Annotated in this window: 53 protein-coding genes, 2 tRNA genes and 2 rRNA genes (2 of these 57 cut by a window edge); 18 read left to right on the forward strand and 39 right to left on the reverse strand. The window is 33.4% G+C overall.

The genetic code is table 11. The annotated features are described in order from the left end of the window. The 17 genes from N7277_RS01900 to N7277_RS01980 form a co-directional block, all read right to left on the reverse strand. Positions 1-166 (reverse strand): 23S ribosomal RNA (locus N7277_RS01900); it reaches 2613 nt to the left of the window's first position. A 171-nt stretch (positions 167-337) separates the two neighbouring features. Further along, positions 338-411 (reverse strand) — tRNA-Ala (locus N7277_RS01905). 13 nt (positions 412-424) lie between these two features. Beyond that, positions 425-498 (reverse strand) — tRNA-Ile (locus tag N7277_RS01910). Positions 499-618: 120 nt separating this feature from the next. Continuing rightward, positions 619-2135, reverse strand: a 16S ribosomal RNA gene (locus N7277_RS01915). The 16S and 23S rRNA genes sit together here with 2 tRNA genes alongside, the layout of an rRNA operon. A gap of 645 nt (positions 2136-2780) precedes the next feature. Continuing rightward, positions 2781-3452 carry a hypothetical protein gene (locus N7277_RS01920; protein ID WP_274780085.1) on the reverse strand — a complete coding sequence of 224 codons (672 nt, stop codon included), beginning with the start codon at positions 3450-3452 and terminating at the stop codon, positions 2781-2783. A 1-nt stretch (position 3453) separates the two neighbouring features. Then, positions 3454-4314, reverse strand: a complete 861-nt coding sequence (rfbD, locus tag N7277_RS01925; RefSeq protein ID WP_274780086.1) for a dTDP-4-dehydrorhamnose reductase — start codon at positions 4312-4314, stop codon at positions 3454-3456. After that, entirely contained in the window at positions 4314-4868 is a 555-nt protein-coding gene (gene rfbC, locus N7277_RS01930) for a dTDP-4-dehydrorhamnose 3,5-epimerase (protein ID WP_274780087.1), read from the reverse strand. Before rfbC ends, rfbD begins: the two co-directional genes overlap by 1 nt. Before the next feature lies 1 nt (position 4869). Beyond that, positions 4870-5349, reverse strand: coding sequence for an acyl-CoA thioesterase (locus N7277_RS01935; RefSeq protein WP_274780786.1), 480 nt, complete (start codon positions 5347-5349; stop codon positions 4870-4872). Positions 5350-5457: 108 nt separating this feature from the next. Next, positions 5458-5958, reverse strand: a complete 501-nt coding sequence (locus tag N7277_RS01940) for an OmpH family outer membrane protein (protein WP_274780088.1) — start codon at positions 5956-5958, stop codon at positions 5458-5460. A 34-nt stretch (positions 5959-5992) separates the two neighbouring features. Beyond that, on the reverse strand, positions 5993-6562 hold the full coding sequence (locus tag N7277_RS01945) for an OmpH family outer membrane protein (protein WP_274780089.1): 570 nt from the start codon (positions 6560-6562) through the stop codon (positions 5993-5995). An 18-nt stretch (positions 6563-6580) separates the two neighbouring features. Beyond that, entirely contained in the window at positions 6581-9100 is a 2520-nt protein-coding gene (locus N7277_RS01950; RefSeq protein ID WP_274780090.1) for a BamA/OMP85 family outer membrane protein, read from the reverse strand. A gap of 22 nt (positions 9101-9122) precedes the next feature. Next, positions 9123-9869: an isoprenyl transferase gene (locus N7277_RS01955; RefSeq protein ID WP_274780787.1), complete on the reverse strand. Its 747-nt coding sequence runs from the start codon at positions 9867-9869 to the stop codon at positions 9123-9125. Between the two features lie 10 nt (positions 9870-9879). Then, entirely contained in the window at positions 9880-10551 is a 672-nt protein-coding gene (gene porG / locus N7277_RS01960) for a type IX secretion system protein PorG (protein WP_274780091.1), read from the reverse strand. A gap of 202 nt (positions 10552-10753) precedes the next feature. Further along, a complete protein-coding gene (locus tag N7277_RS01965; protein ID WP_274780092.1) occupies positions 10754-13231 on the reverse strand; it encodes an exopolysaccharide transport family protein in 2478 nt (825 codons plus the stop codon). Positions 13232-13234: 3 nt separating this feature from the next. Beyond that, positions 13235-14053: a polysaccharide biosynthesis/export family protein gene (locus N7277_RS01970; protein WP_446715117.1), complete on the reverse strand. Its 819-nt coding sequence runs from the start codon at positions 14051-14053 to the stop codon at positions 13235-13237. Positions 14054-14084: 31 nt separating this feature from the next. Continuing rightward, positions 14085-15197, reverse strand: coding sequence for a glycosyltransferase family 4 protein (locus N7277_RS01975; RefSeq protein ID WP_274780093.1), 1113 nt, complete (start codon positions 15195-15197; stop codon positions 14085-14087). Positions 15198-15218: 21 nt separating this feature from the next. Next, positions 15219-16352: an EpsG family protein gene (locus N7277_RS01980; protein WP_274780094.1), complete on the reverse strand. Its 1134-nt coding sequence runs from the start codon at positions 16350-16352 to the stop codon at positions 15219-15221. A 121-nt stretch (positions 16353-16473) separates the two neighbouring features. On the opposite strand from N7277_RS01980, the gene N7277_RS01985 reads away from it, so the two are divergent. Beyond that, the gene (locus tag N7277_RS01985) at positions 16474-17472 is read left to right on the forward strand and encodes a hypothetical protein (protein ID WP_274780095.1); all 999 of its coding nucleotides are present in this window, start codon (positions 16474-16476) and stop codon (positions 17470-17472) included. A gap of 81 nt (positions 17473-17553) precedes the next feature. Here N7277_RS01985 and N7277_RS01990 read toward each other — a convergent pair whose 3' ends face one another. The 3 genes from N7277_RS01990 to topA form a co-directional block, all read right to left on the reverse strand. Further along, complete coding sequence (locus N7277_RS01990; protein WP_274780096.1) at positions 17554-18540, reverse strand: glycosyltransferase family 2 protein; 987 nt, start codon at positions 18538-18540, stop codon at positions 17554-17556. Between the two features lie 74 nt (positions 18541-18614). Then, on the reverse strand, positions 18615-19691 hold the full coding sequence (locus N7277_RS01995) for a formimidoylglutamase (protein WP_274780097.1): 1077 nt from the start codon (positions 19689-19691) through the stop codon (positions 18615-18617). A gap of 167 nt (positions 19692-19858) precedes the next feature. After that, positions 19859-22369 carry a type I DNA topoisomerase gene (gene topA, locus N7277_RS02000; protein ID WP_274780098.1) on the reverse strand — a complete coding sequence of 837 codons (2511 nt, stop codon included), beginning with the start codon at positions 22367-22369 and terminating at the stop codon, positions 19859-19861. Between the two features lie 367 nt (positions 22370-22736). Between topA and N7277_RS02005 the strand changes: the two genes are divergently transcribed. From N7277_RS02005 to trpS, 8 genes are all read left to right on the forward strand, one after another. After that, positions 22737-23135 carry a DUF4395 domain-containing protein gene (locus tag N7277_RS02005; protein ID WP_274780099.1) on the forward strand — a complete coding sequence of 133 codons (399 nt, stop codon included), beginning with the start codon at positions 22737-22739 and terminating at the stop codon, positions 23133-23135. A gap of 74 nt (positions 23136-23209) precedes the next feature. Continuing rightward, complete coding sequence (locus N7277_RS02010; protein WP_274780100.1) at positions 23210-23695, forward strand: DUF2062 domain-containing protein; 486 nt, start codon at positions 23210-23212, stop codon at positions 23693-23695. Between the two features lie 100 nt (positions 23696-23795). Continuing rightward, on the forward strand, positions 23796-27194 hold the full coding sequence (ileS, locus tag N7277_RS02015; RefSeq protein WP_274780101.1) for an isoleucine--tRNA ligase: 3399 nt from the start codon (positions 23796-23798) through the stop codon (positions 27192-27194). A gap of 5 nt (positions 27195-27199) precedes the next feature. Then, on the forward strand, positions 27200-27580 hold the full coding sequence (locus N7277_RS02020; RefSeq protein WP_069800237.1) for a TraR/DksA family transcriptional regulator: 381 nt from the start codon (positions 27200-27202) through the stop codon (positions 27578-27580). 96 nt (positions 27581-27676) lie between these two features. After that, entirely contained in the window at positions 27677-27919 is a 243-nt protein-coding gene (locus N7277_RS02025) for a DUF6576 domain-containing protein (protein ID WP_274780102.1), read from the forward strand. Between the two features lie 53 nt (positions 27920-27972). Further along, entirely contained in the window at positions 27973-28173 is a 201-nt protein-coding gene (locus N7277_RS02030) for a DUF2683 family protein (RefSeq protein WP_213190439.1), read from the forward strand. Further along, complete coding sequence (locus tag N7277_RS02035; RefSeq protein WP_069800243.1) at positions 28173-28796, forward strand: lipoprotein signal peptidase; 624 nt, start codon at positions 28173-28175, stop codon at positions 28794-28796. Before N7277_RS02030 ends, N7277_RS02035 begins: the two co-directional genes overlap by 1 nt. A gap of 122 nt (positions 28797-28918) precedes the next feature. After that, a complete protein-coding gene (gene trpS / locus N7277_RS02040; protein WP_274780103.1) occupies positions 28919-29887 on the forward strand; it encodes a tryptophan--tRNA ligase in 969 nt (322 codons plus the stop codon). 56 nt (positions 29888-29943) lie between these two features. Here the strand turns inward: trpS and N7277_RS02045 are convergent, their stop codons facing one another. The 6 genes from N7277_RS02045 to N7277_RS02065 all read right to left on the reverse strand — a co-directional run bounded on the left by N7277_RS02045 (position 29944) and on the right by N7277_RS02065 (position 34629). After that, positions 29944-30642: a YjjG family noncanonical pyrimidine nucleotidase gene (locus N7277_RS02045; protein ID WP_274780104.1), complete on the reverse strand. Its 699-nt coding sequence runs from the start codon at positions 30640-30642 to the stop codon at positions 29944-29946. A gap of 221 nt (positions 30643-30863) precedes the next feature. After that, positions 30864-31454 carry an RNA polymerase sigma factor gene (locus N7277_RS02050; RefSeq protein ID WP_213197331.1) on the reverse strand — a complete coding sequence of 197 codons (591 nt, stop codon included), beginning with the start codon at positions 31452-31454 and terminating at the stop codon, positions 30864-30866. A gap of 175 nt (positions 31455-31629) precedes the next feature. After that, a complete protein-coding gene (locus tag N7277_RS11925; RefSeq protein ID WP_342455291.1) occupies positions 31630-31932 on the reverse strand; it encodes a hypothetical protein in 303 nt (100 codons plus the stop codon). A gap of 54 nt (positions 31933-31986) precedes the next feature. Next, on the reverse strand, positions 31987-32124 hold the full coding sequence (locus N7277_RS11930; RefSeq protein ID WP_342455292.1) for a hypothetical protein: 138 nt from the start codon (positions 32122-32124) through the stop codon (positions 31987-31989). 54 nt (positions 32125-32178) lie between these two features. Further along, positions 32179-33456 carry a methionine adenosyltransferase gene (gene metK / locus N7277_RS02060; protein ID WP_274780105.1) on the reverse strand — a complete coding sequence of 426 codons (1278 nt, stop codon included), beginning with the start codon at positions 33454-33456 and terminating at the stop codon, positions 32179-32181. 219 nt (positions 33457-33675) lie between these two features. Further along, positions 33676-34629: a hydrogen peroxide-inducible genes activator gene (locus tag N7277_RS02065; protein ID WP_274780106.1), complete on the reverse strand. Its 954-nt coding sequence runs from the start codon at positions 34627-34629 to the stop codon at positions 33676-33678. A 191-nt stretch (positions 34630-34820) separates the two neighbouring features. Between N7277_RS02065 and N7277_RS02070 the strand changes: the two genes are divergently transcribed. The 5 genes from N7277_RS02070 to N7277_RS02090 all read left to right on the forward strand — a co-directional run bounded on the left by N7277_RS02070 (position 34821) and on the right by N7277_RS02090 (position 39150). After that, the gene (locus N7277_RS02070; RefSeq protein WP_274780789.1) at positions 34821-36308 is read left to right on the forward strand and encodes a catalase; all 1488 of its coding nucleotides are present in this window, start codon (positions 34821-34823) and stop codon (positions 36306-36308) included. A 123-nt stretch (positions 36309-36431) separates the two neighbouring features. Continuing rightward, the gene (locus tag N7277_RS02075; protein WP_274780107.1) at positions 36432-37199 is read left to right on the forward strand and encodes an enoyl-CoA hydratase-related protein; all 768 of its coding nucleotides are present in this window, start codon (positions 36432-36434) and stop codon (positions 37197-37199) included. Positions 37200-37282: 83 nt separating this feature from the next. After that, positions 37283-37672 carry a deoxycytidylate deaminase gene (locus N7277_RS02080; RefSeq protein ID WP_446715118.1) on the forward strand — a complete coding sequence of 130 codons (390 nt, stop codon included), beginning with the start codon at positions 37283-37285 and terminating at the stop codon, positions 37670-37672. A 69-nt stretch (positions 37673-37741) separates the two neighbouring features. Continuing rightward, on the forward strand, positions 37742-38644 hold the full coding sequence (gene xerD, locus N7277_RS02085) for a site-specific tyrosine recombinase XerD (protein ID WP_274780109.1): 903 nt from the start codon (positions 37742-37744) through the stop codon (positions 38642-38644). Then, on the forward strand, positions 38641-39150 hold the full coding sequence (locus N7277_RS02090; RefSeq protein WP_274780110.1) for an NUDIX hydrolase: 510 nt from the start codon (positions 38641-38643) through the stop codon (positions 39148-39150). The genes xerD and N7277_RS02090 overlap by 4 nt, the downstream gene beginning before the upstream one ends. A gap of 31 nt (positions 39151-39181) precedes the next feature. Here the strand turns inward: N7277_RS02090 and N7277_RS02095 are convergent, their stop codons facing one another. The 10 genes from N7277_RS02095 to N7277_RS02140 form a co-directional block, all read right to left on the reverse strand. Further along, complete coding sequence (locus N7277_RS02095; RefSeq protein WP_274780111.1) at positions 39182-39631, reverse strand: heme-binding domain-containing protein; 450 nt, start codon at positions 39629-39631, stop codon at positions 39182-39184. A 45-nt stretch (positions 39632-39676) separates the two neighbouring features. Beyond that, positions 39677-41296, reverse strand: coding sequence for an Ig-like domain-containing protein (locus tag N7277_RS02100; RefSeq protein WP_274780112.1), 1620 nt, complete (start codon positions 41294-41296; stop codon positions 39677-39679). Between the two features lie 37 nt (positions 41297-41333). Further along, on the reverse strand, positions 41334-42587 hold the full coding sequence (locus N7277_RS02105) for a serine hydrolase domain-containing protein (RefSeq protein WP_274780113.1): 1254 nt from the start codon (positions 42585-42587) through the stop codon (positions 41334-41336). A gap of 80 nt (positions 42588-42667) precedes the next feature. Beyond that, on the reverse strand, positions 42668-43618 hold the full coding sequence (locus N7277_RS02110) for a 2-hydroxyacid dehydrogenase (protein ID WP_274780114.1): 951 nt from the start codon (positions 43616-43618) through the stop codon (positions 42668-42670). Positions 43619-43746: 128 nt separating this feature from the next. Next, entirely contained in the window at positions 43747-44262 is a 516-nt protein-coding gene (locus tag N7277_RS02115) for an acyl-CoA thioesterase (protein ID WP_274780115.1), read from the reverse strand. 5 nt (positions 44263-44267) lie between these two features. Then, the gene (locus N7277_RS02120) at positions 44268-44954 is read right to left on the reverse strand and encodes a hypothetical protein (protein WP_274780116.1); all 687 of its coding nucleotides are present in this window, start codon (positions 44952-44954) and stop codon (positions 44268-44270) included. A 92-nt stretch (positions 44955-45046) separates the two neighbouring features. After that, on the reverse strand, positions 45047-45217 hold the full coding sequence (locus N7277_RS02125; protein ID WP_274780117.1) for a T9SS type A sorting domain-containing protein: 171 nt from the start codon (positions 45215-45217) through the stop codon (positions 45047-45049). A 53-nt stretch (positions 45218-45270) separates the two neighbouring features. After that, complete coding sequence (locus tag N7277_RS02130; RefSeq protein WP_274780118.1) at positions 45271-45729, reverse strand: hypothetical protein; 459 nt, start codon at positions 45727-45729, stop codon at positions 45271-45273. Positions 45730-45805: 76 nt separating this feature from the next. Continuing rightward, positions 45806-47908 (reverse strand): TonB-dependent receptor, encoded by a 2103-nt coding sequence (locus tag N7277_RS02135; RefSeq protein ID WP_274780119.1) that lies wholly within the window; start codon positions 47906-47908, stop codon positions 45806-45808. Between the two features lie 162 nt (positions 47909-48070). Beyond that, positions 48071-48439, reverse strand: coding sequence for a DUF2752 domain-containing protein (locus N7277_RS02140; protein WP_274780120.1), 369 nt, complete (start codon positions 48437-48439; stop codon positions 48071-48073). 153 nt (positions 48440-48592) lie between these two features. On the opposite strand from N7277_RS02140, the gene N7277_RS02145 reads away from it, so the two are divergent. Further along, positions 48593-50866, forward strand: coding sequence for an aconitate hydratase (locus tag N7277_RS02145; protein ID WP_274780121.1), 2274 nt, complete (start codon positions 48593-48595; stop codon positions 50864-50866). Positions 50867-50943: 77 nt separating this feature from the next. Here the strand turns inward: N7277_RS02145 and N7277_RS02150 are convergent, their stop codons facing one another. The 3 genes from N7277_RS02150 to N7277_RS02160 all read right to left on the reverse strand — a co-directional run bounded on the left by N7277_RS02150 (position 50944) and on the right by N7277_RS02160 (position 53308). Continuing rightward, entirely contained in the window at positions 50944-51648 is a 705-nt protein-coding gene (locus N7277_RS02150; RefSeq protein WP_274780122.1) for an RluA family pseudouridine synthase, read from the reverse strand. A 66-nt stretch (positions 51649-51714) separates the two neighbouring features. Next, complete coding sequence (panB, locus tag N7277_RS02155; protein WP_274780123.1) at positions 51715-52530, reverse strand: 3-methyl-2-oxobutanoate hydroxymethyltransferase; 816 nt, start codon at positions 52528-52530, stop codon at positions 51715-51717. Between the two features lie 64 nt (positions 52531-52594). After that, positions 52595-53308, reverse strand: a complete 714-nt coding sequence (locus N7277_RS02160; RefSeq protein WP_074650861.1) for a Crp/Fnr family transcriptional regulator — start codon at positions 53306-53308, stop codon at positions 52595-52597. A gap of 97 nt (positions 53309-53405) precedes the next feature. On the opposite strand from N7277_RS02160, the gene N7277_RS02165 reads away from it, so the two are divergent. The 3 genes from N7277_RS02165 to ccoN form a co-directional block, all read left to right on the forward strand. Further along, positions 53406-55784 carry a heavy metal translocating P-type ATPase gene (locus N7277_RS02165; protein WP_274780124.1) on the forward strand — a complete coding sequence of 793 codons (2379 nt, stop codon included), beginning with the start codon at positions 53406-53408 and terminating at the stop codon, positions 55782-55784. Positions 55785-55925: 141 nt separating this feature from the next. Then, the gene (gene ccoS, locus N7277_RS02170; protein ID WP_213190401.1) at positions 55926-56087 is read left to right on the forward strand and encodes a cbb3-type cytochrome oxidase assembly protein CcoS; all 162 of its coding nucleotides are present in this window, start codon (positions 55926-55928) and stop codon (positions 56085-56087) included. A 20-nt stretch (positions 56088-56107) separates the two neighbouring features. Continuing rightward, a protein-coding gene (ccoN, locus tag N7277_RS02175; RefSeq protein WP_274780125.1) for a cytochrome-c oxidase, cbb3-type subunit I crosses the window boundary here: on the forward strand, positions 56108-57671 show its 5' portion. The gene runs 716 nt beyond the window's last position; 1564 of the gene's 2280 nt are visible here — the first part of the coding sequence; it begins with the start codon at positions 56108-56110; the stop codon falls past the right edge of the window.

Here is a 57671-nt window from a genome sequence, read left to right on the forward strand (position 1 = left end):
TTGCTCCCATTGCTGGGTGACATATCTTCAATATGCCGGGTTGCCCCATTCGGACATCTGCGGATCAATTCGTGTGTGCCAATCCCCGCAGCTTTTCGCAGCTTACCACGTCCTTCGTCGCCTCTGAAAGCCTAGGCATCCGCCATACGCCCTTAACGATTTCTTTCCTAATAATTATATTAGTATATTTTTATACTCGGCACTCGAAAGTGCTCGGTTATCTCTTTGTGATGTCTTTATCGTTAATGTCAATGATCTATTTTTCTTCTTAGATGTCTAATGAACAAATATTGTTTTTGGCTCTATTCGTCACTTTTAAATTAGACCTCTAAAACTGTGGAGAATAAGGGAGTCGAACCCTTGACCTCCTGCGTGCAAGGCAGGCGCTCTAGCCAGCTGAGCTAATTCCCCTCTAATTCTTTAGTAGTCTCGGGCAGGCTCGAACTGCCGACCTCTACATTATCAGTGTAGCGCTCTAACCAGCTGAGCTACGAGACTTTAAATCTCTTCCCTCTTACTAATGATTAGGGGTATATTTTTATATATCAACCAGTAAAAAACCAAAGCGAACTGAGTAAGTTCTTATTTTAATTTTGTTTTACGTCTAAAGACGCTCTAAAATGAGATGTTCCAGCCGCACCTTCCGGTACGGCTACCTTGTTACGACTTAGCCCTAGTTACTAGTTTTACCCTAGGCAGCTCCTATTACGGTCACCGACTTCAGGTACCCCCAGCTTCCATGGCTTGACGGGCGGTGTGTACAAGGCCCGGGAACGTATTCACCGCGCCATGGCTGATGCGCGATTACTAGCGATTCCAGCTTCATAGAGTCGAGTTGCAGACTCCAATCCGAACTGAGACCGGCTTTCGAGATTTGCATCACATCGCTGTGTAGCTGCCCTCTGTACCGGCCATTGTATTACGTGTGTGGCCCAAGACGTAAGGGCCGTGATGATTTGACGTCATCCCCACCTTCCTCTCTACTTGCGTAGGCAGTCTCACTAGAGTCCCCAACTGAATGATGGCAACTAGTGACAGGGGTTGCGCTCGTTGCAGGACTTAACCTAACACCTCACGGCACGAGCTGACGACAACCATGCAGCACCTTGAAAATTGTCCGAAGAAAGCTCTATTTCTAAAGCTGTCAATTCCCATTTAAGTCTTGGTAAGGTTCCTCGCGTATCATCGAATTAAACCACATAATCCACCGCTTGTGCGGGCCCCCGTCAATTCCTTTGAGTTTCACTCTTGCGAGCGTACTCCCCAGGTGGCTAACTTATCACTTTCGCTTGGTCTCTGAAGCTTGCGCCCCAAAAACGAGTTAGCATCGTTTACGGCGTGGACTACCAGGGTATCTAATCCTGTTCGCTCCCCACGCTTTCGTCCCTCAGCGTCAGTTATATCTTGGTAACCTGCCTTCGCAATTGGTGTTCTAAGTAATATCTATGCATTTCACCGCTACACTACTTATTCCAGCTACCTCAAATATACTCAAGACTTACAGTATCAATGGCAGTTCTATCGTTAAGCGACAGGCTTTCACCACTGACTTATAAGTCCGCCTACGGACCCTTTAAACCCAATAAATCCGGATAACGCTTGCACCCTCCGTATTACCGCGGCTGCTGGCACGGAGTTAGCCGGTGCTTATTCGTATAGTACCTTCAGCTACCCTCACGAAGGTAGGTTTATCCCTATACAAAAGAAGTTTACAACCCATAGGGCAGTCGTCCTTCACGCGGGATGGCTGGTTCAGGCTTTCACCCATTGACCAATATTCCTCACTGCTGCCTCCCGTAGGAGTCTGGTCCGTGTCTCAGTACCAGTGTGGGGGATCACCCTCTCAGGCCCCCTAAAGATCATCGCCTTGGTGAGCCGTTACCTCACCAACTAGCTAATCTTGCGCGTGCCCATCTCTATCCGCCGGAGCTTTCAATATTAATTGATGCCAATCAATATATTATGGAGTATTAATCTTCCTTTCGAAAGGCTATCCTCCAGATAAAGGTAGGTTGCACACGTGTTCCGCACCCGTACGCCGCTCTCAAGTTTCCGAAGAAACTCTACCGCTCGGCTTGCATGTGTTAGGCCTCCCGCTAGCGTTCATCCTGAGCCAGGATCAAACTCTCCATTGTATGTTTGTCTGACTCACTCAAAGTTGACTTCGCTTTGGTTTATTTTTTTTACTTGGTTGTTATATTGTATTTCAAAGATCTCTTTTTCTTTCGCGCCTCAGAAAGCTTTTCTGTCATCTTTCGTTTCTGATTTGCGAGTGCAAAAGTATAAATTATTTTTTAATTGACAAAACTTTTTTTGAAAAAATTTTTATTTTTTTTCGAGACCGTCAGTCGCACTATTTTATTAGTTAGTTTAACTTAATCTATCTCTTTCAAAAAAAACCTCTACTCTTCTGCGCTCCCTCATTTAAGGGACTGCAAAGGTAAGACTTTTTTCTTAACTTCCAAATATTTTTTGAAATATTTTTAAGTTTTTATTTCGTCTCTTTTTCTTAATTAGCTTCTGCTCTTTCCCGTAACGTTTGTTATCGTTTGGGAGTGCAAAGGTACAAAGTTTTATATAATTTCCAAATTTACCAATGAGTTTTTTGCGAGATAAATCACAACTTACTGAAAATTAGTGGAAAAAATTCACTTATACTTTATGTTAAATTGTAAGGTTTGTTTGTAAAACTGTTTTTAGCCCCGATTAAAACGGAAATCCTTTTTGGCGAGAGGCTATGCTAAGCCAAAAAGATTGCAGTGGAAAGCGGGAAATAGCTTCTAAAATTTCTGATAAATGGTTAAAAGAAACTGTGCAAATGATTTTTCTATGGCTATAATGTCTCCTGTTTTATAATTTATGCCTGGAGAAGCAGGTGAATTTGCAGAAATTTTTTTTCCTGAAATCTGAAAATATTGTTCGGGCTGGTTATTTTTAGTCTGGAGTTTTATTCTTGCCCCTAAAAATTTACCTACTGAAATATCTGTAATCTCTTGTTGAGATAAATCTAACTGAAGAAAACTTCTCTGTGGCAACTTTATTTTTTTATTATTAATCCTTACCTCAATTTCTTTTTCTGGATTTATGAGATAGGCTGTATTTTCTTTATGAGGAATAGTCTGCTTTTCTTTATAATATATATATAGTATATAGTGATGTGGATTAAAGGTAGAATTACCTTCTATATTTTCGGCGGGTTTCATATAATAGGTATTGCCACCGATAGATTTTGCTTTTTTATAAATTTCCGAAAAAACAGCTGCGTCTTCTGTAGAAAATCCTGAAATTTCTATTTTCCCTAAATACTGAGCGTCTGTTTTGGGTTCTTCAGACAGTGCATAAAGAAATTTATCATTATTGGCATGAAATTCTTTGGCTTCTGTGAGGAATATATTCTGTGAGAAACAAAAACTACTATATAATAATATATATATGTATAAGATTTTTTTCATTTTAATTATTTTGTAATACTTGAATGCAGTCTTCTAGACTTTCTTCCCAAGGTTTTAATTGGATGGCATAGGTTTTAGAAATCTTGTCTAAATCTAGAACACTATTTTTTGGTCTTTTTGCTGGTGTAGGATATTGTGAAGTTTCAATGGCGTTTAATTTAATCTTAGCCTCTGAAAGTTCTGCAATCTTTTCGGCAAAATCAAACCACGAAATTTTGTCCAAATTAGAAAAATTAAAAATCCCTGGTGTGATTTTTTCTGATTTTATGATTTTCATAATCGCCTCGGCTAAATCATTGGCATTGGTAGGCTGCCCAAATTGGTCTGCTACGATATTCAATTCTTCTTTAGTAGCGAAAAGATTGAGCATCGTTTTTACAAAATTTTTGCCAAATTCTGAATATACCCATGATGTTCTGAGAATAACCGAACATGGATTCACTTCCAAAGCCAATTCGTCTCCCGCTAATTTAGATGCACCATAAACGCCCAAAGGATTGGTAAAGTCTTCTTCTGTATACGCTAAATTATTTTCGCCATCAAAAACATAGTCTGTTGAAACATGAATAAATTGTGCATTATTATCTGCACATGCTTCTGCCAAATTTTCTGTGCCGTCAGCATTGACCAAAAAAGCTTTTTCTACATCTGTCTCTGCTAAATCTACAGCAGTGTAAGCCGCTGCATTGATACAAAAATCAGGAGCATTTTGCCAAAAGAAATCATTTACTTTTTCTTTATTGGTAATATCTAGTGTTTCTGAATCTGTAAAAATAAATTCGAACTCTTCAAATTGAGAAGAAATTTTCTGAAGGCATTGTCCTAATTGTCCGTTTGCCCCAGTTACTAAAATTTTTTTCATTATAAAATAATTTCAGGAAGTTCTAAAAAAGAAATAGCGTTTAAATCTTTTTCTGAGATTAATTGTTGATCTGCTGGAATTCTCCAGTCAATATTTACAGTATTATCTAATGGATGAATCCCGCATTCTGACTCTTTATTATAAAAATCATCACACTTATACCCAACTAAAGCTGTTTCTGAAAGTACAGAATACCCATGTAAAAAACCTTTTGGCACAAATAACTGCCATCTGTTGTCTTCTGTAAGTTCTACAGCAAAAGATTGACCAAAGGTGGGTGAATCTTTTCTTACATCTACAGCAACATCTAATATTCTGCCTTGTACACAGTATACCAATTTAGCTTGTGCATAAGGTGGAAGCTGCATATGCAAACCTCTGATTGCACCGTAATGTGAAAACGCAAGGTTGTCTTGAACGAAATCTCCTTCTTTGCCAGAAAGCTTTTGAAAAATATTTTTATTATAATTTTCGAAAAAGTACCCGCGATTATCGTTCCAGATTTTCGGTTTTAAAATAAAACAATCTAAAAGGGCTGTATTTTCTATGTCCATCTTATCCTTTATTTAAAATTCTGAAATATTGAACTCTGTCTTTGAACTCTTGATGAGGAATTTCTACCAAATATTGAGAAAAAAGCTCTTTAGTTTCTGCTGGTAGTACCTCTGATCTTCTGGTTTTCATATTAAAATAAATAACCGTAATCCAAAGTACTGCAAAAACTTCTTTTTCGTTTTCGTCTTTCATGAGAATTTCTACTTTAGAAACTCTGTCTGTCATCTCGATGGTTTTACTACTGATGACAACCTTGGTATTGGCTTTTACTTCTTTTAGGTAGGCAATTTCATTTTGAACGGCTACCCAAGTGCAGCCTGTTCTTCTAAAATAATCTTCATAAGTGAAGCCATAAAACTCTTCTACATGATCTTCTCTAGCATTGAGCATGTACTCTAAATACTTTACATTATTAAGATGCCCAATAGGGTCACAATCGCTGAATCTAATTTTTACTAGGCTCGAAACTTCTTTTTCCATTTTCATAATTTAAGATTTTTATTCTTTATACAAATAAAGAATGATGGTACAAAAATAAATAAAAAAACCACCTTATTGTAAGGTGGTTCTATATATTTAGGCGATAAATTACATTCCTAATTCTTTTTTTACAGCAGCTGTAGCATCTGGACCAGCTTTGTAAATTAATCCTTGAGTTGCAGAATCGAAAACAAAATCCCAACCGTTTGCTTTAGCAGCTCTGGTGATGGCATCATTTAATCTTTTTTCGATTGGTGCATAAGCAGCATCTTGCTTATCTAATAAATCTTTTTGAGCAGTCTGAGACATTTGCTGAAGATTTTGTTGAGTTTTACCCAATTCAGTTTCTTTAGCTTCTCTTTGTTGAGCAGTTAATTTAGCACCTTCTTGTTGATATTTCTGAACATCTGCTTGGAAAGCATTTGCTAATTTTTCTAGTTCTGCTTGTTTAGCAGTCGAGAAAGCTTTTAATTGTTCATCAGCTTTTATTTTTTCTGGCATCATGTTAAGAATAGCTGCCACATCTACTGTAGCTATCTTCTGAGCCTTTGCAACTCCGAACGACATAAACATCATCACTGCTGCAAATAATACGCTTAATTTTTTCATGTTTTTCTAAAAATTTAAATTGTTTATTATTTTACTATTTTTTATTTTTTGCTTTAGCGTCTTTACTTTTAGTGTCTTCTTTAGAAGAACCTTTGAGTAATTGGTCTAAAACTTTATCGGTGTAATCGTATCTTTTGTCAAGAAAAATAACACTCATATTATTACTTTTATCAAGAACTATGCCCAAACTATTTTTTTCTGTAACTGTTTTGATGGCATTCCAAATTTGGTCTTGAAAAGGTTTTGCTAAATTAGCTCTAAATTTATTAATTTCTCCTTCTCCGCTAAATTTTTCAGCAATAAATTTTTTAATTTTTTTATCGAGATTTTTTACTTCTGTATCTCTTTGTTTTAATTGCTCTCCTACTAAAAGAACTTTTTCATTTTCAAAAGCGGCTTTTTTAGCATCATATTCTGCTTGTAGAGACTGTAATTCTGTTTCCCAAGCTTTAATCTGCTCTTCTAATCGCGCTTGTGCTTCTGTATATTGTGGCATTTTACTCAATATATAATTGGTATCTACCACTCCTATCTTTTGTGCAAATGTAACAGAATTAGCGGTTAAAAAAATTAAAAATATTAAAAAAACTTTTAAATTTTTCATATTAATAATGATTGTGTGTTATAATGACTGATTCATTAAGAAGTGAGTCTGCCATCCTGAAGGTTCTGAACCGCCAATAGTTTTATCAAAACCATAAGCGAAATCAAATCCTATTAAACCAAATGCACCCATGTAAACTCTAATCCCTAATCCTACGGATCTTTTTAACTGAAACGGATTAAATGAAGAATAATTGTTCCAAGTGTTTCCTGCTTCAGCAAAAGTTAAGGCAAAAATCTTAGCCGTTTGGTTCATAGAAATCGGATATCTTAATTCTGCTGCATATCTGCTGTAGATTGTTCCTCCTCCAATTGGGGTGATATCAGTTGCTGAACCACCTTCTGTAGAAGCATTTTCATAACCTCTTAAAGGAATTAATTCTCTACCATCAAATCTTCCGCCGAATAAACCTGTTCCCCCTACATAGAATCTTTCAAATGGTGGAGCTCCCAATTCACTATTATATCCATTTAAGAATCCCATTTCGGCAGTACTTCTTAGTACTAACTTTCCTACCACCTCATTATAAGCATCTGCTTTTAATTTAACCTTATAAAATTCCATCCATCTATATTTTTCTTGTGGTGTCATTTTAGAATAATCTTTATTTTGGAATAAAGAATAAGGTGGGGTGAATTTAATAGTAGCTTCTACGTTAGAACCTGTGGTTGGGAAAATAGGGTCATAACCTGCGGAATTTCTACTTAAGCCTACATTGAAACTAAAGTTATTCGCATTACCGTTACTCACCGTTGTAGAGCCAAACTGGAATGGATAATTTTTAAAATTATAACTTTGGTATGATATACCTGTATATAAAGAAAAATAGTTATCTGGCCAATTTAAAAGCCTATTCAAACCTACATTTGCAGAGAAAATATTTAATTTTTGACTAGCTCCTGTGTAATCTTTATAATCTACCATAGATTGGTTTAGTCCAACTGATAATGCTGTAGGTCTGGTTCCAAATAACCAAGGTTCTGTGAATGACAAACTATAGTTTTTAAAATATTGTCCAGCCTGTGCTTGTACAGAAAGCATCTGCCCATCTCCTTGTGGAATTGGTTTAAAATCTTTGAACTTCAAGAAATTTCTTAATGAGAAGTTATTGAATGTTAATCCTAGGGTTCCGATAAATGATCTACCTCCATAACCCGCTTGTAATTGTACCTGAGAAGAACCTTTTTCTACCAAAGTCCAGTGAACGTCTACGGTATTGTCTTGTGGATTTGGTTGGATATCTTGACCTATTTGTTGTGGGTCAAAGAATTGCATTCCTGCTAAGTCAAAATAAGTTCTTTTAATATCTAATTTAGAGAATAAATTTCCTGGTTTTGTTCTTAGTGAACGAAGAATTACGTGGTCATGAGTAGTCGTGTTACCAGACCAAGTTACTCTGTTCCAACTTGCTTTTTCTCCTTCTTTTATTCTTATTTCTATATCAATAGAATCTCCTCTTACAGCTTTTTCTACTGGTACAACGGTTGAGAATAAATAACCATTGTTTAAGTAAAGTGATTTGATATCTGTATCATCTTCTTTACCACCATCTTCACCTACTTTTTTATTAAATCCTACCGCGTCATAGATTTCTCCTTTTCTGTAACCTAATAATTTTTGTAAAACTTCTGTAGAATAAGACGTATTCCCGATGAAATTAATCTCACCAATGTAATATTTTTTCCCTTCGTTTAGTTTTACATTGATATTAAACCCTTTATCGTTTCTCCAAACTGAGTCTGAAAGAATTCTAGCATCTCTAAATCCTAACGAGTTATAATAACTGATAAGATTTCTTTTGTCTTCATCATATTTATCCTTAATGAATTTAGAAGGTTTTAAAATTCCTTTAATACCAAATCTTTTTTGTTTTGTTTCTTTGAAGCCTTTTTTACGAAGTTTGGCATCAGAAACTTGGTCATTCCCTTCGAATTCTATTTTTGCAATTTTTACCTTTTTACCTTTAGCAACTTCTATCGTCCAATCTACTAGATTAGGGTCATTGGCATTAATTTTATCTTGAATGGTAATTTTCGCATCAGCGAAACCTTTTTTCACATATTCTTGTGGAATTTTATTTTTAAGTGAAGATACTAGGTCATTGGTAATTTTAGTACCAGGCTTCAGGTTATTATCTTTAATGAGTTTTTCATTTTTAGATTTCCCTACACCTTTTCCTACGAATTTTACTTCGCCGAGTTCTTTAAGGTCTTGTAAGTAGAATTTAAGAACTACACTTTGTCCTTCTACATCTTCTACGTATACTTCTACTTCTGAGAATGATTCTGTTTCCCAAAGTTTTTTAACTGCACTACTGATTTTTTGCCCAGGAATATCTACTACTTCTCCTTTACTAAGCCCTGTGAATCTTAAAATCTGAGCTGGGGAATATTTTTTTACACCATCTACTACAATGTCTTTTAAGATATAAGATGAAGTCTGATTTTGTGCAGCAGCAGTTTCTTGGTTAGGAGTTACCTGCGCCGAAATGTTTACAGACGCAAAAAATAAAAAAATTGGGATTAAAATATATCTCATTGTTTATAATATTCTATAAAGATTAATTAGTGATTTGTTCACTGGTTTTACCAAATCTTCTTTCTTTGTTTTGGTAGTTTAAAATACATTGATAAAGATGTTCTTCTTGAAAATCTGGCCAAAATATATCTAAAAATTGTAATTCTGCATATGCAATTTGCCAAAGTAAGAAATTACTTACTCTCACTTCTCCACTGGTTCTAATTAATAAGTCTACTGGTGGTAAATTTTTGGTATAGAGATGGTTTTCGAATAGTTTTTCATCTATATCTTCTACAGAAATTTTATCATCTTTTACTTCTTGTGCTATCTCTTTTACTGCATTTAGAATTTCTCTTTGTGAGCCATAGCTCAATGCAAGAACTAGATTACTCTTCGTATTTTTTTTTGTAAGATCTACTACATTAAGTAATTGCTCACTTACCAAGCTAGGTAATTTTTCTATTTCCCCTATTACGTGCAGTCTTATACCTTTAGAAAAAAGTTCTTCTGCTTCTTCTAATAAGGTTTCGGAGAGTAAACTCATTAATGTACTTACCTCATCCAAAGGACGATTCCAGTTTTCGGTAGAAAAAGTATATAACGTTAGAAATTCTATACCTGCTTTTTCGCAAGCAGAGAGTGCATTTCTTACCGCAGAGATACCACTTTTATGTCCAAAGGTTCTTTCTTCTCCTCTAGATTTTGCCCATCTCCCGTTTCCATCCATGATGATGGCCACATGTTTGGGAAGATTATTTTTATCAATTTTTTCTAAAATTTCCTGCATCATTATTTACTTATTGACAATAGCATGGCGGTCTTCCGAATGAATAAGAAAGACCAAGAGACATAGAGTTCATCCAATCTTTAGAGTTTAAATTCCCTAAATTGTACTGATCGCTATAATCTAATGTGTCACTATTGGTTGCTCGGAACATAAACTCTCCGAACAATGCCCAGTTATAATTAAATTTATATTTAAGGCCCGCTCCAAAAGGAATGGCAAAACCAAATTGATTTCCTTCTAAAGTCGTATTAAACATTAATCCAGAAATTCCTCCAAAAATATATGGACTTAGCATACTTTTTTGTTCTTCGTTTACTGGTAAAAAATTGTAATCAAAAATCACTGAAGCCTCATAAACAGAGTTTGTTCCATATAAACCTCTACTTGCTCTATATAATTCCTGTGCGTAATTATCATCAAACTGAATATGATTGTAAGCTAGTCTAAATCTCAATGATTGATATGGATTAAAATTCATTCTATACATTATAGCAGCATAAAACGGTATTCCTTCATCAGAAAAATTACTCATACTATTAGGAAACGGATTGATGTATTTGGTCTTACCAATATCTCCGGTAAGATTACTTGTTCCTAATTGTATGCCTATCTCATGTCTTTGTGCCTGTGCAAAAAGATTCATGAAAAATAAGGCTATGATTACTAATGTTTTTCTCTTCATGTGTGCTGTGTGTTACTTACAACTTCAGCGGTTTAATAATCTGCAAATATAAAACATTTTTACATTAAGACTTATCTTAATGTTTAGTTAAATATTACCACTTAAAGTATAAATTTTATTTAAATATTTTTATTTAAAACCCAAATGTGTTTTAAATATTGTTTTATGTCAAAAAAACTCCCTCAAATAAGAGGGAGAACTATTATTTAATCTTCAAGATTTTCTTGAGTTTATTTCTTAATTTAATTAATGTAGGCTCTTCATAATTGGCATCTTCATCAAAGTAGCCGTAGCCATATCCGTAGCCATAACCATAGCCATAACCCTTATCCATCTCAAAGTCATTATAGATAAGCCCTAGGTGTTTAATCTCACTGTTATGATATTTTTCGGTAATCATTTTCAACATGTACTTTTCGGTATACTCGTGTCTCACTACATAAACGTTTGCATCAGTATATTTCATCAATTCAAAAGAATCTACTACCAAGCCCACTGGTGGCGAATCAATAATTACAAAATCATAAATCTTTTTTAAGTCTTCAATAAATTGTTGATTTTTTTCGCTCATCAGTAATTCTGATGGATTAGGAGGGATAGGGCCAGAGGTAATAACATCTAAATCTGGGATTCTAGTTTTGTTAATGATTTCTTCTATTTTTACCTCTCCAGTAAGATAATTAGAAATTCCTACTTTATTATTTACTTTGAAATCTCCAAAAATTTTCGGTTTTCTAAGGTCCATTCCTAGTAGAATAGTTTTTTTACCACTTAACCCTAAGACTGAAGCTATATTAATAGAAACGTAGGTCTTACCCTCACCACCAATAGAAGATGTAACCATTAAAACTTTACTCTTGCCATCTTCTTTGTACAAAAATCTGAGATTAGCTCTTACTCCTCTAAAGGCTTCAGAAACAGAAGATTTCGGCTTTTCTAAAACACTTAAATTATTTTCGTGAATATTTTTGCCAATTACTCCCAAAAGTGGAATTTTAGTAGCATTCACCACTTCTTTAATCACTCTAACCTTATTGTCTAATAATTCAGAAATCAATAAAATAAGAATTGGGACTAATAAAAAGCCAAACAATAGAATATTTCTAATAAATCCAGTATCAGGAGAAATAGGAGCTTGTCCTAAGTTTTTTGCCTTATCAATTACTGTAATATCTGATGTATTGGTTCTGAGTCTAAGTTCTGACTCCGAAAGTTTAGCCAAAAGAGTGCTATAGGTAGATTCATTTACGGTAAATCCTCTCTGCGCATCTATAAATCTCTGTTGTTTATACGGAAGAGTGCCTAAATCTTCCTCATATTTTGCAATCTGGCTATTAATGGTTGCTAGTTCCGCATCATAAACGCTATAATATCTGTTCAAATGTTTATATGAACTCCCTCTAGCATCATTAATCAATCGATTAATTTCTTTAATAGGCTCAGACTGTGGAGTGTAAATAGTAGATAATTCTGCTTTTTTTGCATAAAGAGCTTTAAGCTCAGAAATAGTGGCATTAAAACTTCCATCTTCTACCCCAGCTGCATTTAAATTAATTAAATTGTCTAGATTTTTACCTACAGAACTTTTAACTGCATTTAGCGCATTGACTTTTGTAATAATATCCGCCCTTTTTTGTTCTAGTGATGTTATACTTTGCAAAATACCAGAAACATCTCCTTTTTCATCAGTTAATTTTTCTTCTACTTTAATTGAATTAAGTTTTGCAGAGCTAGAGTCTAATTTTATTTTAGCCTTATCTAGATTTTCTTTTATAAATTCTACTGTGTTTTTTTCTACAATGCTTTTGTCTCGTTTTCTTTTTTCAATAAGTTCTTCTACACTTTTATTGAGAAAATTTACTGTACTGTTTAAATTATAACCACTCTTGGTAATGATCATCATCGTACTTAATTCTTGATCAAATTCTATGGAAATTGTGTTTTTAATTTCATTCACAGTTTGATCTATCGTCTTTAGACTGATAACAATATTATGCAAATCTATTTCGATTGGCTGAGTGTTTTTTACTAATTTGAATTTAAGAAATGGGGTTTCATACCATTCATTTATTCCTATAATCTTATTTGGTAATCTAGAAAAATTATGTGTTTTTTTAAATCCTTCAGAATTATAATCATATAGACTATTGGTTGAAAATTTTTCTGGTAAAACTACTTCATACTTCCCTGAAGACTTAGGAATAAGTGTAATTTCAATATTTACAGCCTGTGGATGAGTCTTATCAATCACTAAAAACACGGGAGAGTCGTCTTTGTCTATATATGTAGTTTTAAGTCTTCCTTTTGTACTATAGTCAATAAATAAATCAAGTTTTTGTACTAAATATTCATTATGAGACCTAGAAGTGAGTAGCTTCTTCAAAAATAGACCTTCTTGATTTGAGCCGTTTCCCCAAATGAAATTTATGGACTGATTGGGGGTAAAATAACTTGAAGAATTATTAGAAATACTCACTGTAGTATTAGAAGCATAGACTCTCTGTGCATAATATTTATTGTAAATAAATGCAGTGGTGTAGCCTAAAAATCCTAAAATAAAAAACCAATACCAGTTTTTAATTATTCTTACTAGAAAATGCTCTAAATTGAAAAAATCAAATGTTCCTATTTTTTCTTTTTCTAGATTTTTATTTTCATTTATGTTTTTTTCAGGAATCATCAATTATATTTTTGTTATCAATAAGTAAATAGAAATTGCGGTGGTAAGAATAGAAACTCCCGTAGTAAGGGTTTGCAATGGTTCTTTGCCAAAGCCATAGAAACTCTTTGCTTTAGTATTAAAAATTACTAAATCACCATTTTGTAACCAAAAATATGGTGAATTTTGTAAATCCTCTCTAGTTAAATCGATTTGAGCTTTTTTAATTCCTTCTGGAAATCTCCTATAAATAATGACGTTTTTCCTATCAACAGTTCTGTCTAAACCTCCGTTTTGTGCTATAGCTTCTAGAATGCTTATAGAAACTTCTGATGCTGTCTTTTGAATAGATTTTCCCTCCACATCATACAAAAAGGTATATTTTATTCCCTCTAAAAAAAGTCTAACTTCAGATTTTTCGGGTAAAAAATTCTCATTTACTCTATTTTGAATATCAGTTTGAATTTCTTCAATAGTTCTCCCCTCTGCCTTTATTTTCCCTATTCCTAGTATGTACACCTCTCCGTTATCGTCTATTTTTAGTCCACTGAAATAAAAACCCGAGCCTGCACCTGCCACAGAAGAACCTCCGCCACCAACTCCTTGAGTATGAAGAATAGAATAAAACTGTGCAGCATCTCCTTTTGGAGTAGTAATGATGTTTAGTTTAAGTATATCATGCCTTGTAACTCTGTATTTAGGCATATTATCATATGAAATAAGTCCCTCTGAATTAAGCACCAAATTTTCATTGGGCTGCAAATACCTTACCTCTTGCATACCCACACACGAAGTAATTATAAGGAACATAAATAAGATTAGCACGTTTAATTTTTTCATCATCAATTTTTAATTTTTTAACAAAAGTAATATTTTAATTATTAATTTTCTTCTTCATCAATATATCTGGTAAGTAAGCACCTAAAAACCCTAGACTGATAATAAGCACTAAGAGAGAATTATTCTCTATGTGTCTAAAAATATAGGCTACTGAAACTATAAGTAGATAATAAGAAATAATATATAGAGTGGCTCTTTTATGAGAGAAACCCATCTTAAGCAATTTGTGATGAATATGGTTTTTATCTGCCTCGAAAGGTGATCGTTTTTCTGCCAATCTGACGATTATGACATTTAAAGTGTCTATAATGGGTAAAATTAAAATAGCTACAGCTATAACAGGAGCAGAATTTAGGTGATAATATATCACTCCCGGTCCTCGTTTTGCAATAAAAATATCTATAAAACAAATAGCTGTAAAAGTAAGTAGAAAGCCTAGAACCATAGAACCTGTGTCTCCCATAAAAATTTTCTTACTTCGTTCTGCAAAATTATAATATAAGAAGCCTATTACGCTTCCCATAATGGTAGTAGATAAAATCACCAATGGATAGTTGTACTCTCCCAATCGATAATAGCTAATACCAAAAAGCCCAAAACATATTAATCCATAAGTGCCAGCTAAACCATCAATTCCATCAATTAAATTAAAAGCATTAACTAAAATTATAAAAGTCACAATACTGAAAATTACACTGAAAAAATAATTGAGCTCGTATACTCCAAATACCCCAAAAAGATTTCTGATTCTAACATCTGACCCTATTACCAACATGGCAGATACTACTAATTGAACTATCAATTTCTTATAAGCTCTCATCACCACTATATCATCCATTACTCCGATGTAAAGCAATATTACCAATGATGCAAAAAGAAATTTATACAAATCAAATAATTGGTAGGCATAAATAGAGGCAGTTACTGATATGGCAAAAAATATAGCTACTCCACCCAAATTAGGAATTTTTCTTTCGTGAGAACTCCTTTGGCCGGGTTCATCTATTAAGTTTTTTCTCCTAGAAATTTTTATAATGGTAGGAATTGAATAATAGGTAATCAATAATGAAGTAATAAAAGAAAATATCACCTTCAAATAAAAAACAGGGAAGTTTAGCGTTGCCAAAAAAGAATCTATCTTATCCATAATTTTTTCTTGATTGAAATGTTATTTCCAAAGTACATTCTGATATTTACTAGGAGTAAACCTTCCTGCATTACCATTAGATTTAGCAAAATTAAAATACATTAAAGTGAGATAAAGCATGTATCCAGATATCAAAGCCTTTTTTGCCTTTTCTTCAACTGCATATATTAAACTAGGTATTACAAACATGGTTAAGAAAAACATGTAAACTCCTGGTAATCTTATGGCAAAAATCCTAGTCCCTCTAAAAAGATAAAACATACATAACCCAAATACAGCCAAGTTTCGCATGTATTCAAAATAAGCAATCTTTTCTGAACCCTTTTTTTCATAAATTAACAAAGTAATAATGAAGAAAATTTTTACAATATCAGTAAGGCCATACTCTAAATCACCACCAAACTGACTATCATTCACATACGCATCATATCCTCCAGAAATAACTTGTGGCAAAAGTGATGAAAACATCTCACCGAATAATTTATACGGTTCTAATGGAGAAAGCAACAAACTAATTATTAAAGCCCATAGAATTTTCTTACTATTCATAGGAATTTTAACCAACCAATATGCTGGCAAAAAAACAATAGAAGTTTTATGGAAGCCCAGTGCCAAATAGATACAAAGCAAAAACATCATCAAATTCCTCTCTACAATATACCGAAAAGAAAAAACACAAATGGCAATTCCTATCCCTTGTCTCATCTGTCCTGAATCCTCGAAAAAAAACACTGGCATAAAATAAAATAAGGTAGATAAGGTTGGAAGTGGAGAAAATTTATATACTGTAGATAATTTAAGACTCACTGTAATAAGAGCCATTACAAAGGTTACCATGTAAAATGGCATCCCCAGATCGAAGATGACTTTATTAATCAATACAAAAATCCATTCTATATCTTCTTTTGACTTACTAAAAAGCGCTTTTTTAAAAACATCTGAATAGTCTGTATAAATAGAAAACCCTACAAATAAATTTTTGTAAGCGGGATAATCTGCTCCTACATAGTACCTAAATCCTCCTAAAACAATAAGCGACACTCCTGCAATTATAGTAAATACAGGTGTTTTTTTCTTATATTGGAAAAGCTCTAATACAGAACCAAAAAATAGAAATATAAATAAAAAAGTAAATGCAGGGTGTAAAAAAACCATTAGCTATAGCTATCTCAACAATATACAAATATATAATTTTTTTAATCGTTATTTAAACTATTGCTTTATTAATTCCATTATTCGGCTAAAAAAATTAAATTTGTTATCAAATAATATTCTGATGCAGAAAATCACCGATAAGATTACAATTATATTTTTTTTACCTATAACTTTTCTTACTATAGTTTTTTATGGTTTTAATTCTGCTTATTATCCTTATGCCCAATTAGAAAAATTACCAGATTATTATTACAGTAATATTTATAATTACAGATTCCTTTCAAGAGATGCGCTAGCGTGGGTTTTTGAACAATTTAACGCTGTTTTCATCAATCTAAATCCCACCATAAAAGAATACGCATTACATTACGGAACTCCATTTTACCATAGTTTTTTCCTTTTCAATGCTTTTTTTCTTGTGCTTACTTCCTTTTCATTGAGCGAAATTTTAGCACTGAAAATATTTGCTAAATCTTCAGAAAAAGCAAAATTAACCATTCACATTCTCATTTTATTGTTGATTAGCATTACCAGCTACGTTTTAACACCTTACGACAGTCCTGCATTATTTTTATTTGCAATTACCCTATTTTTCACACTGAAATATTTCGAAGAAAGAAAACTGCAACAACTTATTATCATTTCCGCACTCATTTTTATTTCAACCTTAAATAGAGAAACTTCTAGCCTAAACATTGCTTTTTTAGGCGCTTTATTTCTAAACAAAGAAATATTGAAAAAAGAAAAATTACAGCAATTCGTCAAAATCATCGCATTGCCAGTTTTTGCTTTTTTGTTGGCTTATATTTCGGTGAGAGTTTTCATAAAAACAGAAGAAGCAACCATTAGTGAAGGCATTTATTTAGTGCAAAATCTCACCAAACCAAATAATATTTTAGGCATCCTATTCTTTATTATTTTTATCAGATTGACTCAAAAAATAAGCAGTTCAAAGCAAAACATTAGCAAAATTTCAGCATTCTTGCTTCTTTGCATGCCTTATTTATTAATGATTTTAATGGTTGGAATTTTGTGGGAAATCAGACTTTTTATTCCCATCATTATCGGAATGATATTGCTTTCTCAAATGAATTTCGAGGAAGAAACAAAAATGGATTAAATTCCATTTAACGAAGTTAAAATCTTTGCGACTTAAAAACGTAAAATGTCAAAAACTCATTTTGCGACTTTGCGTTTTTTTTCAAATTATTTTTCTAATTATTTTTTCAAGTCCAAAGAAATACAGCAAGTAATAAAACTGCTTTTTCAAAGGAAGTGAGAGCAAATAGTTTTTCCCAAATCTCTGATATTTCAAGATTTCAAAAGTTGAAATTTTCCTTTCTTTAATGAATCTTTTCAACTCCAAAGACATTTTTTGGTACACCTCATCCTCTTTTACAAAAGCGAGATACGCCAAAAAAGTATAAACACCTTCTAAAATTTGAAATCCTTGCAACTCTTTTTGTTTGGAAGAATAAACTGAATTTTTAAAAGATTTTTCTACGTTTTTCACGGCTTTTAAAATATCCAAACCTCTTTCTGTATGAGATTTTGAGATAGAATTGCTTCTTTCTAAATATTGATAATGAAACGCATCTGTTTTTACCAAAGTTTTACATTGAAGTAAAATTTGCGGAATCAATTCGATATCCTCGAAATGCATCCCTTTTTGAAATCTTTTTCCTTCAAAAAGTTCTCTTTTGAAAATTTTATTACAAGCAAAATAAGAAATATCAGAAAACACTGAAAAATGCTTTTCTAAGTCTATTTTTTCAGGCAAATTCGGTATTTGCGTAAGTTTTTGAGTTACGTTTCCGTTTTCATTTACTTTTTGAAGATTACAAATTACAATTTCGGCTTCGTGCCTTTTTGCCAAATCACACATTTCTTCCAACATATTTTCAGAAACATAATCATCAGAATCTACAAAAGCGATAAATTCTCCCGTTGCTCTGTCTATTCCAAAATTTCGCGCATCGCTTAAACCACCATTTTCCTTTACAAAAGTTTTTATTTTTTGAGGAAATTTACGTTGAAAAACCTCTACAATTTTTTGAGAATCATCTTTACTTCCGTCATTAATAACCAGAATTTCAATCTCTTGCAAAGTCTGATTCACCAGAGAATTTAAACATTTCTCTAGGTAATTTTCTACATTATAAACTGGAACAATTACAGATATTTTCATTTATTTTTTTGTAAAGTTGTTGATTTGTAAAGTTGTAAAGTCGCTTAAAAAGTTTTTACGACTTTACTATATTTTCACGATTTTACAATCAATCTTTCACTTAACACCCCATTCTTCGCCATATCATATTCATATTGCGAACAAGGAACGCATTTTTGAATATTTTTATCACTACCAAAATACCACAATCCCGTAAAACTGTCTCTTTTGAAAGCAAATTCCTGATCATCTATCAACACCCAAAAAGTATCGTAATGACGTTCTTTCGGATGCGTTTTTTGAATATCAATTCCTTCCAATAAATACCAAAGCATTTGTGCCAACAATTGATGATTCAGAACATTTTCAGCATCTGCATTGAAATTAAAAATTCCCGCCATTTTCAGATTTTCGCCTAAGCCAATTTCTTTCATCACGGCACAGATTTCCCTTCTGTTCAAGCCATTAATTTGAGGATTTACCGAAAATGGCTCTGCAAAACTTTCCACCGCATCGCAATTCAGTGTAACCAAATCTGCTCTACGGAAAAACGGCTCTATTCTATCGGTATTTCCCATCATTTCGGCCAATCTAATTACATCAAACTCCACACTTTTCATGAGTTGCACTGCATCTATTTCATTCAAATGCTTCTGATAACCGAGATGATGATAATCTTTAAGGCTCAACAATTTAGAATTGAAAATTTTCTGCAAAAAATTCTTTTCTGAAATTTCCTCGCCTTCATTGGAAAGGTCAATTTTATTGTTGATTTGAGTGTATCTTATATTTTTTTGATGAAAATTAAGCGCATGAATCATCGCAATCGACAGATCATTTCCTCCGCCTACAACAATCGGAACCGTATTTTTATACAAACACGCAGAAAGAACTTCCTGCAAAATATAATGTGTGTCTTGAAGAGATTTCCCAGAAATAAGGTCTCCCAAATCACAAATCGGGATTTCAAAATCAAATTTCGAAAGTTTATAAAATTCGTCTCTTACTGTATCAAAATTTTTGGCAACCGCATTTCCTTTTCCACCTCTGTAATCGCTACAAAAAACCAACAAAATTCCGTTTTCTGGAATTTCATTCGTAATCACACTTCCTAATTGCCAAGGCTGAGTTTCTATTTTTTTTGGTGAGATGATAATGTCTTCTATGTTCATTGGTTTTTGTGTCAAATTTTAAAATCAGTTTAATTAAAGAACCTTTCCTACAAACTTACAAAATAAGTTCTTCAACTAAAAATTTAAGTTTCGGCTAAAACAAATAGTTTCTCCACAAAAAAAGCGGACTAAAGTCCGCTCTTATTGATTTTATAATCTTTTGAAAATTATTTCTTCTTCGCTGCAGGTTTTTTCTTTTCTGCAAAAGCTGTTTTATCTTGGTCAGTAATCCATTTTTTTACTTCATCCAGAGAAACGGTTTGCAATTCTTCTGCTTCATACTTGCTTCCGTCTTCTTTTTTAGGAATTTTGAACATTCCTTTGCCAAATTTGATGAAAGGTCCCCATCTTCCGTTTTCAATAGAAATTTTTTCTTTTTCCCATTGCTGAATATAGCGGTTAGCTTCCTTCTCTAATTTTGCAGAAATGAGCTCTTCTATGTCTCCTTGAGTAAGATTGTCAAAATCATATTTCTTCGGAACATTTACATATAAATCTTTGTATTTTACAAATGGCCCAAATCTTCCTGTTCCTTTCGTTACAGGTTCACCTTTATAAGTGGCAATTGGCGCATCTGCTTCTATTTTTTCTTTGATAAAATTTTCTGCAACTTCCTGTGTTACCGAGAACGGATCTGTTCCTCTTCCGATAGAAATAAATGCATCTCCCCATTTTACATAAGGCCCGAATCTCCCTACGCCAACAGAAACTGGTTTTCCTTGGAATTCATTTAAGTCAAATGGAATTTTAAATAGCTCTAGAGCTTCTTCAAAACTAATGGTATTGATATTTTGAGTAGGTAATAGTGAAGCGTAAGTTGGTTTCTCTTCATCATCATTTTCACCAATTTGAATCATCGCACCATATCTTCCCATTCTAGCGTAAACATTTTTACCAGATTTAGGATCTACACCTAATAATCTCTCGCCAGTAGCTCTGTCTGCATGCTCTTCTACATCTTCAATTTTCGGGTGAAAATTATCATAAAAATGCTTTAGGGTTTCTTTCCATTTTTCTGAACCATTGGCAATATCGTCAAAATCTTGTTCAACTTTTGCAGTAAAACCATAATCCAAAATTTCATTGAAATTACTGATTAAAAACTCATTCACTACTTCACCAATGTCCGTAGGAACGAATTTATTTTTATCTCCCCCGAATTTCTCCGTCAAAACTTCTTTTTTCAGACCAGATTTTCCTAGAGAAAGTTTTACGATTTCTCTTTCATGCGGTAGAATTTCTCTTTTATCTACATATTCTCTATTCTGAATCGTCTGAATCGTTGGTGCATAAGTAGAAGGTCTACCAATTCCCAGTTCTTCTAATTTTCTTACTAAAGCAGCTTCGGTATATCTTGCTGCTGGTTTAGTGAATTTTTCGGTAGCCGTAATTTTTTTGAAATGTAAAACCTCGCCCACCTTTACTTTTGGCAACAGTTTTTCGTTGTTTTCCTCATCATCTTCTTCTGTTTTCGAAATTCCATAGACTTTTAAGAAACCATCGAAAACAATCACTTCACCTTGTGCTTCAAAATGACTTGGCAAAGCAGAATTCCCGATTTCAATTACGGTTTTTTCAATTTTTGCATTAGCCATCTGAGAAGCTAGAGTTCTCTTATAAATGAGTTGATATAATTTATTGAGTTGTGCATCACCAATGGTTTTCACTCCAAAATCAGTCGGACGAATTGCCTCGTGTGCTTCTTGAGCAGATGAAGATTTCGTAGTATAATTTATTGGCGATGAATATTCTGCCCCAAATTCTTTTTCGATGAAATCTTTAGCAGCACTAATTGCATCTTGAGAAAGATTTACTGAGTCTGTTCTCATATAAGTAATGTACCCTTCTTCGTAGAGACGCTGTGCAATTCTCATGGTAGAAGTTACATTATACCCTAATCTATTAGAAGCTTCTTGCTGTAATGTAGAAGTAGTAAAAGGTGCAGAAGCAGAACGCGTTCCTGGCTTTTTTTCTACATTTAAAACTTTGAATTCAGTATTCTGAGATTTTTCTAAAAATGCTTCCGATTCTTTTTCTTGAGCAAAATCTTTTTTCAGTCTTGCGGCAATTTCTTGCTTTTCGGCATTTAAGAAAGTTCCTTCCACTTTATAAGTAGAAGTCGGTTTGAAATTTCTAATTTCTTGCTCTCTTTCTACTACCAATCTTACTGCAACAGATTGTACTCTTCCCGCCGAAAGTCCGGTTTTCACTTTTTTCCAAAGTACGGGCGACATTTCAAAACCTACAATTCTGTCGAGAACCCTTCTTGCTTGTTGAGCATTTACGAGATTCTGGTCAATTTTTCTAGGGTTTTCAATCGCTTTCAGTATTGCATTTTTGGTAATTTCGTGGAAAACAATACGCTTGGTATTTTCTTCTTTGAGTTTTAATTCTTGTGCTAAATGCCAAGCAATAGCTTCTCCTTCACGGTCTTCATCGGAAGCTAACCAAACGATTTCTGCTTTTTTCACCGCTGCTTTCAGTTCAGTTACTAATTTCTTTTTATCAGCAGAAACTTCGTAATCTGGCGTGAAGGTTTTAAGGTCTATTCCCATTCCTTTTTTGGGTAAATCTCGGATATGACCGAAGCTAGATTTCACTTCGAAATCCTTTCCAAGATACTTCTGAATGGTCTTCGCTTTTGCTGGTGACTCTACGATGACTAGATTTTTTGACATGCACAAAATTTTTGCAAAAGTAGAAACTTTTTTTTAAACAATCGTTTTTAGCAATTTTCTTACGGTTTTCTTTTCTTCAAATAAAGTATTTTATCTTCGTTTCATTCATTTTTTCTATAATAAGAAGTTGGTTTTTCTTGGCATTTAATTTGATGAAATTCTGCCAATGATTTATTTTTGCACTATCAAAATATGAAAACCACATTATCTACTTTTACAAAAATTCAAAAAATGAATTGCTGTTGTTCTTTTAAAACAAAAGAGGACGGGTTAGATGATGTAACGTTTTAAAATACAAATGTCTCCATATATCACTGAGTCCTCGAAATGAGGACTTTTTTTTATTTAATCATTTAAAATTTTATTCATGCCAACAGAAAACAAAATCAGAATAACCGCATTTTTAGTATTTATCTTAACCTTTTTATACATCACAACTCATTTCATTTGGATTCCTATTTTTCTATTGATAGATTTTGCTTTGAGAGGTTCTGGATACGGAAAATGGAGCGTTTTAGGGTTTTTAGCAGAAAAAATAGTTTCGATTTTTAATTTTGAACAAAAACCCATTTATTTTCCACCGAAACAATTTGCAGCACAAGTAGGTTTTATTTTTTCATTGACCTTGTTGGTTTTTAATCTTCTCGAAATCAACAGTCTTATTGTAAGCGGAATTTTGCTGATTTGCGCAGGTCTAGAGGCATTTTTCAATTTCTGTGTAGGATGTTATGTGTACAATGCTTATTATCACATCAAAAATAAATAGCATTTATTTAACATTTTCAAAAGGTACAACTGCATTAAATTCTATTATTTTTGTAGAATACAAATCTTATTTTATTGAAAAACTTCATTCAAAATTCCATTAAAAGTCAGAAAGTATTCTATCGATATTTCCGTAGGAAAGGCATTAAAAGACTTTTCAAAGAAAATATCTTAGAAAGTGATGGAGACAACAAAACTAAAGCGCTTTCTATTGCTTTAGGAATTTTTATTGGACTGACTCCATTTTGGGGATTTCATACCGTTTTAGCGCTTTCTTTAGCTGCTATTTTTAAGCTGAATAAGTTTTTGTCATTTGTGTTCTCCCAAATCAGCATTGCTCCTTTGGCGCCCTTCATCATAGGAATTTCTATGTTTTTCGGTTCTTTTTTCGTGGGAGGAAAAACCGATTTTTCTCATCAAGAATTGAATTTAGAAATGGTAAAACACAACTTGTTACAATATGTGGTGGGAAGTTTTGTTTTTGCAACAATAATAGCAATGAGCTTTGGATTTATATTTTACTACTTATTGAATCTTTTCCAAAAAGAAAGCACCTCTTAACTCACTTAAAACCAATATTTTTAACCAAAAATTAATAAAAAATCCACGAAAATTCATTATATTCGCACACTTAAATTTTAACAGTAGAAACCGAGATATAATGAAGAAGTTCACAGAATACAAGCAACTTAACCTAAATGCTGTAGCAGATAACGTTGCCAATTTTTGGAAAACCAATCAAACTTTTAAAAAATCCGTAGAAACGCGCGAGGGAAAACCAGAGTACGTTTTTTACGAAGGACCGCCTTCTGCAAACGGAATGCCAGGAATTCACCATGTAATGGCGAGAGCATTGAAGGATATTTTTTGCCGTTATCAAACGCAAAACGGAAAGCAAGTTTTCCGTAAAGCAGGTTGGGACACGCATGGTTTACCAGTGGAACTAGGCGTAGAAAAAGAACTCGGGATTACCAAAGAAGACATCGGTAAAAAAATTACCGTAGAAGAATATAACCAAGCTTGTAGAAATGCAGTAATGCGTTATACAGACGTTTGGAATGACCTTACCGAAAAAATTGGGTATTGGGTAGATTTAGACAATCCATACATTACCTACGAACCAAAATACATGGAAACGGTTTGGTGGTTGCTAAAACAATTGTACAACAAAGATTTATTGTACAAAGGTTACACCATTCAGCCGTATTCTCCAAAAGCGGGAACTGGACTTTCTTCTCACGAATTAAATCAACCAGGAACATACAGAGATGTTTCTGACACTACTGTTGTTGCGCAATTCAAAGTTAAAAAATTCTCAGAAAATCTCGGCTCTAAAATCTCGGCTCTAGGCTCTGATTTTCACATTTTGGCTTGGACGACTACTCCTTGGACTTTGCCTTCTAACACAGCTCTTGCTGTAGGTAGAGACATAGAATATGTTTTGGTTAAGACTTTCAATCAATATACTTTTGAGCCAATTAATATTGTTTTGGCGAGAGTTCTTTTAGAGAAAAATTTTGGCAAAAAATACGCAGAAGGAACAGAAGAAGATTTTGCTAACTACACATCTGAAAGCAAAACCATTCCTTACCAAATTTTAGCAGAATTTACTGGAGAAGATTTAGCAGGAACCACTTATGAACAATTGATCCCTTGGTTTTTACCAGCAGAAAATCCTGAAAAAGCGTTCCGTGTAATCATAGGAGATTTTGTAACGACTGAAGACGGAACAGGAATTGTGCACATTGCACCAACTTTCGGGGCAGATGATAACAGAGTCGCTCAAGAAAACGGAATCCCACCAATGTTAGTAAAAGATGAAAATGATAATCTTGTTCCATTGGTTGACTTAACTGGTAGATTTTTAAAAGGCGAAAACGTTCCTGAACTTTTCAGCGGGAAATATATTAAAAACGAATACTACGATGAAGGAACTGCTCCCGAAAAATCTTGGGACGTAGAATTGGCGATTTTGTTAAAAACCGAAAATAAAGCCTTCAAAGTAGAGAAATATGTTCACAGTTATCCGCATTGTTGGAGAACTGATAAGCCTGTATTGTACTATCCTTTGGATTCTTGGTTTGTAAAAATGACTTCGGTAAGAAATCGTTTGGTAGAACTCAATGAAACCATCAATTGGAAGCCAAAATCAACGGGAGAAGGAAGATTTGCCAACTGGTTAGAAAACGTTAACGACTGGAATCTTTCTCGTTCAAGATATTGGGGAATTCCTTTGCCAATATGGAGAAGTGAAGACCTGAAAGAACAAAAAGTAATCGGTTCTGTAGAAGAATTGGTTAATGAAATTCAAAAATCTATTGAAGCAGGTTTTATGACCGAAAATCCTTTCAAAGATTTTGAAGTAGGAAATATGTCTGCTGAAAACTATGCAAAAATAGATTTACACAAAAATATTGTAGATGCCATTATTTTGGTTTCAGACAGCGGAAAACCAATGAAACGTGAATCTGATTTGATTGATGTTTGGTTTGATTCGGGTTCAATGCCTTACGCTCAGTTACATTATCCTTTCGAAAATAAGGAAATGATTGACAGCGGAAAAGCTTTCCCTGCAGATTTTATCGCAGAAGGAGTAGACCAAACTAGAGGTTGGTTTTATACACTTCACGCAATTGGAACTACCGTTTTTGATTCTATTGCTTATAAAAATGTGGTTTCTAACGGTTTAGTCCTCGACAAAAACGGACAAAAAATGTCTAAACGTCTTGGAAACGCCATTGACCCATTTGAAACTTTACAAAAATATGGACCTGATGCAACGCGTTGGTACATGATTTCTAACGCCAATCCTTGGGAAAATTTAAAATTTGACTTAGAAGGAATTGATGAAGTGCGTAGAAAATTCTTCGGAACACTTTACAATACTTATTCTTTCTTTAGTTTGTACGCGAATGTTGATGGTTTCAGTTATTCTGAAAAAGAAGTTGAAAACAGACCAGAAATCGATAGATGGATTCTTTCAGAACTCAATTTATTGGTGAAAGATGTTACCGAATTCTACGAAGATTACGAACCAACGAAAGTAGCAAGAGCGATTAATAATTTCGTGAATGATAATTTAAGTAACTGGTATGTAAGACTTTGCAGAAGACGTTTCTGGAAAGGAGATTATTCTGAAGACAAAATCTCTGCTTACCAAACTCTATACACTTGTTTAGAAACTGTTGCGAAAATTTCGGCGCCAATTGCTCCTTTCTTTATGGACCAATTGTATCAAGATTTGAACGCGGTTACTGGAAAAGACACTGCAGAATCTGTTCACTTAACTGATTTCCCGAAAGTGAATGAAAGCTTAATCGATCAAAATTTAGTAGAAAAAACGCATTTGGCTCAAACCATCACTTCTATGGTATTCTCTTTGAGAAAGAAAGAAAACGTGAAGGTTCGTCAGCCACTTCAAAAAGTGATGATTCCTGTTCTGGACAAGAAAACCGAAGAGCAAATTTTAGCGGTTTCGGAACTCATCAAACAAGAAGTGAATGTAAAAGAATTGCAATTGATTAATGCAGAAGAAGCTTCTCACTTGATTGTAAAGCAAATTAAGCCAAATTTCAAAGCATTGGGTTCTAGATTAGGAAAAGACATGAAAGTGGTAGGTTCTGAAATTCAGAATATGACTTCAGAGCAAATTTCAGCGCTTGAAAAAGAAGGAAAAATGACCATTGCAGGTTATGAAATCGGTTTAGAAGATGTAGAAATTTCCACAAAAGACATTCCAGGTTGGACAGTGGCTAGTGAAGGAAAAACAACCGTAGCACTTGATTTAACCATTACTGATGAATTAAAATCTGAAGGAATCGCAAGAGAATTCATTAATAGAGTTCAGAATTTAAGAAAAGACAAAGATTTCGACCTAACAGACAGAATTTCAATCAGTTTAGAAGAAAGCTGCCCATTTAGAAAAGAACTTACTAACAATGAACAATATATTTGTACAGAAGTATTGTCAGATAAAATAGAATTTGTAATTTCACTCGCAAATTTTGAAGAAATCGAAATTGACGAAGTTAAATTTAATGTTAATATTGAAAAAATATAACAAAGATGGCAGAAGAAAGAGTAAGATATAGTGACGCTGAGTTACAAGAATTTAAGAAAATCATACAAGACAAAATAGCAAAGGCTGAAAAAGATTTAGCCCTTATTAACGAAAGTTTCATCAATGACCAAAATAATGGTACGGATGACACTTCTCCTACCTTCAAAGCTTTTGAAGAAGGAGCTGAAACGCTAAGCAAAGAGCAAAATTCTATTTTGGCTGGAAGACAAGAAAAATTCATCCGTGACCTTAAACACGCTTTAATAAGAATTGAAAACAAAACTTACGGCGTTTGTAGAGTAACTGGCAAATTAATCCCAAAAGAAAGATTAATGGCAGTTCCTCATGCTACATTAAGCATTGAAGCGAAAAATATGCAAAGATAAATTTGTACTTTGTACAACTTATAATGTGCAATGTATAATGTGTTTTGAAAAAGATTCATTATACTTTGTGCATTTTATATTTTTATACCATCAACTATGGAACTTTTATTTCTAATACTTGCCATTGCAGTAATTTTTATCTTTTTCTTTAGAAAAGACATCAAAGAGAAAATAAATCCTGACAAAACTAAAAACTACACCATAGACGATAAATATAACGCTGCAAAACGTGAAAGAGAAAAAGAAATAGATCAACTCTTAAGCAAAATGGGAGAAAACGGAATTGCAGATTTAAGCGAGAAAGACCTAAAAAGATTAGAAGAATTATCTAAAAAATAAATGAATAAGCGTTATCAATTTGTAAAATCATAGCGCTTTAAAATAAACCAAAAATGGAATCACTTATCGTTCACCTAAAAAACCAAATGGAACTCAATGCACTGAAAAGTGTAATGAAAGAAATGGGAATTAAATATGAAAAATTTCACACCAGAAATAATAAAACAAACCCTTTTGTAGAAAAGAAAATTTCAGCTAAAAAAGCGGTAAAAGCCACTAAAAACTTTAAAGAAAAACCAAAACCAGGATTATAATGAAAAAAATCGTACTTGTTACTTTTATCGTTTTATTAATCGACCAACTGTCTAAAATTTACGTAAAAACTCATTTTAATCTCAATGAAAGCATAGAAGTTTTCGGCCAAGATTGGTGGAGATTTACTTTCGTAGAAAATCCCGGAATGGCTTATGGTTTACAATTCGGTGGTTTACTCGGCAAATATGCACTTGTCATCATCAGAATTTTCTTAATTGGAGGAATGATTTACCTTTTTAGAAAATGGCTCAAAGAAGGCGCTTCTAATTACTTATTAATCCCAATGTCTATGATTTTTGCAGGAGCCATCGGAAACCTGATTGACGGAATGTTCTACGGATTAATTTTCGATTCTGGAATGGTTTATGACTCAACGATTGATAGATGGATTGGTTATGACGGGATTTCTCAATTTACAGAATTCGGGAAAGGCTATTCACATTTCATGAAAGGTTGTGTAGTAGATATGTTTCATTTTCCGATGTTCTCTTTCAATCTTTTTGGAAAGCATTTTGAATTTTTCAGTTACATTTTTAATGTAGCAGATTCTGCCATCACCATCGGTGCTATTTTCTTACTTATTTTCAAGAGGAAAGCTTTTCCTAATGGATTTGAACTATAAGGATTAAATCTTTTTTAATATATAAACTTCAAGAAATTTCTTGAAGTTTTTTCTTTTCCGTAAATTTGCTCAACTTTTGAGAATAATTGAAACTCAACTTTAACCTCAACCTAAAAATTGAAATGTCAAGAATTTTAACCGGAATACAAGCAACAGGAACTCCACATTTAGGAAATCTTTTGGGAGCCATCATTCCTGCAATAGAATTATCTGAAAAATCTGAAAACGAATCGTTTTTGTTTATCGCAAACATGCACTCTTTGACGCAAATTAAAAATGCAGAAGAACTTAGACAAAACACTTATGAAATCGCAGCAGCGTGGTTAGCTTGTGGTTTAGACACCGAAAAAACTTATTTCTACAGACAAAGTGATATCCCTGAAGTTTGTGAACTTTCTTGGTATTTATCTTGCTTTTTTCCTTTTTCTAGATTGCAATTAGCGCATTCTTTCAAAGATAAAGCAGACCGTTTAGAAGACGTAAACGCAGGACTTTTCACCTATCCTATGTTGATGGCGGCAGATATTTTATTGTATGACGCAGAAATCGTTCCTGTAGGAAAAGACCAGTTACAGCATTTGGAAATGGCGAGAGATGTAGGTGCGAGATTCAACAATCAAATGGGAGAAATTTTCGTGCTTCCACAAGCTGAATTACAAGAAAACACGAAATACGTACCAGGAATTGATGGTCATAAAATGTCTAAATCTAGAGGAAATATCATCAATATTTTCCTTCCAGAAAAGCAATTAAAAAAACAAGTGATGGCTATCGAAACGGATTCTACTCCGCTAGAAGAACCGAAAAACCCTGACACTTGTAAAGTTTTCGCCATTTATTCTTTACTCGCAAATGAAACGCAAATCGCAGAAATGCGTGCTAAATATTTGGCAGGAAATTACGGTTATGGTCATGCTAAAACAGAATTATTCAATTTAATTCTTGAAAATTTCAAAACAGAAAGAGAAAAATTCGAATATTACATGAACAATCCGTCTGAACTAGACGCAAAATTGCAAGAAGGCGCAGAAAAAACTAGAAAAATTGCCGCAGAAACTTTGAAAAGAGTAAGATTAAGCTTAGGAATGTAATTTCTAATGAAATCATAAATTAAAAAAACCTTTCAGAAGTCTGAAAGGTTTTTGTTTTATAAATAGTTTTTAATTTCTTCCAAATTTTGAATGGTTTTCAGACCTTCTTCGGATTTATTTTCTTTAAGCGCATCGAAGAAAATAATGTCTAAACCAAAATTCTGAGCTCCTTTTACATCTGCAACCCAGTCATCTCCTATGAAAACAGACTCAGCTTTTTCGGCATTGGCTAAATTCAAGGAATGTTCGAAAATTCTTTCGTCTGGCTTCATGGCATGAGCATCTTCAGCGCTCGTCACGGTTTCGAAATATTTTTTAAGTCCAGATTTTTCTACTTTTCTGTTCGTCACTTCATGGAAACCGTTAGAAACTACGTGAAGCTGATAACCTTTCTCTTTTAAATATTCTAAAACTTCAATGGTTTGTGGAATCAATTCATTGAAATTGATGATTTCGTCTAAGAAATGCTTCTCGAAATATTGCGCTAATTCTTCATTATCTATCCCGAAATGCAAAAAAGTATCATAAAATCTATGTTTTCTCAAGAAATCCTTATCAATAATTCCGTCTCTGATTTTCACCCATAAATCTTCATTGATTTCATCATATTTAGCATGAAATTCATGAAAGAGGATGTTATACTTATCTGAAATTTCTTTTCTCTGGAACAATTCTTCTAAGGTAAGAACTGCATTTTTGCGGTGATCCCAAAGGGTATTATCGAGGTCAAAAAAAATGTGCCTTATGTTTTTCATAGGGCACAAATTTAAGTAAAATAAGCGGTTTATTTAATTTTTAGAAATGATAAATTTCTTATCATTTGAAGTTAAAACAGCTATACTTTTAGAATAACTTAATAAAAAATTTACTGTTGACTTTTTTGGATTCAAGACAGGATTTTTAACAGAGTAATTATTTTTCATAGGCTAAAAAAAGTTTGTTTTAATCAAAACGAAACCTAATTAGCTTTATTGTATTACCTTGTTAAAATTATTTGGTTTTCTTCCATTATTTTTCTCATGTTGATAAGTGCATAACGCACTCTACCCAGTGTAGTATTGATACTTGTATTGGTTTGCTCTGCAATTTCTTTGAAACTCAGGCCATCAAAAAATCTTAATTTGATGACTTCCTGTTGGTTTTCGGGTAAGAAAACGAGCATTTTCATCAGATCATCATAAATTTGATTCGTGATTAACCTTTCTTCGATGTTTTCTTCTGTTTCTTTAAGCAAATCAAAAATAGAAAACTCTTCATTTTCATAAGTTGTTTCAGAAACTTTTATGTGCTTAGATTTAAGTCGATAATGGTCTATAATAAGATTGTGCGCAATTCTTTTTGCCCAAAGAATAAATTTACCATCATCATTGTATCTTCCTTCTTTTAGGGAAACAATGATTTTCATAAAAGTATCTTGAAAAACATCATTAGCGAGTTCTTCATCCATCAATTTATAGAAAATAAACGAGAAAAGTTCTTTTTGGTGTCTTGAAATAAGAATAGAAAGTGCGTTTTCGTCGCCTTTTTGATATCTCGAAATCAGCAAACTATCAGTATGTGTTTCCATAACTTTAACTTCATTATTATGAAACAGACTAACAAAAGCTAGCTATTTCTGGTTTTTACAGTTTATTAAATGAAGTAAAGTTTGCTCAATAGGCGATTCGATCTACGTTTTGTATGACAAATTTATAAAAAATGTTAAATATTCAAAATAATTTTTCAAAAAAATCGTTGTTTGCTTATTTATTTTTCTTTGATTTACTGAAAACAACTAATGGAATATTGATTGTGAAATTTAAATTAAGACCTTTCATTACACTATCATTCAATAGATTATTCCCAAGCTGAAATGCGTAACCGCCAGTAAAATCTATAATTCCGAAAAGAGAAATCCCAACTTTTGGTGCAACAAATTGAGGTGTAATTTCTGTTCCTGCGAGAAAATAATAAGAATGCTGTACATCTACGTTTTTTTCGAAGTTCAATAAAATATCCCCTTGAAATTTAGGTAAAATCGCAAATTCACCGTTTACTTTTCCCATCAAAGCAGAACCAGAAACCCTGTACAGAACATTATCGTTCTTTAGAAAAATGAATCATGCTCCAACTTCTCCAAAGTTTGAGTTTTGATATTCGTAACCTGCAAAAACCATAGGGTGAACCGTAACCTGCGATTGCGCACGAAATCCAATGAAAAAAATACTGAAGAAAAATATATGTTTGAGAAATTGCATTCTGGAAATTTTTGTAAAAATAAGAAAACCGTTCATTTCTGAACGGTTTATTGATTATAAGTTGAAGGTTTTCTTAATATCTTCTACTCTGTCTAGCTTTTCCCAAGTAAAGAATTCTAGATTATCGAGTGTAATTTCATTTTTTTGACCTTTATTGAAAGTCTTGCTTCCCACATAGTAATCTCTTCCCATGTGTCCGTAAGCAGCTGTTTCTTGATAAATAGGATTTCTCAATTTCAAGTTTTGCTCAATAGCGTAAGGTCTTAAATCAAATAATTCTTGAACTTTTTTCGCTAACTCACCATCATTGATTCCTACTTTAGAAGTTCCGTAAGTATTAATAAACAAACCACAAGGTTCTGCTACCCCAATTGCGTAAGAAACTTGAACCAAAACTTCATCTGCAACTCCTGCAGCAACTAAGTTTTTAGCAATGTGTCTTGTTGCATAAGCAGCACTTCTATCTACTTTTGATGGGTCTTTTCCAGAGAAAGCACCACCTCCGTGAGCTCCTTTTCCGCCGTAAGTATCTACGATAATTTTTCTACCGGTTAAACCAGTATCACCGTGAGGTCCTCCAATTACAAATTTCCCAGTTGGGTTGATGTGATATTTAATTTGGTCATTAAACAATGCTTGAATTTCTGGCTTTTGCTTAGCAATTACTCTAGGCATTAGAATCTCGATGATATCTTTTCTAATTTTCGCTAACATTTCTTCATCTTCTGCAAAATCATCATGCTGTGTAGAAACTACAATAGCGTCTATTCTTTGTGGTTTATGATCATCTGAATATTCTATAGTTACCTGAGACTTCGCATCTGGACGAAGGTAAGTAATCTCAGTACCTTCTCTTCTGATGGCTGAAAGTTCTCTCAAAATAGAATGTGCTAAATCTAATGCAAGAGGCATATAGTTTTCGGTTTCATTGGTTGCATAACCGAACATCATTCCTTGGTCTCCTGCTCCTTGAGCATTTGCTTTCTCTTCAAAAGATTCTCCAGATTTTCTATCAACTCCTTGATTAATATCTGAAGATTGCTCGTGAATTGCAGAAATTACGCCACAAGAATCACCATTAAACATATATTCACCTTTGGTATAACCTATTCCATTGATGACTTCTCTAGCGATGGTCTGTACATCTAGATAAGCTTCTGATTTTACTTCTCCTGCTAGTACAACTTGTCCTGTAGTGACTAAAGTTTCGCAAGCGACCTTAGAATTTCTATCATGAGCTAAAAAATTATCGATAAGCGCATCAGAAATTTGGTCTGCTACTTTGTCTGGATGTCCTTCTGAAACAGATTCAGATGTAAATAAATAAGGCATATTATTATTTTCTTTTTAAGGATTAAAATAGAAAAAATTGGAAGGCAAACCTTATGAGAACTAAAAAGAAGAAATCTGTTTTAGCATTTTTTATTGAGGTTGCAATCAGTCCAAATTTTTCCTCTAAAATTTGTTGGGCAAAATTACAGAGTATTTTATTAATATCAAAATACTTAGAAAAAAAGCTCCTCAAAAATTTGAAGAGCTTTTTGATAAAAATTATTGTGGTTTTATTTTTACAAAATCCTGAGGGAATTGGGTATAATTCAACTTCGGTTCTAGGGAAGTTTTAATAGATTTCACCAATTCGTCTAGAATTTTTTGTTTGTAAGTAGGTTTGTAATAAATCATGCTGATTTCTCTACTTGGGAAAGGTTTCTTGAAACGGTGAATTTTATCTTTTTGATTTTCCTGAAGTTGTGATACTGCTAATTCTGGTAAAACAGTTAAACCTCCTACTTTATCTACCATTTGTACCAAAGTATTAATGTTAGACGCCATAAAATCTAAATTTTTAGGCTTCAGAGAGTTTTCTTTAAGATTACAGATGTTCTCGAATTGAGTTCTTAAGCAGTTCCCTTCTTCTAAAAGCCAAACTTTATTCACATCTACATCTTCTGGCAAGATGAATTCATCTTTATTATCATTCGCAATTTTATCAGCAGAATACACCATCAACTCTTCATTGAACAAAAAGTCGCTGAAAAACTCTTCTGCTTCTGAATAAGGTGTAGAAATAATCCCTGCATCTAATTCTCCTGATTTCAGTGCTTTAATAATGTTTTCAGTGGTCATTTCTTTCACATTCAACTCAATTTTTGGATTTTTAGAAAGAAAATCAAAAATTTCTGTTGGCAAAATAAAACTTGAAACGGTAGGAATAATCCCTAAGTTAATTCTCCCAGCAAGAACATTGTTTAAAATGCTTGCTTTGTTTTTCAGTTCCATTACAGAATCTACTACTACTTTTGCTTGATCAATAATTTGTGCACCAATATCTGTAGTTCTAATAGGATGGGTAGTTCTATCAAAGATTTTTACTTCCATCTCATCTTCGAACTTCTGAATCATTGCACTTAAAGTAGGTTGGGTAATAAAACAAGCTTGAGCAGCTTTTCCGAAGTGTTTATATTTATCTACTGCGATAAGATATTCTAATTGTTGAATATTCATTTGTAGGGTACTTATTTATAATTTCTATTACAAATATAGAGAAGATATGCGAGAAAAAATAATATTTCTGTATGATAGACGTCATGCGTTGAATTCTGATTTTTAATTGATTCTATAAATAAATCAGTCCGCAATTTTTCTCCTCAAAAATTAATTTTTATTCGTTACTTTGTTAACCAGAAAAAACAACCATCATGAGTAATAAGCTTACCAATTCATCAGGAATACCGTATTTTGAACATCAAGATTCTCAAACGGTTGGAGCAAGAGGACCTGTTTTGTTGCAAGATTTTATTCTACAAGAAAATCTGGCGCATTTTGTAAGAGAAAGAATTCCAGAAAGAATAGTCCACGCAAAAGGAACAGGCGCTTACGGAAAATTTACCGTAACTCACGATATTACAAAATATACCAGAGCCAAATTATTTTCTAAAATAGGAAACACTTGTAGAATGTTTGCTAGATTTTCTACTGTAGGCGGAGAAAAAGGTAGCGCAGATACTGCAAGAGATCCTAGAGGTTTCGCGCTGAAATTTTATACAGAAGACGGAAATTGGGATTTAGTAGGAAATAACACTCCCGTATTTTTCATAAAAGACGCTAAAAAATTCCCAGATTTTATTCATACTCAAAAAAGGCACCCAAAAACCAATTTGAAGTCTCATACCATGATGTGGGATTTTTGGAGTTTGAATCCAGAAAGTTTGCATCAAGTACTCATTTTGATGAGTGACAGAGGAACTCCTTATGGTTACAGACACATGCACGGTTTTGGTTCTCATACTTTTTCGATGATTAATGATAAAAATGAGAGAGTTTGGGTGAAATTTCATCTAAAAACCAAACAAGGCATTAAAAACTTCACCGATGCAGAAGCCACTCAAATGGCGGGAGAAAATCCAGATTTCGCACAAGAAGACCTTTGCAATGCTATAGAAAATGGTAATTTCCCGAAATGGACCATGTACATACAAGTAATGACCGAGGAAGAATCCAGAGAATTTAAATGGAATCCTTTTGACATTACTAAAGTATGGCCACAAGCAGAATTTCCAATAATAGAAGTCGGTGAAATGGAACTCAATGAAATTCCAAAAAATTATTTTGCACATGTAGAACAATCTACTTTTTCGCCAAGTAATTTGGTTGATGGAATTAGTTTTTCGCCTGACAAAATGCTTCAAGGAAGATTATTTTCTTATCCAGATGCTCACAGATATAGAGTGGGTGTAAATGCACATCAATTAGAAGTTAACAGATGTCCTTTTGCAACTCATAATTATCAAAGAGACGGATTTATGGCAGATTCTAGAGATTATGGAGACGCACCAAATTACCATCCTAATAGTTTTGATGATATAAAACCTGATCCTTCTTACAAAAAATTTGAAGAAGAACTAGATAGCAATCGTGTAGCACATTTCGATAGAAATGAAAATGATAACGACCATTATACACAGCCAGGTCTACTCTACACCAAAGCGATGAACCAAGAAGACAGAACCAATCTGGTGAATAATATCATCAGTCACATGAAGAAGATTGACGGGCCAAAAAGAGATGAAATCATTAATAGACAATTGTGTCACTTCTTCAGAGCGAATGTAGAAATGGGAATGAGAATTGCGGCGGGACTTCAAGTAAAATTAGACGAGGGAATTATGAACCACGCAAAATAAGAACGAACTTATAACAAACTTAAATAGAGTCAAGCATATAAGTGCTTGGCTTTTTTGTATTTTAAGCCAAAAATTAGTTATTTTGCACTTATCCTAAAAATCTTAATTTAATACCATTCTACCATGAATTTCCAAAATATTTTGCTAGAAAATGAAGGTCAAATTTCTACCATTACCATTAATAGACCACAGAGTTTAAACGCTTTAAACGGAGCTACAATTAGTGAGCTAAGCGAGGCTTTATCTCAACTAGAACAAGATTCTCAATGTAGAGTTATTATTATTACGGGAAGTGGCGAAAAATCTTTCGTAGCGGGAGCAGACATTAAAGAGTTTTCTGATTTTGGTCAAGACAAAGCAGAAGAATTAGCCAGAAACGGACAAAATTCATTATTTAATAAAATAGAAAATTTAAGCAAACCAGTTATAGCCGCTGTAAATGGTTTTGCACTAGGTGGAGGTTTAGAACTTGCCATGGCTTGCCATATAAGATATGCTTCGGAAAACGCTAAATTAGGTTTGCCTGAAGTTACCTTAGGACTTATTCCCGGGTATGGAGGTACCCAAAGATTACCAAAATTAGTTGGAAAAGGACTTGCTAATGAACTCATTTTTTCCGCTAAGATGATTTCGGCGAGTAGAGCAAAAGAAATTGGTTTAGTAAACGAGATTTTTAGTTTAGAAGAATTATTATCAAAAACCAAAGAATTAGCAACCCTTATTTCTAAAAATTCACCACAAGGAATTTCTAAAGCCATCGCTGCAGTGAATGCATCAGACTCTGCAGAAGGTTATGCACTAGAAATTAAATCTTTCGGAGAATTATTTGAAATGGAAGATAAAAAAGAAGGTGTTTCTGCGTTCTTAGAAAAAAGAAAGCCTAATTTCTAAAAGCATAGAATAAAGAGTTAGAAGCTAATTTTAAAATTATTTATAAAGTGAATCACAATAAATTTGATGTAGCCTACCTAAAAATGGCTAAAGAATGGGCCAAACTTTCTTACTGCGAAAGAAAAAAAGTAGGAGCGCTGATTGTAAAAGACAGAATGATTATTTCTGATGGTTATAATGGAACTCCTTCTGGTGCAGAAAATTGCTGTGAAGATGAAGGAGGAAAAACACACTGGTACGTGCTTCATGCAGAAGCAAATGCCATTTTAAAATTAGCTTCTAGTACTCAGTCTGCGAAAGGTGCTACACTCTACCTTACGCTTTCGCCATGTAAAGAGTGCAGTAAACTCATATTACAATCTGGCATTAGAAGGCTAGTCTATATAGACCAATACTCAGACACAGAAGGACTAATGTTTCTAGAAAATGCACAAGTAGAAATCATTCAAATTAAGGAAGAAAATCTAAAATGAAAAAAAATAGCATAATATTTGCACCACAAAAAAACACTTAAAAACACAATAAAAACAAAAAAAACACAAATGACCTGGAATGAAACTATTGAAAATTATTCACATTTTCTAAAATTTGAGAGAAACTTCTCTGATAATACTTTAGATGCCTATATAAGGGATATCAAAAAATTAAAAGTGTTTTCAGAGGAAAAATTAGAATGTATTAACCCTGACAAAATAACCTTCGAAAACCTACAGGAATTCCTCCTTCAGCTCACAAAAGAAAAAATTAGCGAAAGAACACAAGCCAGATGGATTTCTTCTATCAAGTCTTTCTTTAAATATCTTTTAGAAGAAGAAATCAGAGAAGATAATCCCGCCGCTTTACTCGAAGGCCCTAAATTAGGCCTATATTTACCAGATACGCTAAGTTTTGAAGATGTAGAAAAAATCATCAAAACCATAGATTTAAGCACCGATTTAGGGGTAAGAAACCATTGCATGATAGAAGTTCTCTATGGTTGCGGACTCAGAGTTTCTGAATTAATAGAACTAAAAATCTCTGACATCAATTTCAAAGAAAACTTTATAAAAGTAGAAGGAAAAGGCAAAAAAATAAGATATGTTCCTCTTGCGAATTATACTGCTCATCTTATTTTAAATTACATTAACAATGTAAGAGCTAATAACAAAGTAACAAAAAAATATGAAGACCATATTTTCTTAAACAGCAGAGGTTCTTCTATGTCTAGAGTGATTGTGTTCATCATCATCAAAGAATTGGTAGAAAAAGCAGGAATAAGAAAAAACATTTCTCCACACACCTTCCGTCACTCTTTTGCAACCCATCTATTACAAAACGGTGCAGATTTAAGGTTCATCCAAGAAATGCTGGGACACTCTAGTATTACTACTACTGAGATTTATACCCATTTGAAAACCGAAGAATTGCATGATGTAATTCTGAAATATCATCCGAGAAATAAATGAAACATTTAAAATACTGCCCAAAGTGTGGCCAAGAAACGCTCATTTTTGATAGAGAAAAGAAGTTCTCTTGCTCAAAGTGTGATTTTGTAATGTATCAAAATATCGCCGTGGCAGTCGCAGTATTAATAAGATACGAAGATGAATTATTATTAACTAAGAGAAATCAAAATCCTAAAATAGGGAAACTAGATTTGGCAGGTGGTTTCACAGACCCAAAAGAAAGTGCTGAAGAAACTTGCGCAAGAGAATTAAGAGAAGAACTAGGAATAGAAATAGACCTCAAAAATTTAAAATTCGTGGGAAGTCTACCTAATGTTTATCATTACAAAGAAGTAGACTATAATACTTTGGACTTATTCTTTGAATATCGAGTGGAAGAAAAATTAGAAGTCAAAAAACTAGAAGCTCACGAAATTTCCGAAACCTTTTGGGTGAAAATTTCAGAACTCAATTTTGAGGAAATCGCTTTCGATTCGCAAAGAAAATTTTTAGAAAATTATCAATAAAAAAAGCTCCTTTTCGGAGCTTTTTTAGTTTTTAGTATTGACCAGATTTTTGTAATCCTTTAAAATAATCAATCAATATTTTTCTTTGAGCATCAGTAAGGTCTGCTTCCGGATGCATCGGAATATAGCCTTTAAATGGCATTTCTTTATTCTCTATCGTTTCGATGACCTCATCTATAATGTGCTCTTTTTGATCCTTGTTATACGTCATCCATTCAGAGAAATTTACATTTTCTCTTCCTTCATTTACGTGATGCTTAATCGACCAAGAAATAGGAGCTACATAAGCATAATTAGGATATTTCACCTCGTTACTATGGCAATCGTAACACGCATTTTTCAGCATTTCGGTTACATCTTTCGGAGTTTTGAGCACCTCTACAAAATTCTGTTTCGGATCTACTGGCTTATTGGTTCTGTCAATAGGAATAAGCTGTATCAAAACCAAGAATACAACAATACCGATGAGTACTTTTTTCATTTGAATATATTTATGAGTTCAAAGGATTCAGAAAATTCTACTTTTTTAATTATTGGTCAGTTCCCAATCTTCCTTAATTTCCCAGAGTGGTCTTACATTAATTTCTTTCTCAAAAATGTAGACTTCTTCTGCAGCTATATTTTGCGCAAAATCTGCTTCGTCCCAAAATCCATTTCCATTATTATCTACTCTAATTCTAGCGATATAAGTCGCTGGCTTCAAGTTTTTAAAGGAAACTTCAGATTCATTGGTAAATTTAGAATATAATATTTCGCCTTTTTCATTGGTCAACTCTACCCAAAATTTAGCCGTAGGTTTATTTTTAATAATAGCCGTAAAAGAGCCATAATTTTCTGGTTTATCAATCTCAAATTGAAATTGGAAGGATTTATCATTACTGCTGTAATAAGAAGAAACGGTTTCTTTTGGAATCGTTAAAACATATTTTTTTGCAGGTTTAAAACTAGAATTTACTAGGATTTTAAACGGATTTTTTTTTGAAATTTTCGCAGTGAAATCTTGTGCTATGCTATCGCTTTCAAGCTTCCAAGAAGAAGTGTTAAGATTTTCTATGGGCAACGATGTGTTAATCACAAAATTATTTTCTGGTGCGATTAAATTTCCTGCTTCATTAGAGAGTTTAAAATCATCTTTCACCGCTTTATAACTCACGGAAATGGTATCACTAATCGTAGGTGTAAAATAACTTAATTTCACTTGCTTAGAAATATTCCCGCCCAAATTACTCTTTTCAGCATCAAACCAGATATTCACAGAATCCGAACGTTTAGCGTGTGTCACCTTGAAATCTTTCAGTTCTTCTGAAAGTGATTTTACATCTACCGTTTCTGGATTTCCTTCAAAAGTCATCAACAAACCGCCATTGATGGCTTTACTTTCTTTGTATTTTACCACTTTTTTAGAAGGGTAAAGTTTCAGTTTGAGACCTCTAACACTCGTGCTGTCTAACGTAATTTTTTCTTTCAAGAAAGAAACTTTTTCTTTTCCTGCATCGTAAACGGAATTTTGATTTTCGTCATCAAAAGCTATAATTACAAATTCCCCTTTTGGTAAAAAATTAAGTTCAAAATAATTTTCTTCGTCTACTTTGGTAATATAATCGGGTTTCTGTTTGTAGTCTAGATTTTCGCCCACTTTATAGAGTCCCACCACCATTTTATTCTCTTTTGCAGTTTGATTTTCTTTGATGAGCGTCATGGCATCTTTCACGGTTCCGCTCACGAAAAGGTCATCTATTTTATCTCCTGTAGAAAAAGCAAAATTAAAGTAAGGCAAAGGATTAGACTCATTATTGTCTACAATGGCGTTTCCAAAATTAAAATTATAGGTAGTATTCGCTTGAAGCGTATCTTCCCACTGTATCAAAACATATTTATTAGCCAGATTAGAAGGAATGACTTTTTTAATTTTTTTAATTGGTGGCGATACATTGAAATTTTTATTAAAATCCTTCAGCATCACGTATTCATCAAAATCCAGTCTCAATTCCTTTACCGTTCTAGAAACATTTAATCGAGTAGTATCTATATTAGAACTTAAAAATTTAGGGGCCAGAGAATCTCTAGTACCGCCATTTGGTGCGCCAACTCTAGCACACGAAAAAAGCAAAAGATTAAGCAGGAGAAGAAAAATTATTTTTTTCATTGATGAAATTTGAGCAAAATTAAGAAATATGCATTAATTATTCGGTAGGTTCTGCCGAGGCTTCGTGATTCTCTTTCGTAGTATCTGTTTCCTTATTCATCAGTTTATTCAATTTCTCTCTTTCTAAAGGAAAATCTTCAAACAATGAAGAAAGCGTGAGCGCAGAATACACTCTTCTAGAAAATTTGTTTCCAAGAGCAATGATAGTCACTTTAGATTTTTGTAAATGAACAAAAGCGGTATTACTTCCGTGCCACCAACCATTATGAAAAGTGAGTTTTTCTCCGTTATCAAAAACCTTCATCCTAAAACCTATCCCATAATTGTTTACGCCCCTTCTTTCATTGCTGTAAGGTGTAAAAATAGAATCTTTAAGGCTTTTTCTCAAGAAATTTTCGGCGTACATCGCTTTCGAAAACTTAAATAAATCTCTTGGCGTGGTGTAGCAGTTTTTGTCACCATAAATCCCATCTAATTTATCTGTAGGATACAATCTGCTTCCTTGATAGTAAAAAGATTGAGCAGCGCGCAGAGAATCTTTTTGTTGAAAAATATACGTATGTTCCATTCCTAATGGTTTGAAAACGATTTTCTGCATCGCCAAAGGAAAAGGATGTGCGGTAACTTTTTCTACAATCAGTGCAAGAAGCGCATAATTGGTATTACAATACATAAAGCCAGTGTTGGCATTTCTTGCCAAATCTGGTTTGTGCAGAATAAGCAAATCGAGAACTTCTTGGTTGGTGAAATATTTATTTTGGGGTTTAAGCCCTAGTTTTTCGATGAAATATTCATATTTCGGCAATCCACTTCTATGATTGAGCAAGTGAATCACTTCTACTTCTTTGTATGGGAATTTCGGAAAATAATGAGTAACCTTATCGTGAAGATTTATTTTTCTGGCTTCTACCAATTTAAGAACAGCCATCGCAGTAAGCGATTTAGAAATAGAAGCGATATGAAGCGGAACATCTTTAGTAATGGGAACTTGATTATTTTCTTTGGCAAAACCTCTATAGCTTTCGAAGAGAATTTTATCGCCTTTTGCCACGAGAAAACCACCACTTAAATCCCCTTTTTCCCAAACTTTATCATAATATTGCTGAATGGTATTAACCACATTCTGTTTATCTTGAAGCTTAGAATCTTCTGCAGTAAGGACATTTTCTACATCTACGTTTCCGTAATTAGGCAAACCATTTTCATTCTCTTGCTGAAAAAAATTAAATTCTTTTTTACAAGAAACCAAGGTCAATAAAAGGATAAGAATTACTACAATTTTCTGCTTCATCTTCTGATTAATTATTTAGGCGGGCAATTTAACATTTTTTTGAAGCAGTGTTTTATGATTGCGGTAATATTAAGATTTTTTTAACAGAATTGCTGTACTATTTTATCTACGATAAATTGCGCCAGTTTTTCTTTGCTTTGATGCGTCCAACCTGCAATGTGCGGTGTAACAATGACTTGATTTGACTGCAATAGAAATTGTAAATATTCTTTGTTTCTTGTGCTGAGCGAAGTAGAAGTATCTAGGTTTTCGAAGGAAGATTTTTCGTATTCTAAAACGTCTAATGCTGCGGCTTTTACTTTACCAGATTTTAGAGCATCTACTAATGCAGAAGTTTTCACATTTTTACCTCTTGCAGTATTAACCAAATAGAAATTTTTCTTCATTTTCGAGATGAAGCCTTCATCAACTAAATATTCCGTTGAAGCATCTAGAGGAATATGCAAACTAAGAATATCTGCGCGTTCTTGTAATTCTTCTAAGGAAACTTGTTTGGCAAATTCATCTTCTAAATTTGGCAAAATATCATGGAAAATAACTTCCACACCAAAACCAGAAAGTCTTTTAGCTGTCGCTTTTCCCATGTTTCCGTAGCCAATAATTCCAAAGGTTTTTCCTAACAATTCATCTCCTCTATTTTCCTCTCGTTTCCAGATTCCGTTTTTCACTTCTTCTGAAGCGATGAACAGACGATTCATGAGAATTAATAACATCGCTACTACATGTTCTGCTACTGCATCTCGATTTCCTTCTGGTGAATTAATCAAAGAAATTCCTAGATTTTTGGCGATTTCCAGGTCTATGTTTTCCATTCCAGCTCCTACTCTTGCAATGAATTTGAGATTTTGAGCATTTTCTAGAAAATTTTTATCAAGAGGAATTCTGCTCCTGATGATAATTCCATCATATTGATTGATTTTCTGCAAAACCTCATCATAAGACGAAGTAAAATCTTCTTCCAAAACAAAACCTTTTGCTAGAAGTTGCTCGGTAATTAATGGATGATTGCTATCGAGAAGGAGAATTTTCATTTTTTTGAAATGGTAAAATTGTTGATTTGCAAAACGTAAAATCGCTTAATACTAAATTCTTAAAAACTTTAAAACTGTAGTTTCACAGTTTTACAACTTAACGAATCAACGACTTTACAATAAATATTCTAACCAAATAACTTTTTAAGTTCTATAGAATCTTGAGCTTTCATTTTTCCAGAAAGAATTAGAGAAAGTTCTTTTCTACGAAGCGCTGCATCAAATCTTGCTTTTTCAACATCAGATTGAGGAATAAGCTCAGGAATAGGAACTGGATGGTTATTTTTATCTACTGCTACGAAAGTATAAATTCCTTCGTTGGTATAAATTTTTTCTTTGGTGATTGGGTTATCTAACCACACATCGCAATAAATTTCCATAGAAGTAGAAAACGCTCTAGAAACTTTAGCTTCTACCACTACCACACCACCTTCTGGAATAGGATATTTAAAAGAAACGTGGTTTACAGAAGCAGTAACAACGGTAGATTCACTATGTCTTTGTGCAGCAATAGCAGCCGCTCTGTCCATTCTAGAAAGAAGCTCACCACCAAACATATTTCCTAATGCATTGGTTTCATTGGGAAGCACAATATTGGTCATAATAGTCCTAGTTTCTGCAGGAGTTTTCGCATTTTTTTCCATAGAAATTATTTAGAAATTCTTAATGAATCTGTTTTTGAAGTTTGTAATGAATCTTTTTGTAAAGTAGGATTTACCTTTGGCTTTTCAGGAATTCTATGTGTAGAAGTTTTCACAGTAACTTCATCAAAAGATTTTTTTCCAAAAATTTGATCTTGATAATTAATTGCCAAATAAATAATTGCTCCTACTGGTAATATGAATAGGAAAATCCAAAGAATAGAATAATTAAAAACGTATTGATTGTCTGATTTCTCAACCTTTTCTGACTGGTCTATGTTTTGAATTTGTTCTAAACTGATTTCTTCTAAGCCAAAAAACTTAGGCGTATTGGTATAATCTTTTTTTCCTAAAAGTTTTATAGCATTGTCCTCTAGTGAAAATTCACCTATTTCGTCTATTGTAATTTTTTGTTCGGCTTGTAATGCTTCTACCCAAGAAGTTACTTCTTCTTTGATTAGAGACTGCACCACAAATAAATTTTCGCCTGTTTTTTCTACAATATACTTAGAAAAATCTGCATTGAAAAGGTTTTTATTTTCTACGAAAGAAATTTCATAAGTGGGCGGCAAGATTTTAGAGGATTGCTCATCTAAAGTAGCCGATTTTTTCTTGAGTGTAAAAACGCCAAAACCAGGAAGTTCTGCACTTCCTTTTTCTTGCAAATAATTGTATAGATGTAATCCTAAATTCATTTGGCACAAATTTAATATTTTTTGTTGAGTTGAGTTACAAAAAAAGGTTGCTAAAAAGCAACCTTGTATAAAAACATTTTTTCTTTTTTTGATTAATAGGCGAACTTAATGACCTCATCATTAAGTTTAAGAAGGTAATTTCCTTTTTTTGGAAGATTAAGCTCTACTCCATCTGTAGAGGATTGAGCAGAGAAAGTTTTAATTGTTCTTCCAGAAAAATCTATTATCTGTATGTTTAAATTTCCTTTTTTAGAAGTATACAATTTTCCACCTGAAACAAATGAATTAAAATTAGAGTTATTAATATTAATTGTCCCTAAAAACTTGTGTTAGTAGTTGTAAATCCATAGTCTGTAGCTAATTTATCTGTAGTTTGGTGTGCACTATTACCCACGGGATATTCTGTGAATAAAAAATGCAATTGGGTTACTACAGTTCCTGCAGGAAGTACACCTCCCATGTTATTAAAATTATGAGTATTAAGATTTAATACCCCTGTATAATTTGTACCTTCCCAAGTTAACTGAGTCGTGATATTACTAAAACTATCATTATATGAACTTCCTGTAGAGTTATCAGCTCCATTTAACCACAGGTAAACTCCAATTGGGTTCCCTGTTCCTGGGTTATAAAATGCCCATCCGTTTGCTTCGTCATTATAAGTAATTTTATAGATTCCTGAATTTGCAGGAGTCTGTATAATGCTCAATGTCGATTGACTATATACGGCAACCATTGCAAAAATAGCTGCTAAAAAAGAATAAAGTTTTTTCATTTTTTACTTTTAATTTAGTTCAAAAACAAATTTAATGAAATTATTCTTTCCAACCTTTATTTCTTGGAATGATTTTTTACAACTTAATATTTATGCCCACCATGAAATTTCTGCCAGCTTGTGCATAATAGTAAGGCCCATCATACACAAAACCATTATTTACATACTTTTTGTCAAAAATATTATTCAGCATAAATTGTAAACTCACCTCTTGTTTTGCAATTTTAAACCCATATTGCGCATTAAAATCGGTCAAGAAGTAATCATTCAGTTGTAGTGATTTAGTTGCGGTGTTATCTAAATACTGCTTTCCAACATATTGATTACTAAGATTTAACTGTAAATTTTTAATAGGCTTATATTGAATTACCGCATTGGCAATAATATTAGGAGAGAAAGAAATATCGGTATTTCCCAGATTGGTCACGGTAGAGTTTTCTTCAATTTTGAAATCTACATTTTTATTTTGGCTCAAAGTAATATTTCCTAATAAGTTCAGTTTTTCTGAGACTTTAGCCAAAGTTCCCAATTCTAAACCTAATCTATAAGATTTTCCAGAATTAATTTTAATGAATTCTCCCACCATATTGATTTCTCCACTCAGAACCAATTGGTTTACATAATTCATGTAATAAGCGTTTGCGGTAAAAGAAACATTACCAAAAGTTTTTTCTAAACCGACTTCAAAATCATGTAATTTTTCTGGCTTCGTATTAGGATTGGCAAATAAATCATCACGGTTGGGCTCTCTGTGAGCATGAGCGTATGAGAAAAATAATTTTCCGTTTTCTATCTGATAATTCACCCCGAATTTTGGATTAAAAAACGTCCATTTCTGGCTTAAATTTGCTCCTTCTTCTGCATTTTCATCTAAAACATACGTTTTATAGTCAATATTTCTGAGCTGTAAGTCTCCAAAAAATTCAAGTTTTTCAATTTTATAAATGGCTTTCGCAAAACCTGAAACTTCATTTTTCAGAGCATTATTTCTGTAGTATTCACGCTCGAAAATATCAGTATACTTCACACCCGATACATTCCCAAAATGCCTTCCAAAGTATTGATTTGCGGCTACTCCGAAATTCAAATTCACATTTTCAAAATTTCCATAAAGACTAGAAACTACGCCATAAAAATCATTATCTAACCATTTTTTTCTAATAAAATCTGTTCTGGTAATGGTATTTCCATTCTCTATGATGTTTGGTAAATCATATTTAGAAAATTTAGCATCTTGCTTATAATTTTCATAGTAACCTTCTCCATGAGTAAGGTGAAAAGTAGTTTCTAGATTCCAAATTTTACCGAGTTTTTGTTCCCAAAGTAAATGATAATGGTTTTGTCGGTAATTATCGGTTTCATTATCATAAAACCCAATAATATTCTCCCAATTAGCATCATAAATCGCTCCAGAATAATTAAATTTCGGGTTAGATTCATAGGTAGACTTATCAATTCCATTCCAGGCCTGATAAGTTTTTTCTTTCCCTCCGAAAGTTAAAAATCTCAGTTTCGTATTGCCTTTTTCAAACAGTGCATTGATATTGTAAGAATTTAATTTTGAAAAGGCTCTATCGATATAACCATCTGAATTTATGATAGAATACCTTGCCGAAACCGAAAATAAATCGTTCAAAAACTTTCCTGTTCCTGCTTCAAAGGAATGTTTAAAGGTATTAAAACTTCCTGCGCTTTGATTGGTCAAAAAATAAGGTTTCTCCTCTGGATTTTTGGTCAAAATATTCACACTTGCCCCAAAACTTGCTACACCGTTGCTAGAAGTTCCTACTCCTCTCTGGATTACAATCTGCGATGCAGAACTTGCCATGTCTGGAATATTCACAAAAAAAGTTCCCTGACTTTCTGAATCATTGTACGGAACACCATTCAGCATTACATTAATACTTGTCCCTGCGCTTCCTCTAATTCTGAAACCAGTGTAACCCACTCCGTTTCCTGCATCAGAAGTTGCAACTACAGACATTTGATTTTTGAGCAAAATAGGCAAATCTTGACCTAGATTTTTAGCTCCTAAATCTTTTTGTACGTTAATAATTTCTTTGGAAACCGGTAGCCTTTTTGTAAAGCTAACCTCTTGAATTTCTTTTACTTGCACAGTATCTACTTGTGCAGAGAGAACAGAGCTCATTCCTAGCCCTAAAATAATAAATCCTTTCATTCTGATGTTGTAAAAAATTAAACAAATCGAATAAAAGGATGCCACGTGCGAAAAATACATCAAAGACGTTTCCATAAACAGCATTACCTGTTCTATGTTCTTTGGGTATAATCTCAGCTTTTTACAGCACCCCTTTTTCTTGAGTGCAAATGTATAAAATTTTTATAAATTTCTAAAAATACCGAAAAGAATTACGATGATGAACAAAATTAGTATTGTTTTCTTACCGATGAGAAACTGTCTCAACTTAGCATATTTCTCTTGATGAAAACTGGTAAAGAAAATCAAAGAAAAATAAGGAATTCCGAATAACACAAGTGCATTTTGATGAAACGCTTCTCGGAAATTCAAATGTAAAACCTCGTAAAATGCCCTTTGTGAACCGCAGCCTGAACACTGGTAACCTGTAATTTCATAAATATAACAAGGCAAAAAACAAGAAGGATTCTGAGCGGGATTAAAAACAAAGAAATATCCTACTAGCAATAGAATTAAGCACACTGAAAGCCAAAAAGTTATCTTTTTTGTCATGAAACAAAGATAAGTTTTATTAATTTCTGAATCAAAATAGATTTATCACATAACTTTTATCAAGAAAACCTTTGATTTTTTCTAATAAAAAACTAAAATTTTTGTAAATTTGGGCAACTTATAATATAATCACTAATTTTAAATTTTGAGGATATGATTTTTGACCTTGATATGATCAAAAAAGTGTACGAGCGCTACCCTGAAAGAATTGCTGCGGCAAGACAAGTAGTACAAAAACCTCTTACACTTTCAGAAAAAATTCTTTACGCTCACCTTTGGCAAGGTAGCGCAACAGAAGCTTACGAAAGAGGAAACTCTTATGTAGATTTCGCTCCAGATAGAGTAGCAATGCAAGATGCAACTGCGCAAATGGCACTTTTACAATTTATGCAAGCTGGTAAAACAAAGGTTGCAGTTCCTTCTACAGCTCACGCAGATCACTTAATTCAAGCAAAAATTGGTGCTGATAAAGATTTACAAGAAGGTCTTAATAAAAATAATGAAGTTTTTAACTTCTTAAGCTCTGTTTGTGATAAATACGGAATTGGTTTCTGGAAACCAGGCGCTGGTATTATTCACCAAGTAGTTTTAGAAAATTATGCTTTCCCTGGTGGAATGATGATTGGTACCGACTCTCACACAGTAAACGCAGGTGGTTTAGGAATGGTAGCCATCGGAGTTGGTGGAGCTGATGCTGTTGACGTAATGGCTGGTATGGCTTGGGAACTTAAAATGCCTAAACTAATCGGTGTAAAATTAACAGGAAAACTAAACGGATGGGCTTCTGCTAAAGATGTTATCCTAAAAGTTGCAGGTATCCTTACTGTAAAAGGTGGAACTGGTGCAATTGTAGAATATTTCGGAGAAGGAGCTGTATCTCTTTCTGCTACTGGTAAAGGTACTATCTGTAACATGGGTGCAGAAATTGGTGCTACCACGTCTACTTTCGGTTATGATGATTCTATGAGAAGATATCTTGCTGCAACAGGAAGACAAGAAGTAGTAGATGCTGCCGATAAAATTGCTGAACACTTAACTGGTGATGCTGAAGTGTACGCAGAGCCAGAAAAATATTTCGATCAAGTAATTGAAATTAATCTTTCTGAGTTAACTCCACACCTTAATGGGCCTTTCACTCCAGACTTAGCAACTCCAGTAGCTGAAATGAAAGAAAAAGCGCTTGCTAATGATTGGCCACTTGATATTGAATGGGCTTTAATTGGTTCTTGTACCAACTCATCATACGAAGATTTATCAAGAGCAGCTTCTATTGTAGAAGACGCTGTAGCTAAAGGTGTAAAACCAAAAGCTATTTTAGGAATTAACCCAGGTTCTGAACAGGTAAGATATACTGCAGAAAGAGATGGCCTGATTGATACTTTCAAAAAATTTGAAAACTCTAGAATCTTTACCAACGCTTGTGGACCATGTATCGGACAATGGGACAGAGAAGGCGCTGAAAAACAAGAGAAAAACTCTATCATTCACTCTTTCAACAGAAACTTTGCAAAAAGAGCTGATGGAAACCCAAATACTCACGCTTTCGTAGCTTCTCCTGAGATGGTAGCTGCTGTAGCAATTTCTGGTAGATTAGATTTTAACCCAATTACAGATACATTAACCAACCAAAATGGTGAGCAAGTAAAACTAGATGAACCTAAAGGTTCTGAACTTCCAGCAAAAGGATTTGACGTAGAAGATAATGGCTACCAAGCTCCTGCGGAAGACGGTTCTGCTGTTCAAGTAATTGTTTCTCCTACTTCAGACAGATTACAATTATTAGAACCTTTCTCTCCTTGGGATGGTAAAAATATTACAGGCGCTAAACTTCTCATCAAAGCTGAAGGAAAATGTACTACTGACCACATTTCTATGGCTGGTCCTTGGTTGAAATATAGAGGTCACTTAGATAATATTTCTAACAACATGTTAATCGGTGCTGTAAACTTCTTTAACAAAGAAACTAACAGAGTTAAAAACCAATTAACTGGAGAATACGGTGAAGTTCCTGCAGTACAAAGAGCTTATAAATCAGCAGGCGTTCCTTCAATTGTAGTAGGAGACCAAAACTACGGAGAAGGCTCTTCTAGAGAACACGCTGCAATGGAGCCAAGACATCTTGGTGTAAAAGCAGTTTTAGTAAAATCTTTTGCGAGAATCCACGAAACCAACCTTAAGAAACAAGGTATGCTTGCATTAACTTTTGTAAATGCTGAGGATTATGATAAAATCCAAGAAGATGATACTTTTGATTTCTTGAATCTGGAAGGTTTCGCGCCTAATACCCCACTTCAAATTCAGATTACTCACAAAGATGGGACTACTGAAACCATCTTAGCAAACCATACTTATAACGAACAACAAATTGGTTGGTTTAAAGCTGGTTCTGCACTTAATCTAATTGCTGAAGAAGCTAAAAAAGCATAAGCTTTTTTTCATAAATACTAAAAAACCACTCGAAAATTCGGGTGGTTTTTATTTTGTAATATTTTGATTTATAAAAATTAAACATTTTCTTCGCAAGCGCGCCAAACGGCATCATTCTGAGGAACTGGCGCTGTAATTTCAATATTTTCTTTCGTTACAGGATGTATAAATTCTAATTTTCTGGCATGTAAATGAATACCTCCATCAGGATTAGAACGTGGCGAACCGTATTTTAAATCGCCTTTTATGGGCGTGCCGTTTTTAGAAAGCTGCGCTCTGATTTGGTGATGTCTTCCTGTTTCCAAATCAATCTCAAGGAGAAGATAATTGTCTAAAGATTTAACAATATTATAAGTAAGAATCGCTTCTTTTGCACCTTCAGTTGGTTTTGGGAAAACAATTGCTTTGTTATTTTTTTCATTTTTTTTGAGATAATGAACCAATCTTTGAGAAGGCGGAATAATTTCCTTGGCTACAACTGCCCAATATGTTTTCTTAATCTCACGGTTTTTTACCATTTGCGTAAGACGAGAAAGTGCTTTAGAAGTTTTGGCATAAATAACCAAACCAGAAGTAGGCCTATCTATTCTATGAACCAAACCTAGAAAAACATTTCCTGGTTTATTATCTCTTATTTTAATGTGATTTTTGATAGAATCTAGCAGAGATTCGTCGCCAGTTTTATCACCTTGAACCAATTGTCCAACTTTTTTATTGATGATTAAAAGGTGGTTGTCTTCATAGATGATTTGAGAAGATATATCTGAATTTATTTTTTGCATTTTCTATAGGAAAGTGCAAAGTTAGGAAATAAAAAAAGTTGAACAAAAAACTCAACTTTTATTTACCTAGTAACTTTCGTTCTTATTCGGGAAGGAAACATCTTTTACATCTTTTACATACTGCGAAACTGCTCCTGTAATTTCTGTATAAAGGTCTAAATATCTTCTTAAAAATTTCGGAGAAAATCCTTTATTCATCCCTACCATATCATGATAAACCAGAACTTGACCGTCACAATCTGGACCAGCTCCAATTCCTATAGTTGGGATAGAAACGCTCTCCGAAACTTTTTTTGCTAATTCAGCAGGTATTTTTTCTAAAACTAATGAAAAACACCCTAGTTCTTCCAAAATTTTAGCATCTCTTATTAGTTTTTCGGCTTCTGCATCTTCTTTAGCACGTACTTTATAAGTTCCAAACTGATAAATAGATTGCGGCGTAAGTCCAAGATGTCCCATTACAGGAATCCCTGCATTGATTAGTCTAGAAACAGAATCTGCAATTTCCTCACCTCCTTCTATTTTTATAGCGTGAGCTCCAGATTCTTTCATCATTCTTACACCAGACTCCAACGCTTTTTGCGGGTCTGACTGATACGTTCCGAATGGTAAATCTGCAACTACTAATGCTCTATCTACTCCTCTCACTACGCACTGAGCGTGATAAATCATTTGATCTAAAGTAATAGGCAAAGTAGTTTCGTGACCTGCCATTACATTCGCCGCCGAATCTCCTATTAAAATAGCATCTACTCCACCTGCATCTACCATTTTGGCAGTGGTATAATCATATGCGGTAAGCATTGTGATTTTTTCCTTATCGAATTTCATTTTTCGTAAGGTTTCGGTTGTTACTTTTTTAATTTCGGAATGTACTGACATGGGAATAAATTTTAAAGAGTAAAAGTATAAAAAAATGCCGACTCGCGGTCGACATTTTTAATTTTTATAAAACTACGTGTCCTAATTTTCTTAGTTTTTCGTGGTTTAAGATTTTTAAGTTTCTTCCTTCCACTTCTATGTAGTTGTCTTGTTTAAATTCTGAGATTAATCTGATGGCACTTTCTGTAGCAGTTCCGATTAAGTTAGCAATTTCTTCTCTTGTTAAAGAAATTTTGATAAAACCTTCTGGGTCTGTTCCTAATTTCTGCTCTAGAAGAAGAAGTACTTCTGCTAATCTTTCTCTTACTGTTTTTTGAGCCAAGAAAGTTACCGTATTAGAACTTTCGCCCAATTCGAAAGAGATTTTCTGAAGCATTGCAAAAGACAATTGAGGGTCTACTTCTAGCAAATGAAGAAATACATCTGCAGGAATATAAGTAGCTTGTAAATCGCTCATCGCTTCAGCAGTAGCTTGATAAGCTTCACCAATTAATAGCGCTCTGTAACCAATAATATCACCTTCTTTGATGAATCTTAAGATTTGTTCTTTTCTATTAAAACCTAGTTTATAAAGTTTTGCTGTACCACTTTCTATAAAAAAAACACCTTCTACATTTCTTCCTTCCTCGAAAAGAGATTCTCCTTTGTTAAAGAAAAGAGTTTGCTTAGCATTGATATATTTAGTGTAATCTTCTTTAGATAGAATTTCCTTAAAAGCCTTGTCATTAAAAACACTTAGAAACTTGTTTTCAATAAAAATTTGTTTTTCTAAAGACATAGATGAATTTTTATGATTTTCGTCAGCAAAATTATCATTTTTTTCTTATTAATCATAAAGAATTTTTGTATTATTTTTGCACATTTAACAAAAGCAGATGGCAGAAAATTGTTTCCATTGTGGACAAGAAATAGATAAAGATAGAATTTTCTTCGATGAGAAGGCATTTTGTTGTAACGGATGCAAATCTGTTTATGAAATTCTTAATGCAAATAATCTCGGAAATTTTTATGAATTAAATAAAAATTCTGGAATTAGACCAGACGAAAATCTTTCTCAATTTGATTATTTAGATACTCCAGAAATTTTCGAAAAAGTAGTAGATTTTTCTGAAGGGAATACCAGTGTAGTCACCTTTAAAATCCCAGTGATTCACTGTAGCTCTTGTATTTGGTTACTTGAAAGTTTACAAGATTTGAACACGAATATTAGATATTCTCAGGTAAATTTCACCAAGAAAACGCTACAAATTTCTTTCAACCAAAACGAATTACCTCTGAGTGAATTGGCAAAATTCCTAACGAATCTTGGTTATAAACCTGTAATTTCATTAGAAACGGCAGACAAAAAAGAAGCCACAGTAGACAGAAGCCTCACGATAAAAGTAGCAGTTGCAGGATTTGCCTTCGGAAATGCAATGATGTTTGCGTTCCCAGAATATTTAAACACGGGCTCTTCAGTAGATTTCTGGTTAGAAGAGTTTGCGCCGTTTTTCAGATTTTTAACTTTCTTACTTTCCATTCCAGTGGTAGTGTATTCTGCATCAGACTATTATAAATCTGCGTGGTTTGGTTTGAAAAATAAAATTGTAAACATAGATGTCCCTATTGTTTTAGGAATTCTGGTTTTATTCTTTAGAAGTGTCTACGAAATCGCAACCAATTACGGTCCAGGATATTTTGATACACTTTGTGGATTGTTATTCTTCATGTTATTGGGTAAAATTTTCCAAAAGAGAACTTATTCTGCACTTTCGTATGATAGAGATTACAAATCTTTTTATCCAATTGCGGTAACCAAAGTAGATTTTGGGGGACAACAACAAAATATTTTACTTTCTGATATTAAAGTTGGCGATAGAATTTTAGTAAGAAACCAAGAAATTATTCCTGTAGATGCGGTTTTAATTAATGGAGAAGGAAATATAGACAATAGTTTCATTACTGGTGAAAGTGCTACGATTACCAAAAATCCTGGGGATAAAATTTTTGCAGGGGGAAAACAAATTGGTTCTATCTTAGAACTGGAAGTAATAAAAACTGTGAACCAAAGTTATTTAACTCAACTTTGGAACAAAGAAGCTTTTAGAAAAGAAGATTTAGGACTCGACACTTTGGTGAATAAGATTTCTAAATATTTCACCTTCATCATTTTAGCCATTACCCTTTTTGCTGGAATTTATTGGTATCAAATAGATTTTGAAAAAATGTTTCAGGTGGTTTCTGCGATTTTGATTGTAGCTTGTCCTTGTGCATTAGCACTTTCTACTCCATTTACAATGGGGCACATCATGAGAATTCTTGGCAGAAATAAAATGTATGTGAAAGACGCTCACACTATTGAAAAAATGGCAAAAATTGACACTTTGGTTTTTGACAAAACAGGCACGATTACCTATAATAAAAAAGCCAACATTAGTTTTGAAGGTCAAGAAATCGCTGAATTTGATTTAAAAAACATAAAATCTTTACTCAAAAATTCTAATCACCCGCTTTCTAAATCGCTTTACGAGTTTATAGAAGTAGAAGATGAATATCTACCGATTGAAAACTTCAAAGAAACCGCTGGAAAAGGTTATGAAGCCACGGTAAGAGGGAAAGTTTATAAAATTGGTTCTGCAAAATTTACCCATCAAGAAGCTAAATCACTAGAAACTGCCGTTTTTATAGAAAGAGATGGTGAGTTTTTAGGGAAATTTATCTTCAAAAACGAATACAGAGATGGTTTAGCCGAAATGGCAAAGGAACTGAGGGGTTATAAAATCCATGTTTTAAGCGGAGACAACTCTTCTGAAGAGAAAACGCTTAAAAATATAATTCCAAGTATTACCGAAATGAGATTCAGTCAATCTCCGGAAGATAAATTAGAGTATATCAAACATTTACAAGATCAGGGCAAAAAAGTTGCCATGCTTGGAGATGGACTAAATGATGCGGGTGCGCTGAAACAAAGTAACATAGGAATTGCGATTGCAGATGACACCAATTCTTTCACGCCGAGTTCAGATGTGATCATGAATGGAGGGGTTTTGACAAAGTTGCATGACTATTTTGCACTCACGAAAGATGCTATGATCATTGTAAAATTAACATTTGGGATTAGTTTTCTATATAATGTGGTAGGTTTAACCGCAGCAGTTCTCGGCGAGATGTCTCCTTTGTTTGCTGCAATTTTGATGCCTTTAAGCTCGATAAGTGTAGTTGCATTTACCTCATTATCAACATGGTTAAGATCAAGAAAATACTTCAAATTTTAATAATAAGATAAAAAAAATCTTATTTAGAATATTTTAAAATTAACGTTTTTTTAACAGACCATGATGAAAGTCATTAAAAAACATTAATTTTGAAGCGCAAAATCCTTTTATATTTGTAAAATCGTGGAAATTCTCTATTTAATGATCATCTGCAGTGTCTCAATCGCTGTAATTTTTCTAATAGTCTTTATTATTAGTGCCAAGAATGGTCAGTTTGACGATGACGAATCTCACGCAGTAAGAATTTTATTAGAAGACAAAAAAACAGATATAGAAGAAGAAAAATCTGAAGAAAAAAATTAAAATTAAAGTGATTAGTTAATATGGAAACACAAAAGTTTAGTTATGACAATGGCATTGTGCGTGCGTTTCTTTACGCTACAATAGTCTGGGGAGTACTTGGTTTTACATTTGGTGTAACTGTTGCATCAATGTTATTTTATCCAGAGTTACCAGAATTCCTTTTTGGAACAGATGACCCTACAATTGCAAGTTTAAGAAGTGGAGACATTCAAGGACTTGTAAGTACTAATGGTGCGTTTGGATTTGGCAGATGGAGAATGTTGCACACCAGCACAGTTATTTTTGCATTTGTAGGTAATGGATTCTTTGCAGGTGCTTATTATTCTTTACAAAGATTATTAAAGGCAAGAATGTTTAGTGACGTTCTTTCTTGGATTAATTTCTGGGGATGGCAATTAATAATTGTTACAGTAGCAATTACCTTTCTAATGGGTATAAATACTTCTAAAGAATATGCAGAACATGAATGGCCAATTGACATTATGATTGCTATTATTTGGATTGTAATGGGTATTAATATGTTTGGTACTATTGCCAAGAGAAGAGTAAGACACCTATATGTTGCTATATGGTTTTACATTGCAACATGGGTAGGTATTACGATGCTACACGTATTCAACAATCTAGAAGTTCCTTTATCATTTGCAGGATGGAAATCTTATTCAGCTTATGCTGGTGTAAAAGATGCTTTAGTACAATGGTGGTATGGTCACAATGCGGTAGCATTCTTCCTAACAACTCCAGTACTTGGTTTAATGTATTACTTTATGCCAAAAGCAGCTGATAGACCTGTGTTTTCTTATAAACTTTCTATCATCCACTTCTGGTCATTAATATTTGTTTACATTTGGGCTGGTCCTCACCACTTGTTATACACAGCAATTCCAGGTTGGGCACAAGCTTTAGGTACTACGTTCTCTATTGCTCTTATTGCTCCATCTTGGGGAGGTATGCTTAATGGTTTATTAACCTTAAGAGGAGCTTGGGATAAAGTAAGAGAAAATCCTGTTCTTAAATTCTTCGTGGTTGCAGTTACTTGTTATGGTATGGCAACTTTCGAAGGACCACTTTTAGCAACAAAAACATTAAATAAAATCGGTCACTTTACAGACTGGGTAATTGGTCACGTTCACGTAGGTGCATTAGGTTGGAATGGCTTTATGGCATTTGGTATGATTTATTATTTACTACCAATTATGTGGAGAACAAAATTGTGGTCTGTAAAATTAGCAAATTGGCATTTCTGGTTAGGTACTTTAGGTATTATTTTCTACGCAGTACCAATGTATCTTTCAGGATTTACACAAGGTTTAATGTGGAAACAATTTAATCCAGATGGAACTTTAGTATATAAAAACTTTTTAGATACTGTTACGGCAATTATTCCTTACTATCAAATGAGATTTTTTGGTGGGTTATTATATCTTACTGGCTCTATTCTTATGGTTATTAATGTTATTGCTACTGTAAGACAAGGTTCATTCGAAAAAGAAGTTCCAGTAGAAGCTCCTGCATTAGCAAAAATTTCTGATGCTAGAAAAGAAGGAGAAGGAAAACACCTTTGGTTAGAAAGAATGCCATTAT

It is taken from the genome of Cloacibacterium sp. TD35 (assembly GCF_028864635.1).
Taxonomy (GTDB): domain Bacteria; phylum Bacteroidota; class Bacteroidia; order Flavobacteriales; family Weeksellaceae; genus Cloacibacterium.

Bases quoted from the DNA above. Each gene is read 5' to 3' on its own strand.
- N7277_RS01920 (WP_274780085.1), bottom strand. From the start codon at position 3,452: ATGAAAAAAATCTTATACATATATATATTATTATATAGTAGTTTTTGT.
- rfbD (WP_274780086.1), bottom strand. From the start codon at position 4,314: ATGAAAAAAATTTTAGTAACTGGGGCAAACGGACAATTAGGACAATGC.
- rfbC (WP_274780087.1), bottom strand. From the start codon at position 4,868: ATGGACATAGAAAATACAGCCCTTTTAGATTGTTTTATTTTAAAACCG.
- N7277_RS01935 (WP_274780786.1), bottom strand. From the start codon at position 5,349: ATGGAAAAAGAAGTTTCGAGCCTAGTAAAAATTAGATTCAGCGATTGT.
- N7277_RS01940 (WP_274780088.1), bottom strand. From the start codon at position 5,958: ATGAAAAAATTAAGCGTATTATTTGCAGCAGTGATGATGTTTATGTCG.
- N7277_RS01945 (WP_274780089.1), bottom strand. From the start codon at position 6,562: ATGAAAAATTTAAAAGTTTTTTTAATATTTTTAATTTTTTTAACCGCT.
- N7277_RS01950 (WP_274780090.1), bottom strand. From the start codon at position 9,100: ATGAGATATATTTTAATCCCAATTTTTTTATTTTTTGCGTCTGTAAAC.
- N7277_RS01955 (WP_274780787.1), bottom strand. From the start codon at position 9,869: ATGCAGGAAATTTTAGAAAAAATTGATAAAAATAATCTTCCCAAACAT.
- porG (WP_274780091.1), bottom strand. From the start codon at position 10,551: ATGAAGAGAAAAACATTAGTAATCATAGCCTTATTTTTCATGAATCTT.
- N7277_RS01965 (WP_274780092.1), bottom strand. From the start codon at position 13,231: ATGATTCCTGAAAAAAACATAAATGAAAATAAAAATCTAGAAAAAGAA.
- N7277_RS01970 (WP_446715117.1), bottom strand. From the start codon at position 14,053: ATGATGAAAAAATTAAACGTGCTAATCTTATTTATGTTCCTTATAATT.
- N7277_RS01975 (WP_274780093.1), bottom strand. From the start codon at position 15,197: ATGGATAAGATAGATTCTTTTTTGGCAACGCTAAACTTCCCTGTTTTT.
- N7277_RS01980 (WP_274780094.1), bottom strand. From the start codon at position 16,352: ATGGTTTTTTTACACCCTGCATTTACTTTTTTATTTATATTTCTATTT.
- N7277_RS01985 (WP_274780095.1), top strand. From the start codon at position 16,474: ATGCAGAAAATCACCGATAAGATTACAATTATATTTTTTTTACCTATA.
- N7277_RS01990 (WP_274780096.1), bottom strand. From the start codon at position 18,540: ATGAAAATATCTGTAATTGTTCCAGTTTATAATGTAGAAAATTACCTA.
- N7277_RS01995 (WP_274780097.1), bottom strand. From the start codon at position 19,691: ATGAACATAGAAGACATTATCATCTCACCAAAAAAAATAGAAACTCAG.
- topA (WP_274780098.1), bottom strand. From the start codon at position 22,369: ATGTCAAAAAATCTAGTCATCGTAGAGTCACCAGCAAAAGCGAAGACC.
- N7277_RS02005 (WP_274780099.1), top strand. From the start codon at position 22,737: ATGCCAACAGAAAACAAAATCAGAATAACCGCATTTTTAGTATTTATC.
- ileS (WP_274780101.1), top strand. From the start codon at position 23,796: ATGAAGAAGTTCACAGAATACAAGCAACTTAACCTAAATGCTGTAGCA.
- N7277_RS02020 (WP_069800237.1), top strand. From the start codon at position 27,200: ATGGCAGAAGAAAGAGTAAGATATAGTGACGCTGAGTTACAAGAATTT.
- N7277_RS02025 (WP_274780102.1), top strand. From the start codon at position 27,677: ATGGAACTTTTATTTCTAATACTTGCCATTGCAGTAATTTTTATCTTT.
- N7277_RS02030 (WP_213190439.1), top strand. From the start codon at position 27,973: ATGGAATCACTTATCGTTCACCTAAAAAACCAAATGGAACTCAATGCA.
- N7277_RS02035 (WP_069800243.1), top strand. From the start codon at position 28,173: ATGAAAAAAATCGTACTTGTTACTTTTATCGTTTTATTAATCGACCAA.
- trpS (WP_274780103.1), top strand. From the start codon at position 28,919: ATGTCAAGAATTTTAACCGGAATACAAGCAACAGGAACTCCACATTTA.
- N7277_RS02045 (WP_274780104.1), bottom strand. From the start codon at position 30,642: ATGAAAAACATAAGGCACATTTTTTTTGACCTCGATAATACCCTTTGG.
- N7277_RS02050 (WP_213197331.1), bottom strand. From the start codon at position 31,454: ATGGAAACACATACTGATAGTTTGCTGATTTCGAGATATCAAAAAGGC.
- N7277_RS11925 (WP_342455291.1), bottom strand. From the start codon at position 31,932: ATGGGAAAAGTAAACGGTGAATTTGCGATTTTACCTAAATTTCAAGGG.
- N7277_RS11930 (WP_342455292.1), bottom strand. From the start codon at position 32,124: ATGCAATTTCTCAAACATATATTTTTCTTCAGTATTTTTTTCATTGGA.
- metK (WP_274780105.1), bottom strand. From the start codon at position 33,456: ATGCCTTATTTATTTACATCTGAATCTGTTTCAGAAGGACATCCAGAC.
- N7277_RS02065 (WP_274780106.1), bottom strand. From the start codon at position 34,629: ATGAATATTCAACAATTAGAATATCTTATCGCAGTAGATAAATATAAA.
- N7277_RS02075 (WP_274780107.1), top strand. From the start codon at position 36,432: ATGAATTTCCAAAATATTTTGCTAGAAAATGAAGGTCAAATTTCTACC.
- N7277_RS02080 (WP_446715118.1), top strand. From the start codon at position 37,283: ATGGCTAAAGAATGGGCCAAACTTTCTTACTGCGAAAGAAAAAAAGTA.
- xerD (WP_274780109.1), top strand. From the start codon at position 37,742: ATGACCTGGAATGAAACTATTGAAAATTATTCACATTTTCTAAAATTT.
- N7277_RS02090 (WP_274780110.1), top strand. From the start codon at position 38,641: ATGAAACATTTAAAATACTGCCCAAAGTGTGGCCAAGAAACGCTCATT.
- N7277_RS02095 (WP_274780111.1), bottom strand. From the start codon at position 39,631: ATGAAAAAAGTACTCATCGGTATTGTTGTATTCTTGGTTTTGATACAG.
- N7277_RS02100 (WP_274780112.1), bottom strand. From the start codon at position 41,296: ATGAAAAAAATAATTTTTCTTCTCCTGCTTAATCTTTTGCTTTTTTCG.
- N7277_RS02105 (WP_274780113.1), bottom strand. From the start codon at position 42,587: ATGAAGCAGAAAATTGTAGTAATTCTTATCCTTTTATTGACCTTGGTT.
- N7277_RS02110 (WP_274780114.1), bottom strand. From the start codon at position 43,618: ATGAAAATTCTCCTTCTCGATAGCAATCATCCATTAATTACCGAGCAA.
- N7277_RS02115 (WP_274780115.1), bottom strand. From the start codon at position 44,262: ATGGAAAAAAATGCGAAAACTCCTGCAGAAACTAGGACTATTATGACC.
- N7277_RS02120 (WP_274780116.1), bottom strand. From the start codon at position 44,954: ATGAATTTAGGATTACATCTATACAATTATTTGCAAGAAAAAGGAAGT.
- N7277_RS02130 (WP_274780118.1), bottom strand. From the start codon at position 45,729: ATGAAAAAACTTTATTCTTTTTTAGCAGCTATTTTTGCAATGGTTGCC.
- N7277_RS02135 (WP_274780119.1), bottom strand. From the start codon at position 47,908: ATGAAAGGATTTATTATTTTAGGGCTAGGAATGAGCTCTGTTCTCTCT.
- N7277_RS02140 (WP_274780120.1), bottom strand. From the start codon at position 48,439: ATGACAAAAAAGATAACTTTTTGGCTTTCAGTGTGCTTAATTCTATTG.
- N7277_RS02145 (WP_274780121.1), top strand. From the start codon at position 48,593: ATGATTTTTGACCTTGATATGATCAAAAAAGTGTACGAGCGCTACCCT.
- N7277_RS02150 (WP_274780122.1), bottom strand. From the start codon at position 51,648: ATGCAAAAAATAAATTCAGATATATCTTCTCAAATCATCTATGAAGAC.
- panB (WP_274780123.1), bottom strand. From the start codon at position 52,530: ATGTCAGTACATTCCGAAATTAAAAAAGTAACAACCGAAACCTTACGA.
- N7277_RS02160 (WP_074650861.1), bottom strand. From the start codon at position 53,308: ATGTCTTTAGAAAAACAAATTTTTATTGAAAACAAGTTTCTAAGTGTT.
- N7277_RS02165 (WP_274780124.1), top strand. From the start codon at position 53,406: ATGGCAGAAAATTGTTTCCATTGTGGACAAGAAATAGATAAAGATAGA.
- ccoS (WP_213190401.1), top strand. From the start codon at position 55,926: ATGATCATCTGCAGTGTCTCAATCGCTGTAATTTTTCTAATAGTCTTT.